General features: G+C 71.5%; 51 protein-coding genes and 3 pseudogenes (2 of these 54 only partly in view). 31 read left to right on the forward strand and 23 right to left on the reverse strand.

Annotated features, from left to right (window positions below; translation table 11 throughout):
• Together ACIBX3_RS14540 and ACIBX3_RS14545 are read left to right on the forward strand one after the other, a co-directional pair.
• Positions 1 to 2562, forward strand: the 3' portion of a protein-coding gene (locus ACIBX3_RS14540; protein WP_397116889.1) for a M36 family metallopeptidase. 345 nt of this gene lie to the left of the window's left edge; 2562 of the gene's 2907 nt are visible here — the last part of the coding sequence; its start codon lies off the left edge, out of view; its stop codon occupies positions 2560 to 2562.
• 104 nt (positions 2563 to 2666) lie between these two features.
• Positions 2667 to 3872, forward strand: a complete 1206-nt coding sequence (locus ACIBX3_RS14545) for an amidohydrolase family protein (RefSeq protein WP_397116891.1) — start codon at positions 2667 to 2669, stop codon at positions 3870 to 3872.
• 46 nt (positions 3873 to 3918) lie between these two features.
• On the opposite strand, the gene ACIBX3_RS14550 is transcribed toward ACIBX3_RS14545, so the two are convergent.
• On the reverse strand, positions 3919 to 4326 hold the full coding sequence (locus ACIBX3_RS14550) for a hypothetical protein (protein ID WP_397116893.1): 408 nt from the start codon (positions 4324 to 4326) through the stop codon (positions 3919 to 3921).
• Positions 4327 to 4465: 139 nt separating this feature from the next.
• The gene (locus ACIBX3_RS14555; RefSeq protein WP_397116895.1) at positions 4466 to 5710 is read right to left on the reverse strand and encodes a serine hydrolase domain-containing protein; all 1245 of its coding nucleotides are present in this window, start codon (positions 5708 to 5710) and stop codon (positions 4466 to 4468) included.
• Positions 5711 to 5907: 197 nt separating this feature from the next.
• Here ACIBX3_RS14555 and ACIBX3_RS14560 point away from each other — a divergent pair, with 197 nt between their 5' ends.
• The 10 genes from ACIBX3_RS14560 to ACIBX3_RS14605 all read left to right on the forward strand — a co-directional run bounded on the left by ACIBX3_RS14560 (position 5908) and on the right by ACIBX3_RS14605 (position 19075).
• Positions 5908 to 6942: a LacI family DNA-binding transcriptional regulator gene (locus tag ACIBX3_RS14560; protein ID WP_397116897.1), complete on the forward strand. Its 1035-nt coding sequence runs from the start codon at positions 5908 to 5910 to the stop codon at positions 6940 to 6942.
• 552 nt (positions 6943 to 7494) lie between these two features.
• On the forward strand, positions 7495 to 8409 hold the full coding sequence (locus tag ACIBX3_RS14565; RefSeq protein WP_397117404.1) for a carbohydrate ABC transporter permease: 915 nt from the start codon (positions 7495 to 7497) through the stop codon (positions 8407 to 8409).
• On the forward strand, positions 8402 to 9229 hold the full coding sequence (locus ACIBX3_RS14570) for a carbohydrate ABC transporter permease (RefSeq protein WP_397116899.1): 828 nt from the start codon (positions 8402 to 8404) through the stop codon (positions 9227 to 9229). Before ACIBX3_RS14565 ends, ACIBX3_RS14570 begins: the two co-directional genes overlap by 8 nt.
• A 17-nt stretch (positions 9230 to 9246) precedes the next feature.
• Positions 9247 to 10530, forward strand: coding sequence for an ABC transporter substrate-binding protein (locus ACIBX3_RS14575; RefSeq protein WP_397116901.1), 1284 nt, complete (start codon positions 9247 to 9249; stop codon positions 10528 to 10530).
• 26 nt (positions 10531 to 10556) lie between these two features.
• Positions 10557 to 11660, forward strand: a complete 1104-nt coding sequence (locus ACIBX3_RS14580) for a Gfo/Idh/MocA family protein (protein WP_397116903.1) — start codon at positions 10557 to 10559, stop codon at positions 11658 to 11660.
• On the forward strand, positions 11657 to 12562 hold the full coding sequence (locus tag ACIBX3_RS14585) for a PmoA family protein (RefSeq protein WP_397116905.1): 906 nt from the start codon (positions 11657 to 11659) through the stop codon (positions 12560 to 12562). The genes ACIBX3_RS14580 and ACIBX3_RS14585 overlap by 4 nt, the downstream gene beginning before the upstream one ends.
• The gene (locus ACIBX3_RS14590; RefSeq protein ID WP_397116907.1) at positions 12559 to 13248 is read left to right on the forward strand and encodes a cupin domain-containing protein; all 690 of its coding nucleotides are present in this window, start codon (positions 12559 to 12561) and stop codon (positions 13246 to 13248) included. The genes ACIBX3_RS14585 and ACIBX3_RS14590 overlap by 4 nt, the downstream gene beginning before the upstream one ends.
• 88 nt (positions 13249 to 13336) lie before the next feature.
• Positions 13337 to 17233, forward strand: coding sequence for a carboxypeptidase regulatory-like domain-containing protein (locus ACIBX3_RS14595; protein WP_397116909.1), 3897 nt, complete (start codon positions 13337 to 13339; stop codon positions 17231 to 17233).
• Between the two features lie 5 nt (positions 17234 to 17238).
• Positions 17239 to 18282 (forward strand): LacI family DNA-binding transcriptional regulator, encoded by a 1044-nt coding sequence (locus tag ACIBX3_RS14600; protein WP_397116911.1) that lies wholly within the window; start codon positions 17239 to 17241, stop codon positions 18280 to 18282.
• A gap of 58 nt (positions 18283 to 18340) precedes the next feature.
• A complete protein-coding gene (locus ACIBX3_RS14605; protein ID WP_397116913.1) occupies positions 18341 to 19075 on the forward strand; it encodes a class I SAM-dependent methyltransferase in 735 nt (244 codons plus the stop codon).
• Positions 19076 to 19218: 143 nt separating this feature from the next.
• Here ACIBX3_RS14605 and ACIBX3_RS14610 read toward each other — a convergent pair whose 3' ends face one another.
• Positions 19219 to 20175 carry an ArsR/SmtB family transcription factor gene (locus tag ACIBX3_RS14610; protein ID WP_397116915.1) on the reverse strand — a complete coding sequence of 319 codons (957 nt, stop codon included), beginning with the start codon at positions 20173 to 20175 and terminating at the stop codon, positions 19219 to 19221.
• A gap of 338 nt (positions 20176 to 20513) precedes the next feature.
• Between ACIBX3_RS14610 and ACIBX3_RS14615 the strand changes: the two genes are divergently transcribed.
• Positions 20514 to 20702: a hypothetical protein gene (locus ACIBX3_RS14615; RefSeq protein WP_397116917.1), complete on the forward strand. Its 189-nt coding sequence runs from the start codon at positions 20514 to 20516 to the stop codon at positions 20700 to 20702.
• Between the two features lie 69 nt (positions 20703 to 20771).
• On the opposite strand, the gene ACIBX3_RS14620 is transcribed toward ACIBX3_RS14615, so the two are convergent.
• The 5 genes from ACIBX3_RS14620 to ACIBX3_RS14640 form a co-directional block, all read right to left on the reverse strand.
• The gene (locus ACIBX3_RS14620) at positions 20772 to 22196 is read right to left on the reverse strand and encodes a vanadium-dependent haloperoxidase (RefSeq protein ID WP_397116919.1); all 1425 of its coding nucleotides are present in this window, start codon (positions 22194 to 22196) and stop codon (positions 20772 to 20774) included.
• A gap of 101 nt (positions 22197 to 22297) precedes the next feature.
• The gene (locus ACIBX3_RS14625; protein WP_397116921.1) at positions 22298 to 23299 is read right to left on the reverse strand and encodes an endonuclease/exonuclease/phosphatase family protein; all 1002 of its coding nucleotides are present in this window, start codon (positions 23297 to 23299) and stop codon (positions 22298 to 22300) included.
• A 78-nt stretch (positions 23300 to 23377) separates the two neighbouring features.
• Positions 23378 to 24169, reverse strand: a complete 792-nt coding sequence (locus tag ACIBX3_RS14630) for an SAM-dependent methyltransferase (protein ID WP_397116923.1) — start codon at positions 24167 to 24169, stop codon at positions 23378 to 23380.
• 48 nt (positions 24170 to 24217) lie between these two features.
• Complete coding sequence (locus tag ACIBX3_RS14635; RefSeq protein ID WP_397116925.1) at positions 24218 to 25039, reverse strand: RNA polymerase sigma factor; 822 nt, start codon at positions 25037 to 25039, stop codon at positions 24218 to 24220.
• 76 nt (positions 25040 to 25115) lie between these two features.
• Entirely contained in the window at positions 25116 to 25880 is a 765-nt protein-coding gene (locus ACIBX3_RS14640; protein ID WP_397116927.1) for a SpoIIE family protein phosphatase, read from the reverse strand.
• Between the two features lie 366 nt (positions 25881 to 26246).
• Here ACIBX3_RS14640 and ACIBX3_RS14645 point away from each other — a divergent pair, with 366 nt between their 5' ends.
• The 3 genes from ACIBX3_RS14645 to ACIBX3_RS14655 are packed head-to-tail and all read left to right on the forward strand — an operon-like array spanning position 26247 to position 29187.
• Positions 26247 to 27401 (forward strand): hypothetical protein, encoded by a 1155-nt coding sequence (locus ACIBX3_RS14645; protein WP_397116929.1) that lies wholly within the window; start codon positions 26247 to 26249, stop codon positions 27399 to 27401.
• Positions 27398 to 28516, forward strand: a complete 1119-nt coding sequence (locus ACIBX3_RS14650) for a hypothetical protein (RefSeq protein ID WP_397116931.1) — start codon at positions 27398 to 27400, stop codon at positions 28514 to 28516. Before ACIBX3_RS14645 ends, ACIBX3_RS14650 begins: the two co-directional genes overlap by 4 nt.
• Positions 28486 to 29187: a helix-turn-helix transcriptional regulator gene (locus tag ACIBX3_RS14655; RefSeq protein WP_397116933.1), complete on the forward strand. Its 702-nt coding sequence runs from the start codon at positions 28486 to 28488 to the stop codon at positions 29185 to 29187. The genes ACIBX3_RS14650 and ACIBX3_RS14655 overlap by 31 nt, the downstream gene beginning before the upstream one ends.
• A gap of 56 nt (positions 29188 to 29243) precedes the next feature.
• Here ACIBX3_RS14655 and ACIBX3_RS14660 read toward each other — a convergent pair.
• Positions 29244 to 29678 (reverse strand): annotated as a pseudogene (locus ACIBX3_RS14660) (Uma2 family endonuclease); the annotation flags it as partial.
• A 413-nt stretch (positions 29679 to 30091) separates the two neighbouring features.
• On the opposite strand from ACIBX3_RS14660, the gene ACIBX3_RS14665 reads away from it, so the two are divergent.
• Positions 30092 to 30757, forward strand: a complete 666-nt coding sequence (locus ACIBX3_RS14665; protein WP_397116935.1) for a lytic polysaccharide monooxygenase — start codon at positions 30092 to 30094, stop codon at positions 30755 to 30757.
• On the opposite strand, the gene ACIBX3_RS14670 is transcribed toward ACIBX3_RS14665, so the two are convergent.
• The 3 genes from ACIBX3_RS14670 to ACIBX3_RS14680 form a co-directional block, all read right to left on the reverse strand.
• Positions 30750 to 30899, reverse strand: coding sequence for a hypothetical protein (locus tag ACIBX3_RS14670; RefSeq protein WP_397116937.1), 150 nt, complete (start codon positions 30897 to 30899; stop codon positions 30750 to 30752). The two genes, ACIBX3_RS14665 and ACIBX3_RS14670, sit on opposite strands and share 8 nt — an antisense overlap.
• A gap of 754 nt (positions 30900 to 31653) precedes the next feature.
• Complete coding sequence (locus ACIBX3_RS14675; RefSeq protein ID WP_397116939.1) at positions 31654 to 32235, reverse strand: TetR/AcrR family transcriptional regulator; 582 nt, start codon at positions 32233 to 32235, stop codon at positions 31654 to 31656.
• Between the two features lie 69 nt (positions 32236 to 32304).
• Complete coding sequence (locus tag ACIBX3_RS14680) at positions 32305 to 33411, reverse strand: LacI family DNA-binding transcriptional regulator (protein WP_397116941.1); 1107 nt, start codon at positions 33409 to 33411, stop codon at positions 32305 to 32307.
• A gap of 227 nt (positions 33412 to 33638) precedes the next feature.
• Here ACIBX3_RS14680 and ACIBX3_RS14685 point away from each other — a divergent pair.
• The 11 genes and pseudogenes from ACIBX3_RS14685 to ACIBX3_RS14735 all read left to right on the forward strand — a co-directional run.
• Positions 33639 to 34346, forward strand: a pseudogene (locus ACIBX3_RS14685) (histamine oxidase); the annotation flags it as partial.
• Between the two features lie 82 nt (positions 34347 to 34428).
• Entirely contained in the window at positions 34429 to 35457 is a 1029-nt protein-coding gene (locus tag ACIBX3_RS14690) for a hypothetical protein (RefSeq protein ID WP_397117406.1), read from the forward strand.
• Between the two features lie 14 nt (positions 35458 to 35471).
• Entirely contained in the window at positions 35472 to 37079 is a 1608-nt protein-coding gene (locus ACIBX3_RS14695; protein WP_397116943.1) for an ABC transporter substrate-binding protein, read from the forward strand.
• A gap of 2 nt (positions 37080 to 37081) precedes the next feature.
• The gene (locus ACIBX3_RS14700; RefSeq protein WP_397116945.1) at positions 37082 to 38050 is read left to right on the forward strand and encodes an ABC transporter permease; all 969 of its coding nucleotides are present in this window, start codon (positions 37082 to 37084) and stop codon (positions 38048 to 38050) included.
• A complete protein-coding gene (locus tag ACIBX3_RS14705; protein WP_397116947.1) occupies positions 38047 to 38865 on the forward strand; it encodes an ABC transporter permease in 819 nt (272 codons plus the stop codon). Before ACIBX3_RS14700 ends, ACIBX3_RS14705 begins: the two co-directional genes overlap by 4 nt.
• Positions 38862 to 39305 (forward strand): annotated as a pseudogene (locus ACIBX3_RS14710) (ATP-binding cassette domain-containing protein); the annotation flags it as partial. The gene ACIBX3_RS14705 and the pseudogene ACIBX3_RS14710, both read left to right, overlap by 4 nt.
• A 340-nt stretch (positions 39306 to 39645) precedes the next feature.
• Entirely contained in the window at positions 39646 to 39843 is a 198-nt protein-coding gene (locus ACIBX3_RS14715) for a hypothetical protein (protein WP_397116949.1), read from the forward strand.
• A complete protein-coding gene (locus ACIBX3_RS14720; RefSeq protein WP_397116951.1) occupies positions 39840 to 40577 on the forward strand; it encodes an ABC transporter ATP-binding protein in 738 nt (245 codons plus the stop codon). The genes ACIBX3_RS14715 and ACIBX3_RS14720 overlap by 4 nt, the downstream gene beginning before the upstream one ends.
• Positions 40574 to 41578 carry a P1 family peptidase gene (locus ACIBX3_RS14725; protein WP_397116953.1) on the forward strand — a complete coding sequence of 335 codons (1005 nt, stop codon included), beginning with the start codon at positions 40574 to 40576 and terminating at the stop codon, positions 41576 to 41578. The genes ACIBX3_RS14720 and ACIBX3_RS14725 overlap by 4 nt, the downstream gene beginning before the upstream one ends.
• Positions 41579 to 41583: 5 nt before the next feature.
• Positions 41584 to 42012: an FMN-binding negative transcriptional regulator gene (locus tag ACIBX3_RS14730; RefSeq protein ID WP_397116955.1), complete on the forward strand. Its 429-nt coding sequence runs from the start codon at positions 41584 to 41586 to the stop codon at positions 42010 to 42012.
• The gene (locus tag ACIBX3_RS14735) at positions 42009 to 43064 is read left to right on the forward strand and encodes a C45 family autoproteolytic acyltransferase/hydolase (RefSeq protein ID WP_397116956.1); all 1056 of its coding nucleotides are present in this window, start codon (positions 42009 to 42011) and stop codon (positions 43062 to 43064) included. The genes ACIBX3_RS14730 and ACIBX3_RS14735 overlap by 4 nt, the downstream gene beginning before the upstream one ends.
• Before the next feature lie 4 nt (positions 43065 to 43068).
• Here the strand turns inward: ACIBX3_RS14735 and ACIBX3_RS14740 are convergent, their stop codons facing one another.
• Complete coding sequence (locus tag ACIBX3_RS14740; RefSeq protein ID WP_397116958.1) at positions 43069 to 44232, reverse strand: acyl-CoA dehydrogenase family protein; 1164 nt, start codon at positions 44230 to 44232, stop codon at positions 43069 to 43071.
• Positions 44233 to 44301: 69 nt separating this feature from the next.
• On the opposite strand from ACIBX3_RS14740, the gene ACIBX3_RS14745 reads away from it, so the two are divergent.
• The 3 genes from ACIBX3_RS14745 (at position 44302) to ACIBX3_RS14755 (ending at position 47595) form a co-directional block, all read left to right on the forward strand.
• Positions 44302 to 45738, forward strand: coding sequence for an aldehyde dehydrogenase family protein (locus tag ACIBX3_RS14745; protein ID WP_397116960.1), 1437 nt, complete (start codon positions 44302 to 44304; stop codon positions 45736 to 45738).
• 67 nt (positions 45739 to 45805) lie between these two features.
• Positions 45806 to 46930, forward strand: coding sequence for a CaiB/BaiF CoA transferase family protein (locus ACIBX3_RS14750; protein ID WP_397116962.1), 1125 nt, complete (start codon positions 45806 to 45808; stop codon positions 46928 to 46930).
• On the forward strand, positions 46927 to 47595 hold the full coding sequence (locus ACIBX3_RS14755) for a GntR family transcriptional regulator (RefSeq protein ID WP_397116963.1): 669 nt from the start codon (positions 46927 to 46929) through the stop codon (positions 47593 to 47595). Before ACIBX3_RS14750 ends, ACIBX3_RS14755 begins: the two co-directional genes overlap by 4 nt.
• Positions 47596 to 47608: 13 nt before the next feature.
• Here the strand turns inward: ACIBX3_RS14755 and ACIBX3_RS14760 are convergent, their stop codons facing one another.
• The 10 genes from ACIBX3_RS14760 to selD form a co-directional block, all read right to left on the reverse strand.
• Complete coding sequence (locus ACIBX3_RS14760; protein WP_397116965.1) at positions 47609 to 48646, reverse strand: erythromycin esterase family protein; 1038 nt, start codon at positions 48644 to 48646, stop codon at positions 47609 to 47611.
• 131 nt (positions 48647 to 48777) lie between these two features.
• Positions 48778 to 49341 (reverse strand): hypothetical protein, encoded by a 564-nt coding sequence (locus tag ACIBX3_RS14765; RefSeq protein WP_397116967.1) that lies wholly within the window; start codon positions 49339 to 49341, stop codon positions 48778 to 48780.
• Positions 49342 to 49361: 20 nt separating this feature from the next.
• A complete protein-coding gene (locus ACIBX3_RS14770; RefSeq protein ID WP_397116968.1) occupies positions 49362 to 50693 on the reverse strand; it encodes a hypothetical protein in 1332 nt (443 codons plus the stop codon).
• Positions 50694 to 50702: 9 nt separating this feature from the next.
• A complete protein-coding gene (locus tag ACIBX3_RS14775; RefSeq protein WP_397116970.1) occupies positions 50703 to 51377 on the reverse strand; it encodes a TetR/AcrR family transcriptional regulator in 675 nt (224 codons plus the stop codon).
• A gap of 52 nt (positions 51378 to 51429) precedes the next feature.
• Positions 51430 to 53151, reverse strand: coding sequence for an ABC transporter ATP-binding protein (locus ACIBX3_RS14780; RefSeq protein ID WP_397116972.1), 1722 nt, complete (start codon positions 53149 to 53151; stop codon positions 51430 to 51432).
• Positions 53148 to 54959 carry an ABC transporter ATP-binding protein gene (locus ACIBX3_RS14785; protein ID WP_397116974.1) on the reverse strand — a complete coding sequence of 604 codons (1812 nt, stop codon included), beginning with the start codon at positions 54957 to 54959 and terminating at the stop codon, positions 53148 to 53150. Before ACIBX3_RS14785 ends, ACIBX3_RS14780 begins: the two co-directional genes overlap by 4 nt.
• 138 nt (positions 54960 to 55097) lie before the next feature.
• Positions 55098 to 55307 carry a hypothetical protein gene (locus ACIBX3_RS14790; RefSeq protein ID WP_397116976.1) on the reverse strand — a complete coding sequence of 70 codons (210 nt, stop codon included), beginning with the start codon at positions 55305 to 55307 and terminating at the stop codon, positions 55098 to 55100.
• A 35-nt stretch (positions 55308 to 55342) separates the two neighbouring features.
• Positions 55343 to 56134 carry an alpha/beta hydrolase gene (locus tag ACIBX3_RS14795; protein ID WP_397116978.1) on the reverse strand — a complete coding sequence of 264 codons (792 nt, stop codon included), beginning with the start codon at positions 56132 to 56134 and terminating at the stop codon, positions 55343 to 55345.
• A 42-nt stretch (positions 56135 to 56176) separates the two neighbouring features.
• Positions 56177 to 56716, reverse strand: coding sequence for a hypothetical protein (locus ACIBX3_RS14800; RefSeq protein WP_397116979.1), 540 nt, complete (start codon positions 56714 to 56716; stop codon positions 56177 to 56179).
• 68 nt (positions 56717 to 56784) lie between these two features.
• Positions 56785 to 56921 carry the final stretch of a selenide, water dikinase SelD gene (gene selD, locus ACIBX3_RS14805; protein ID WP_397117408.1) on the reverse strand. Its footprint extends 880 nt past the window's final position, so only the last 137 of its 1017 coding nucleotides appear in the window; its start codon lies beyond the right edge, outside the window; the stop codon is at positions 56785 to 56787.

The raw sequence follows: 56921 nt of genomic DNA on the forward strand, positions 1-56921 counted from the left end.
TTCGGATTGCCGGCCGAGGCCGTCGACGCGCTGGAGCGGGTCGCGGTCAATCCCATCGGCGCGGGCCACGCCGTGCTGTTGCGGCAGAAGTTCGGCGACCTGCCGGCCGGCGTGGACGGGCTCGTCGCGGTCGGCGTGGTCGACGGCACGGTCCGGCACGTCACGTCCTCGCTGTCGCGCGCCACACAGGCGCCCCCGGCCGCCGCGATCAGCGCCCAGCAGGCGTTGGAGATCGCGGCCAGGGACGGCGGCATCGACCTGGCCACGGCGGCCACCAAGCAGGCGACCCCGGTGGCGGTGCCCGCGCCCGACGGCGTGCACCGCGCGTTCCAGGTCGTGCTGATCGGCGGCGGGGGCGGCGAGGCGGCGGCGTACACGACGCACGTGGACGCGGTCAGCGGCGCCGTCCTGGTGCGGGAGAACCTCGTCGACCACCACGCCGACCCGGAGAACCCGCACTGGGAGGCGTTCCCGGCGAACCCGCGCGACGACTACTCCTCCGCCGACACCCGCCAGACCTGGTGCCACACGCCGGGCCCCGGCTGTGACTACGTGAGCGGCGGCGACCCGGCGACCGGCAAGGCGTGGGACGTCGACCACGCCACCGGCGCGCCGACGAACACCAGCATCGGCAACGCGGCCAGGACGTTCGAGAACCGGGCCAGCGGCGACCCGTTCACCGTGGGCACCCGCTCCAACGTGCTCACGCCGAGCAGGAACTACGCCTACCCGTGGCGCAACACCTGGTACGAGGCCAAGTGCGACCCGGCCACGCTGGACCAGCCGGGCGAGAACGACCTCGAGGCCGCGATCGCCAACCTGAACGCCATGCACAACCGCATGCACGACTGGTCGTACCGGCTCGGCTTCACCGAGACCGCCTGGAACATGCAGGACGACAACGGTGACCGGGGCGGGCTCGGCGACGACCCCGAGCAGGGCAACGCGCAGGCGGGCGCGCGGGTGCTGTCCGTACGCGACAACGCCAACCAGATCACCGGGCCCGACGGGGTCGCGCCGATCACGAACATGTACCTGTGGCAGCCGATCGCCGGGGCCTTCTACGCGCCCTGCGTGGACGGTGACTACGACATGTCGGTCATCGGCCACGAGTACACACACGCGATCTCCGGCCGCATGATCGCCGGGCCGACCGCCGGTTGGAGCGGCGCGCAGGCCGGCGCCATGAACGAGAGCACCTCCGACCTGTTCGCGATGGAGTACCTCTTCGAGTACGGGTTCCGCCCGTCCGGAGAGACCCCGTACGTCACAGGCGGCTACGTGACCGGCGACAGGCAGCGCGGCATCAGGAACTACGACATGTCGAAGTCGCCGCTCAACTACAGCGACCTCAACTACGACCTGGTCGGCCAGCAGGTCCACGCGGACGGCGAGATCTGGTCGGCCACGCAGTTCGACGTGCGCGCGGCCTTCGTCAAGCGGTACGGCGACGGCACGGCCAAGTCGCAGCGCGCGTGCGCCGACGGGAAGACGCCGGTCGAGAAGTGCCCCGGCAACCGGCGCTGGGCGCAGCTGGCGTTCGACGCCCTGCTGCTGATGGCCTCGGGCGCGGTCACGTACGTCGACCACCGCGACGCCATGCTCGCCGCCGACGCGATCCGCTTCGGCGGCAAGAACCAGGACATCATGTGGCGCGCGTTCGCCGAGCACGGCCTGGGCAGGGACGCGGCCAGCACCGGGCCGAACGACGGCGAGGCGACGCCGAGCTTCGCCAACCCGGTCGGCAAGAACGGCTCGCTCCAGCTGAAGCCCCTGGGCGAGGCCAAGGACGCGGCGCTGCGGCTGTACGTCGGCGACTACGAGGGACGGGCGGTCCCGGTGGCCGACACCGACCCGGCCACGCCGCTCGGCGACACCGTGGAGATGACGCCGGGCGTGTACGACTTCGTGGCCGCGGGCAGCGGGTTCGGGCACAAGCGGCTGAAGTTCGCGGTGCTGCCGGGCGTGAAGCTGCCGTTGCCGCTGCTGCTGACCCGCAACCACGCCTCGGCGGCGAGCGGCGCGGCGGCCACCGGCGACGGCGTCAACCAGGCCAAGCTGATCGACGAGACCGAGGCCACGAACTGGGCCTCGCTCACCGGTGCGCCGGCGGGCAAGTCGGTGGTCGTGGACCTGGCGGGCGACGCCCCGGTCAGGATCGGGCGGGTGCAGGTGAGCTCGATGCTCCGGCCGAACGTCAACGACCCGGCCGATCCCGGCGGGCAGAACCGCTTCTCCAGCCTGCGCGCCTTCGAAGTGCTGGCGTGCGGCTCGGGCTGCGCCGACCCGGCGAACTTCAGGAAGATCTACACCAGTCCGGCGGACGCGTTCCGCTCGGCGCTGCCGCGGCCCAGGGGCGCGGACATGATCTTCAAGTCGTTCGACGTGCGGGACACCAGTGCCACGCATCTGATGCTGCGCGTGGTCAGCAGCCAGTGCACCGGCAACCCGCTGTACGCGGGGGAGCAGGACAACGATCCGAACTCCGCGACGGACTGCGCCACGGCCAGCCCGCAGCGGGAGCACGTGAGGGCGGCCGAGTTCCAGGCGTTCTCGCACTGATCCATTTGTGGACCGGGTACGGGTCCGCGGGCCCGTACCCGGTTTTCTTGCGTCTAATAATTAGACGTCGTACTATCAGGCGCAGAACTAGATGGGGGAGAGACATGCGCACCTTGATCCGTAACGTTCGTGTCTTCGACGGCGAGCGGACCGCGCCCGGCGCCGACGTCCTGATCGACGGCGACCGCATCGCCGCCGACGCCGCCGGACCCGTGGACGTGGAGGTGGACGGCGCCGGCAAGACCCTGCTGCCCGGCCTGATCGACGCGCACGCGCACGCCTTCGAGGGCGACCTGGCGGAGGCGCTGAGGTTCGGCGTCACCACCGAGCTCGACATGAACAACCTGCCGCCCATCCTGGCCGAGCAGCGCCGCCAGGCCGCCGAACGCGACGACGTGGCCGACCTCCGCAGCTCCAGCATGATCGCCACCGTGCCCGGCGGGCACCCGACCCAGATCATGACCCCGGACCTGCTCAAAGCCCTCGGCTCGGACCGCGGGCTCGACACGGTGGCGGACGCGGACCAGGCCAAGGCGTTCGTGGAGGCGCGGCTGGCGGAGGGTGCCGACTACCTCAAGATCGCCGTCGACGACGGCGCGGCGTCCGGCATGGAGCTGCCCGCGCTGAGCCCCGAGCTCGCCGCCGTGCTGGTCGAGGCCGCACACGCCGCCGGGCTGCGGGTCGTCGCGCACACGGTGACGGCGCGCGAGGCGCTCATCGCGCTCGACGCGGGCGCCGACGGGCTGGCGCACCTCTACACGGATGCCGGAGGGGAGCTCGCCGAGGAGACGGCCGCCAGGATCGCCGCGTACGACGCGTTCGTGGTCAGCACGATCACGTACATCGAAGCGGTCACGGGCGACCCAGGTGGCGCGGAGCTGCTGCGGGACCCGCGCGTGGCGGGCCGGATGTCCGAGCGGTCGAAGGCCACGTTCGCGCGGGATTACACCGGGATCCCCGCGCACTCGGCGGGGGTGGTGAACGCCTCGCAGGCGGCGGCGGCGCTGGCGCGGGCCGGGGTGCCGGTGCTGGCCGGGACGGACTGCACGCCGTTCGGGCCCGTCCACGGGGCGGGGTTGCACCACGAGCTGCTGATGCTGACCGGGGCGGGCCTGACCTCGGCACAGGCGCTCACGGCGGCCACCAGCCTGACCGCCAGGTGCTTCGGGCTCACGGACCGGGGGCGGATCGCTCCCGGGCTCCGGGCCGACCTGCTGCTGGTGGACGGTGACCCGACCACGGACATCACCGCGACCCGCGCGATCACGGACGTGTGGCGGAACGGGGTGCGTCAGGTGCCTTCCGCATGAGAAGCCCGGCGGCTGAGTGCCGCCGGGCCTCGGGTACGTGGCGTTCTTAGTAGATGCGGTACTTCTTGCCGCAGTTGTCGAACTTGCCGCCCCAGCAGGTGAAGGTGTAGACCTTCTTGATCCCGTGGCCCTTCCAGGCGCCGGCGACCTTGCCGTCCCAGGACTTGTTGAACTTGTGCCAGCCGCCGTTCTGGTAGTACTCGAACCAGACCCAGCCCTTCTTGCCGCCCTTCTTTTCGACCCCGTACCACTTCGTGTAGACCTTGCCGCCCTTGCTCCAGGTCTTGCCGTAGGTGTAGGCCTTGTGATCGCTGGAGAAGAACTTGCCCCAGCTGCTGCCGGTCGTCGTGGTGGTGGTGCCGGTCTGGGTGGCGGCCTGGGCGGCCGGGGCGACGGCGAGGCCGGTGACGGCCATCGAGCCGACGAAAGTCGCGATCGCGAGGGTCTTGCGCATCGGGTTTCCTCCCCGTATCGGTGCTGGTGCTGCCGGGTTTTCGTCCGGCAGCACGGACATTACGGAGAGCGGAAGGGAACCTCTGCGCAGAAATCCACACGCCGAGAGTGATGCAGAGCACAGGCCGCGATGAGCCCGGTCACCGCCTGTCGGCGGGGAACGGCAGGAACGGCGCCTGCGTCGTCCGCGCCGTGGCGGCGCTCTGCCCGCACAGTGCCAGCAGCATGTGGTCGACGATCGCGAAGTCGATCGGGCTGGGCTCGACGACGCCGTTCACGATGCGCTGGTACTTCATGTAGTTGATGCCGAACGAGAGCTGGCGGCCGCCGTCAGGGCTGGACAGCGACTGCGCGCCCATGCCGAAGACGCCCCCGTCGTGTCCCCAGAACCGGCCGCACGGCAGGTCGAGAGCGTAGATGCCGAGGCCGTAGTGGTCGATCTGGCCTCCGCCCACCGTCACGGCGACCGTCTTCCGCATCTCGGCGAGCTGTGCCGCGCCGATCAGCCGGCCGCGCAACAGCTCCCGGTAGAAGCGGTTGAGGTCGTCCATCGTGGACGTGAGGGCCCCCGCCGTGCTTGCCCAGGACATGTTGTAGACGCTGTAGTCGCGCGGCGGATCGATCAGCCCGAACCACGACTCGTACGCCTTGGAGTGCGGACCCGGGATGTGGGGCGTGCGCGGGAACGACGTGTGCCGTAAACCGGCGCGCTGGATCACGTGCCGGGTGATGTGGCGCTCGGCGTCCTGGCCCGTCACCTTCTCCAGCAGCAGGCCCGCGAGCACGTAGTTGGCGTTCGAGTACGAGCCGGGCACCGCGCCGGGCTCGCCGGTCGCGGCCGCGCCGAGGCCGAGCCTGACCAGCTCTTCGGGCGCGATCGTACGGAAGCGGTGCTCGTCCAGGCTGGAGGTCGAGCCTTCCAGCAGCGAGGGGAACGCCGGGCCGATGTAGTCGCCGATGTGGCTGGTGTGGTTGAGCAGCATGCGTACGGTGATCTTCTGGCCGCGCTCGCCCGGGACCAGGTCCGGCAGGTAGCGGCCGATCGGCGCGTCCAGTTCGATGGTGCCGCGCTCGACCTGCTGCAGGACGGCCACGGCGGTGAAGGTCTTGGTGATGCTTCCGACCCGGTGGACCATGTCCGGCCGCACCGGACGGCGGGTGTCCACGTCGGCCACGCCGGAGGCGCCCCGCCACGTCCGGCCCCCGTCGCGGACGTTCGAGAGGATGCCGTACATGCCGGCTTCGTGCACGGCGTCCAGGGATGCCCGCAGCGCCTGCCGGTCGTCCGTCGCGGCGGCCGCCGGGCCGGGGGCCGCCAGGGTTCCTGCGATGAGCAGCGCGCCGCCCATCGTGGTCAGGACCTGTGTGAATCGGCGAGTAATCATGGTCATCAGCATGATGCGACGAGGGGTGGCGGGTTAGTCCGCTATGTCACCGGCTCTGCATGACATGGGTCATGCCTTGCCGATGACAATGCGGGGCGTACGAGAACTGACGGGGAACGCCAGACCGTCCAGGTCACGTTGCCTCGCCCGGGGTACTCTTCAGAACCGACCTGCACGCCTCGGAAAGGACACCGCCCATGCCCCATGCGGCGCGGCCCACGGTCACGCTGCACGACGTGGCCGCGGCGGCGGGGGTCTCGGTCGCCACCGCGTCCCGGGTCCTGGGCGGCAGCGCCCGGAAAGTGGCCCCCGAGTACGAGGCCCGCGTGCTGGCCGCGGCGGCGGCCCTGCGGTACACGGTGGACGCCTCCGCCCGGGCGATGCGACGGGCGAGTGACTCGATCGCGCTCGTCGCCGACGACCTCACGACGCCGTCCATGGGCATGATCGTGGCCGCGATGGAGCGGGAGGCGCGCACCGCCGGGGCCTTCGTCACCGTGTCCGCCACCATGGGCGCGCACGAGCGGCAGCTGGAGACCGTCCGACTGCTGCGGGCGCTGCGGCCGCGCGCGCTCGTGCTGACCTCCAGCCGGTTCATGGCCCACGCGCTCGGCGGGCGGCTGCTCAAGGAGCTGGCCGCGTACGAGAGGGAGGGCGGCCGGGTCGTGATCGTCGGCGAGACGGACATGGCCTTCGACGCGATCGGGTTCGACGATTACGGCGCGGGGCGGGCGGCAGGGGCCTTTCTCGCGGGGACGGGGCACCGGCGGGTGGCGATATTCGCCGGCGTCAGGGAGCTGCGTACCGTGTCCGATCGTACGGCGGGATTCGCCGACGGATTGCGTGCCGGGGGCGTTGACGAGCGGGATGTCCGGCCCGTTTACTGCGAGGTCAGCCGGCAGGGTGGATTCGACGCGGCGCGGCGGCTGGCCGAGGAGGGAATGGACGGGCGGCAGGCGGTTCTCGCGCTCAACGACACCGTCGCCATTGGGGCCATGTCGGGTTTCCGGGCGGCCGGGATAAACGTTCCCGAGGACGTTTCCGTGACGGGGATCGACGATATTCCGCTCGCCGGTGACGTGACGCCGAGATTGACGACGGTGGCGCTTCCGCTGGCGCACGCGGGGGCGGAGGCGATTCGTTTCGCGCTCGCGGAGGCAGGCGAGCCACGCCGCCTGATCGTCGAAGGCCGCCTGATCGTCCGCGACAGCACCCGCCTCCGCGACGCCTGATCGGCCCGCCCCTCTCCGGACGGCGTCCGCCTCGCCGCCTGCCGACGGTCTGCGTCGGGGCACGGGACGGGGAGCGGCCAGGGAACAGGAGGCGGGCGGAAGTGTGCGGCGGTGGATGTGGCCGCTTTGTGCCCGACGCCATGTCACTCTCGGTGACAGGCGCCGGCTTTTGCCGGTGTCCCGTCGCAGGTGTGCACTCATGCGCGCCCGGAAGGCCGGCAGGAAGGCATGGGGATGGTTCTGGGCTGCGCTGGGGCCGGGTGACGGCACGCGCGGAACGGGCCCGCCCACCGGTGCGATGCTCATTCGGGCAGGTCACGGCGGTGTAACGGGTGGGCGTACGGTGACCGGCAGATCCCTCACGGCGTGTGACGAGCGGTGTCGCCGCGTCGGCGATGGGTCCGCGGTAGCGCTCTTGACGCTCGCGTAACAGGCATGCAAACTGCGGAATACGTTTTCCCAACCATGGCGGACCCCGTCTCGCGGTGACAGGAGGTCACGAATGATCGCGTCGAGGAGGCCCGCGTGAGTGCTCTTGGCGAGCTCCAGCGCATGCGCAAGGGCAGCGGCGGAACCCTCGGCGCCGGCAGGGAAGCCAAGAAGGACAATAAGGCGGCGTTCGCGTTCCTGCTGCCCTGGTTCGCGGGCCTGCTGTTCATCACGGCCGGCCCGATCGCGGCCTCGTTCGTGCTGGGCTTCACCGACTACAACCTGATCCAGCCCCCGGTCTTCAACGGCCTGGACAACTGGATCCGCATGCTCGGCGACGCCCGCCTGCACAAGGCGATCGGCGTGACGCTGGTCTACGTCCTCGTCTCCGTGCCGCTGCAGCTGGCCTGCGCCCTGGCGCTGGCGCTCGTGCTGGACAAGGGGCTGCGCGGCCTGGCGTTCTACCGCTCGGCGTTCTACCTGCCGTCGCTGCTCGGCTCCTCCGTGGCGATCGCGGTGCTGTGGCGGCAGATCTTCGGCGCCGACGGCCTGTTCAACCAGGTGCTGTCCATGGCCGGCATCGAGGGCAGGGGCTGGATCTCCGACCCGGACAGCGCGCTGTCGACGCTGATCGTCCTGAACGTGTGGACGTTCGGCGCCCCGATGGTGATCTTCCTGGCAGGACTGCGCCAGATCCCCGCGATGTACTACGAGGCCGCGGCCACGGACGGCGCCGGAAAGTGGACCCAGTTCCGGAGGATCACGATCCCGCTGCTGTCGCCGATCGTCTTCTTCAATCTGGTCCTGCAGGTCATCCACGCGTTCCAGTCGTTCACGCAGGCGTTCGTGGTCTCGGGCGGCAGCGGCGGGCCCTCGGACTCCACCCTCTTCTACACGCTCTACCTCTACCAGCGGGGATTCGGGAATTTCGACATGGGGTACGCCTCCGCGCTCGCCTGGCTGCTGCTCGTCATCATCGCCGCGTTCACCGCCATCAATTTCTGGGCCGCGAAATTCTGGGTCGTTTACGATGACTGAAATCCGTAGGGTGCTCAAGCACGCCGGTCTCATTCTGCTGGCACTGGTGATGCTCTATCCGGTGTTGTGGATGGTGGTCAGCAGCCTGCGGCCCAACAACGAGATCTTCCGCCGCCCCGGCCTGATCCTCGACAGTCTCCAGACGCAGAACTACGGCGAGGGCTGGACCGCCCTGGCCTCCCCGTTCGGCCACTACCTGGCCAACTCGGCGATCCTGGTGCTGGCCTGCATCATCGGCAACCTGGTGTCCTGCTCGATGGCGGCGTACGCGTTCGCCAGGCTGGACTTCACCGGCAAGCGCCTGTGGTTCGCCATCATGCTCGGCACGATCATGCTGCCGATCCATGTGATCATCGTCCCGCAATACATCATGTTCTCCCAGCTCGACTGGGTGAACACGTTCCTGCCGCTGGTGGTGCCGAAGTTCCTGGCCACCGACGCGTTCTTCGTCTTCCTCATGGTGCAGTTCATCCGCGGGCTGCCCCGCGAGCTGGACGAGGCGGCCAGGATCGACGGCTGCGGCCACGCCAGGATCTTCCTGCGGATCATCCTGCCCCTGATGATGCCGGCCCTCGCCACAACCGTGATCTTCACCTTCATCTGGACGTGGAACGACTTCTTCGGCCAGCTCATCTACCTGACGGACCCGGAGATGTACACCGTGCCGGTGGCGCTGCGCTCGTTCGTGGACGCCACGGTCTCGACCTCCTGGGGATCCATGTTCGCGATGAGCGTGGTGTCCCTGGCTCCGGTCTTCCTCGCCTTCCTCGTCGGCCAGCGCTACCTCATCCGCGGTATCGCCACCACCGGCGGCAAGTAACCCCCCAAGGACTCATCATGAGAAGAATCGCTCTGGCCGCCGCGGCGGCACTCATGCTCACCGCCTGCGGCAGCGGCGGCGGCAGCGCCGGTCAGGAGCTGTCGAAGGACCCGGTCACCCTCCGCTTCACCTGGTGGGGCGCGGACGAGCGGCACAAGCGCACCCAGCAGGTCATCGACCTCTTCCAGAAGAAGTACCCGAACATCACCGTCAAGGGCGAGTTCAAGGACTGGAACGGCTACTGGGAGAGCCTCGCCACCACCGTGGCCGCGAACGACGCGCCCGACGTCATCCAGATGGACGAGCTCTACCTCGCCTCGTACGCCGAGCGCGGCGCCCTGCTCGACCTCGGCACCGCCACCAAGCACCTCAAGACCGCCGACTTCGACAAGTCCGCCCTGGACACCGGCATCGTCAAGGGCAAGCAGTACGCCATCCCCGTAGGCCTGAGCACGTACGCGATCGTCGCCAACACCGGCCTCTTCGACCAGTTCAAGATCAAGCTCCCGGACGACGCCACCTGGTCCTGGGACGACTTCAAGAAGGTCGGCGAAGAGGTGTCGAAGGCGGGCGGCGGCAAGGTCACCGGCATCCAGTCCTTCGGCTTCGACGCCGGCAGCATGAACATCTGGGCCCGGCAGAACGGCGCGGCCCTGTTCGACGAGGCGGGCAAGGTCGCCGTTCCGGAGAACGTGCTGGCCGGCTACTGGACCTACATCCGCGACCTGGCCAAGTCCGGTGCCGCCCCGGCACCGTCGGTGACCATCGAGCGGGCCAGCGGACCGCTGGACCAGTCCGGCACGGCCACCAACACCGCGGCCCTCGCCACCTGGTGGAACACCCAGCTGACGTCGCTGAGCGCGGCCAGCGGGTCCAAGCTCAAGCTGCTCAAGCTGCCCGGCGAGTCGCAGGCGACGTCCCCGGCCGCGTACTTCAAGCCCTCGATGTTCTGGTCGATCTCCTCGCGCAGCAAGCACCCGGCCGAGGCGGCGCTGTTCGTGGACTTCCTGGCCAACGGCGAGGAGGCGGCGAACGTGCTGCTGACCGACCGCGGCGTCCCGGCCAACACGAAGATCCGCGCGGCCATCACCCCGAAGCTCGGGGAGACGGACAAGGCGGCGGCCGAGTACCTCGACACCCTCGAGGTCGGCACCGCCCCCCGAGTGACGCCGAACGGCGCCAGTAACCTCGAAGCCATCATCAAACGGCACACGGAAGAGGTGCTGTTCGACCGGCAGACGCCGGAGCAGGCCGCCAAGTCGTTCATCAAGGAGCTGCAGACCGAGATCGACGGCGCCTGATCCCCCCTTCAACCAGGAGTTATGAGTTGTCTCAACGGAGGAACTACCGGGCCGCGATCGTCGGCACCGGTGGGATCGCCACCGCTCACGCCAACGCCGTCGCCGCCTCAGACGGCCGGGCGGAGCTCGTCGCCGTGGCCGACGTGGACCTCGGCCGGGCCAAGCAGTTCGCCGGCACCTGGAACGTCCCGCGGGCTCACGCGAGCCTGACCGACCTGCTGCGGCAGGAGCAGGTGGACGTCGTCCACCTGTGCACCCCGCCGCAGCTGCACGCGCCACAGGCCGTCGAATGCCTGGAGGCGGGCGTGACGGCGCTGATCGAGAAGCCGCCGACGCTCTCGCTGGCCGAGTTCGACACGCTGATCGAGGCCGAGAGCCGCTCGACGGGGCATGTCGCGACCGTCCTGCAGCACCGCTTCGGCACGGGCGCGCTGCGCCTGCGCCGCCTGCAGGAGGCCGGCGAGCTGGGCCGTCCGCTGCTGGCGACCTGCGTCACCCAGTGGTACCGCGACGAGGCCTACTACGCGGTCCCATGGCGCGGCACCTGGGAGTCCGAGGGCGGCGGCCCGACGATGGGACACGGCATCCACCAGTTCGACCTGCTCCTGTCGATCCTCGGCCCGTGGCGGGAGGTCACCGCGGTGGCCGCCCGCCAGGCCCGCTCCGTCGACACCGAGGACGTGTCGATGGCGCTGGTGACATTCGAGAGCGGCGCGGTCGCCACCGTCGTGAACTCGGTGGTGTCGCCCCGCCAGACCTCTGAGCTGCGGTTCGACTACGAGCATGCCACGGTCGAGGTGGAGCACCTGTACGGCTACACCGACGACGACTGGACGATCACCCCCGCGCCCGGGCACGAGAACGTGTCCGACCTGTGGGCGCAGGGGCACAGCACAGTGCCGAGCAGCCACGAGGGCTGGCTCGCCGCCGTGCTGGACGCCCTCGACCAGGGCCAGGCGCCCCCGGTGACCGCTGGGGACACCAGGCGGACGATGGAGTTCATCGCCGCTCTGTACGCCTCCGCCTTCACCGGCGAACGCGTACGAAGCGGACAGATCACAGCCGACAGCCCGTTCGCCCAGACGATGGAGGGCACGGGCGCCCCATGGGAAAAGGTGAGGAACAAGTGACCCTGCAGGCCAATCACGCGCTCGGCCGGTCGGTCACCGTGTCGGCGGGCGACGTCGAGCTGTTCAGCTACGTCTACCGCCCGGACACGCCGGTGCTGGAGTCGCCGAAGCCGTATCTGCACCCGATCCGCACGCTCGGCGGCCGGCTGGTGTCGCTGTTCCGGCCGCACGACCACGTCTGGCACAAGGGCATCGCCTGGTCGCTGCCGCACGTCGGCGAGCACAACTTCTGGGGCGGACCCACGTACGTGCACGGGAAGTTCTACGTGCAGCTGGAGAACAACGGCAGCGCCACGCACCGCGAGATGACCACGCTCACCGCCGACGGCGACCGCGTCGAGATCGGCCACACGCTCGACTGGACCTCTCAGGCCGGCGCCCCGGTCATCGAGGAGCGGCGCTCCCTTGCCGCGACCGTCCTGGACGAGGGGACCTGGGCGCTGGTGTTCGAGACGCGGATGACGAACGTGTCCGGCGGCACCCTCGACTTCGGCTCGCCGACCACGAAGGGACGCGAGAACGCCGGGTACGGCGGCCTGTTCTGGCGCGGCCCCCGGTCGTTCACCGGCGGGATCATCCAGTCGCCCGCCGGGGCGGGCGGCGACGAGCTGCGCGGCACGCGGGCGGAGTGGTTCGGCTTCCGCGGCCGGCACGACGAGAGCGGCGACCACTCGACGGTCGTCATGGTCGACGACGCCGCGAACCCGCAGCACCCGCCGCAGTGGTTCGCGCGCAGCGAGGACTTCGCGTGCCTGTGCCCGGCGCCGTTCTTCAGCGAGGAGGTGCCGCTGCCGGACGGCGAGACCATCCGCTTCAGGTACGCGGTCGTGATCGCCGACGGCGACCGCGGCGAGGACGGCACGGCGCAGCTGGCCAAGCAGGGGCGGGCGGCGCTGGCATGACGTTCCCCGGCGGCACCTCGATCAGCCGGCTGACGGTCTACACCGGGGCGTGCGCCGACGGGCTGGAGGGCGGCACGCCGCACCTGCACACGGCCTCCACGGAGGCGTACGTCGTCGTCGGCGGGCGCGGCGCGCTGCAGACCCTGGACGTGAACGGGCTGCGCGAGACGGAGCTGCACGAGGGCTCCACCGTGTGGTTCACGCCGGGCACCATCCACCGGGCCGTCAACAAGGGCGGCCTGGAGGTGGTGGTCGTCATGTCGAACGCGGGCCTGCCCGAGGCCGGCGACGCGGTCATGACGTTCCCGACGGAGATCGTGGCCGACCCGGACCGCTATCGGGAGGCCGCGAGCCTCCCGGCGGTGGACGTCGACAAGGCGGTCGCCCGGCGGCGCGAGCTGGCCGTCGAAGGCTTCCTGCGCCTCGCCGACGACCCGGAGGAGCTGCGGCGCTTCTACGACAGCGCCGTCGCCCTGGTCCAGCCCAAGGTCGCGGCATGGCGGGAGATCTGGGAGCGCACGGTCGCCCAGGAGACCCACCGCACCGCGGAGATCCTCGACGCCCTCGACCGCGGCGACGGTGCCCACCTGCGGCAGTCCGCGCTGATGGAGAGCCCGCCGCAGCAGCGGTGGGGCATGTGCGGCCACCTGCGCGCCCACGACGTCGCCCACCCGATCGTGCACTGAAACACCCCGCCGGTCATCCCACCCCCCACTTAGGAGCACGGCGATGCCCCTTGCCCGCACCAGTACTCTCTTGGGCACCCTCTTGCGCATGATGACGGCCGCCGCCATGGTCGCGGCGCTCGCCCTGCCCGCCCAGCCCGCCGTCGCGGCGCAGGCGGGCACGACCTACTACGTCGACGCCGCCGGCGACGACTCGGCCTCCGGCCTGGACGAGGCGCAGGCCTGGAAGAGCCTGGCCAAGGTGAGCGCCACGACCTTCGCCCCCGGCGACCGCATCCTGTTGCGCGCCGGGCAGCGATGGACCGGGCAGCTCTGGCCCAAGGGCTCGGGAGAGAGCGGCGCCCCCATCACCGTCGACCGGTACGGCGACGGCGGCAAGCCCCGCATCGACGGCGCGGGCCAGGTCGGCGACGCCGTCCGGCTGTTCAACCAGGAGCACTGGACGATCCGCAACCTGGAGGTCACCAACGAGGTCCCGGCCGCCGGCACCCCGGGCGAGAACCTGCGCGACCTGCGCGGCGTCCACGTCTCCGGCGACAACGGCCAGACCCTCGACGGGTTCGTCATCGACGGCGTGGACGTGCACGACGTCACCGGCCAGGTGAACTGGATCGGCGGCAGCATCGAGAACAACGCGCCCGGCGTGCGGTTCCAGACCGGCTGGGACGGCTCGAAGAAGACCGGCGGCATCGTGTTCGACACCACCGTGCCGGACATCCACAACCCGCCGGACCGGGCCACCGTGCTCAACGACGTGGTGATCCAGAACTCCACGGTACGCAACACGTCGTTCGCGGGCATCGTCGTCAAGCAGTACACGGGGGACGGCAAGAACGAGGCGGGCGAGACGATCGCCGAGCCCACCGGGTGGGGCACGCGGACGAGCCCGGACGACCCGAAGTTCACGCCGCACACGAACATCGTCATCAGGGACAACTACGTCACCCAGGCCGACACGGCCTACGGCTGCAACGGGATGTACATCACCAACGTGCGCGGCGCCCTCGTCGAGCGCAACGTCGTCCACCGGGCCGGGACCTCCGGCATCGAGACGTACTACGCCGACGACGTGACGTTCCAGTTCAACGAGGTGTACGAGACCCAGCAGAAGGCCGGCGGCGCCGACTCCAACGGCATCGACCCGGACAAGGGCACCACGCGGCAGGTCGTCCAGTACAACTACCTGCACGGCAACGGTGACGGGGTGCTGCTGTGCCAGTTCGCCTTCGGCGACGCGATCGTCAGGAACAACGTCATCGCGAGCAACACCCGCTACCAGATCTACCTGCACTCCGACCGGGCCGCCACCGCGCAGGTCTACAACAACACGATTTATAACGACAAATCCGCATACCTCATCTACGGGTACGGCAGCTACCTCGAAGCCCGCTACGCCATCACCAACAACCTCCTGTACTCGACCCGCCCCGCGACCCTGACGACCAGCCCGACCATCGCCTACGGCCACAACCTGTACGGCGGCGCCGACCTCGCCGTGCCCGCCTCCGACAAGGACGCGGTCGTCGCGGACCCGCGGTTCGCCGGCGCCCCGCTCGACGGCCCCTACGGCACGCCGGAGACCGGGCCCCAGCTCGCGACCGCCCACGGCCTTCGCGTCACCTCCGGTTCGCAGGCGATCGACACGGGTGCCGAGATCACCGGGAACGGCGGCCGTGACTACGCCGGGGCCGCCCTCTACAACGGCGGCCCCGACATCGGCGCCTTCGAGTACGCCACCGCCGCGGGCGCCAGGGCCGAGTCCGTCATCGGCACCGTACGCACCCCGTCCGGCGCCCCGATCAGCGGCGCGACCGTGACCGCCGCGGGTGCGGCCGCCACCACCGGCGCCGACGGCCGCTTCGCGCTCCAGAACATCCCCTTCGCCGACGGCGTCCAGGTCACCGCCACCAGGAACGGCTACCAGGCCGCCACCGAGACCGTGAACGTGCGTTTCGGCAACGTCGCCACCGTCCGCCTCACCCTGGCCTCGACCAGCGTGGTCGGCTCGGTCACCGGCCGGGTGCTGGACCAGGCCGCCCAGCCGCTGCCCGGCGCGACCGTCACCGTCAAGGACGGCGACCAGTCGCTCGGCACCGCCACCAGCGGTGCCGGTGGCGCCTTCACAGTGGAGAACGTGCCGATGGGAGAGGGATACGCGGTCCGCGCCGAGGCCGGCGGCTACGTGGCGGCGACCAGGTCAGGGCTGAAGGTGGAAGCCGCCACGGCGACCGACGCGGGTGCGCTCCTCCTCGTCCGCCCGACGCCGGCGTACGTGGCGGTCCACGACTTCGACGACCTTCCCACCGGCCCTCTGACCGGCGGCGACGGCCTCACGGTGAGCGCCGCCGGCGGGAGCGCCGAGGTCACCGGCGACAAGAGCGTCCGGCTCACGCGTACGGCCAACAGCGGCAGCACGAGCGTGTCGCAGGCGTTCGCGCTGAAGGGCATCGTGACCGTCGAGGCGAACGTCATGAGCCCGCAGGCCTACACCTCGGGCAACCACTGGTGGTCCGTCCCCTACGTCAGGGGCCCCGGCGGGCAGAACGCCGTCAGCGTGGCCTTCACCAAGAACACGATCGCCGCCTACGCGGGCACCACGACCAAGACGGTGGGCTCCTACGAGCCCGGCCGCCGCTACCACGTCGCCGCGGTGATCGACACCGTGAACCAGCGCTTCGACCTGCTCATCGACGGCCGCCGCGTGCTCGACGACGCCGCGTTCAGGAACCCGATGGACACCGTCGCGCAGATCGACTACTACGCCAACAGCAGCAACTACGGCGCCATCGAACTCGACGACCTCCGGGTCTCCCAGGGGGTGGGCCTGGCCCGCGACGACACCGCCCTGCTCAGCGTCGACACCAGCCAGGGCGCGCCGGCGGACATGGTGCTCGACGTGCCCGCGCGGGTCGGTGAGGTCGACGTGACCGCCGTGGCCCGCAGCCCGTTCGCGAAGTCGGTGGCCATCGACGGCGAGCGCACCGAGGGCGCCCAGGCCACGCGGCGGATCACGCTCGGCGACACCGGCGCCGACGTGCGCGTCGTGGTCACCGCCGAGGACGGCAGCGAGGCAGGCCACACGCTCCAGATCAGGCGGCGGCCGATCGCCCAGGACACCACCCTGTCCGGCCTCGTCCCCGACGCGGGCACGCTCGACCCGGCCTTCGACCCCGACGTGCGCGAATACGCCCTCGCCGTCCCCGGGGACCGCGTCGCCTTCACCCCCACCGCGCTCAACCCGAAGGCCGCCATCACGGTCCAGGACCGGCCGGTCGCCGGCGGCACGAAGTCGCCCGCGATCACCATCCCCGCCGAGATCGCCGTCAAGGTGGTGTCGGAGGACGGGACGGCGGACGCGACGTACACGGTCAAGGTCACCGGCCCGGGGCTGCCGCAGGACGGCGCCACCGCGCCGCCCGCCAAGGCCACGCTCTCGACGACCAGCGGCTGGGAGAACGGCCTGCACGACGGCACGTTCGACGTGACCATGAACCTCTGGTACGGCATCAACGGCAGTGTCTTCGTCCTGTACGAGAACGGCAAGGAGATCGCCAGACGTGACCTGACCGCGAAGACCCCGTCGGCCCAGAAGGCCACCGTCTCCCTCACCGGCCGCGCGAACGGCACCTACGTCTACACCGGCGAACTGCTCAACCAGGCAGGCCGCACGCCCACCGCGTCGGTCAAGGCCGAGGTGACGGACGCCGACCCCGGCGAGCCCGCGCTCAGCTCGGACAACTGGGACGGCGACGGCGACTACACGATCCGGATGAACATGTGGTGGGGCACCAATGCCACCGCGTACCGGCTCTACGAGGACGGCGTGCTCGTCGACGCCCAGCAGCTCGCCGCCGGCACCCCCGCCGCCCAGAGCGCCGCCACTGTGCTCAAGGGCCGCCCGGCCGGCACGCACACGTACGTGGCCGAGCTGGCGAACGCGGCAGGCGCCACCAGGAGCGACCCACTGACACTAGTGACAAAATGACCGGCATGGATGACGGGTCCGAGGCCCACGCCTCCCCGGCGACCCTGCACGACGTCGCCAGGGAGGCAGGCGTCTCGGTCGCCACGGCGTCGCGCGCGCTCAACGGCAGCGCGCGCAACGTCAGATCGGAGAACGCCTCCCGCGTCCGGGCGGCGGCGGCCAAGCTCGGCTACGAGCCGCACCTGTCGGCCCAGGCCATCGCCAAGGGCTCGACCAGGACCGTCGCGCTGGTGGTGCGTGACGTGGCCGACCCCTACTTCTCGTCCATCGCCGCCGGGGTCACGCAGGCCGCCGAGGCCGCGCAGCTCATCGTCACCATGGCGGTGGCGGACGGGTCGCCGGAGCGGGAGCTGGAGATCGTCAAGACCCTGCGCGGTCAGCGGCCCCGCGTCATCATCGTCGCGGGCAGTCGCATCGACGGCACGGACACGCGGGACTCGCTCGTGGAGGAGCTGGCGGAATACCGTACGGCCGGCGGGCGGGTCGTCATGATCAGCCAGCGGGACCTGCCGTTCAGCACCGTCACCATCGACAACCACGGCGGGGCGGAACGGCTCGCGCGGGCCCTGCTCGACGCCGGCTATCGGCGCTTCGCCGTCTTCCACGCGCCCCCGGAGATCCGCACCTCCCGCGACCGGCACTCCGGCTTCCTGGCCGCCCTGCGCTCGTCGGCTGCTCAGGAGCCGGTCGCGATCGAGACCGGCTTCACCCGCGCCGGCGGCTACGACGCCGCCCGCAGGCTGGTGGAGCAGGGGTTCGAGGACGTGGAGGCGGTGTTCGCGGTCAACGACGTGATGGCCATCGGCGCCATGACGGCCTTCCGCGACGCCGGAGTGGTGCCGGGGGAGGACATCGGGGTGGCGGGGTTCGACGACATCGGCTCGGCGGTGGACGTGGTGCCCGCCCTCACGTCGGTCGCGGTGCCGCTCCGGGAAGCGGGGCTGACCGCGATGCGACTGGCCCTGTCGGATCAGGACGAGACGGCGGACGTGTGCCTCCCGGCCGACGTCGTCCTCCGCGAGAGCACCCCTCCACGCCGGCCGGTGTGACCCGCGCGCCCGGAAAAGGGGGCGCGCGCGGGCGGCGCGGCGCGGCATGATCACGGTCATGGGCTACGAAGAGCTGATCCAGGAGGCGCTGACGACGCCGTTCGAGGGCTGGGACTTCGCCGTCTTCCGCGGCCGCATGGTCAGCGACGACGGCACCCTGCCGTGGGACTATCAGGAGCTGGTCCGCGAGCGGCTGCCGAAGGCGTCCGCGTTGCTCGACCTCGGCACTGGAGGCGGCGAGCTGCTGGCCTCCCTGGCGCCGCTCCCGCCCCGCGCCGTCGCCGTCGAGGGCTACCCGCCGAACGTCCCGGTCGCCCGCCGTCGCCTGGAGCCGCTGGGCGTCGAGGTGGTCGAGACTTCCGGGACGCTGCCGTTCCCCGACGGCTCGTTCGACCTGATCACCAACCGCCACACGTCATACGACCCGGGCGAGGTCCGCCGACTCCTCGCCCTCGGCGGTACGTTCGTCACCCAGCAGGTCGCCGGCCGCGACCTGGAAGAGATCAACGAGGTGCTGGGCGGCCCGCCGCACGAGGACCGCCACTGGGACCTCGCCACGGCGACCGCCGGACTGGACGTCACCTGGAGCCGGGAAACGAGCTTCACCACCACGTTCCACGACATCGGCGCTCTTGTGCTCTTCCTGCGGGTGATCTCCTGGCAGGTGCCCGGCTTCGACGTCGGCACGTATGACGCCAGGCTGCGTGCCCTGCACGCGGACATGGAGCGGGGCCGCCCGCTTCGCGCGACGGCCCGCCGCTTCGCCCTGATGGCTCGGCATGTCCGGCAGTAGCAGCGCTCGAAGGCCTGTCGCCAGGGACGCTTCCAGGAATGTTGAAGTCGCGGCCCGGCCCGGCACCGCGCCCTTATCTTGATCCCGAGACATGCCCGGCATTGCGCATGGTTACGAGGGCACCGTGCGCCATGCGCGGGCTGTCAGCGGCGGAACAGCTCCAGCAGCTCCTCGGCGCGGTGCGTACGGGTGATCCACACCTCGCGGCCGCGCCGCTCCCTGGTGATGAGCCGCCCGGCGCGCAGCCGGTCGCAGTGGTAGGTGAGGCCGCTGGGCGCGAGCTGCATGCTCGTCGCCAGCATGGACATGGTCATCGGCTGGTCCAGCGCGCAGAGCAGGTCCGCGCGCACCGGCCCGACCAGCGCGGACAGCTCGTCCATCGCCGGCGTGGCGGGGCGGCGCCACAGCGAGTCCGCGCCCGGGACGGGGTAGGCGATCCACACCGCTCCCGGGTTGTCCAGGCTGATGATCACCGCGTCCTTTCCGGCCAGCATCGGCACGAGCACGATCTTGCGGTTGCCGAGCTCGAACGAGCCGGGCTGGAGGTCGGAGACGAGCACGCCGCGCTCGCCGTACACGATGCGGCTGGTGAGCGAGCCGAGCACCAGCTCGGGCCCGCCGCGCACGGTCGCGACGCCGACGCGCTCGACCTCTTTGTCGAGCAGCGGGCGGGCCCGCCGCCACAGCGGCTCGGCGGTGTTCCACACGTCGGTGATGGCGCCGGCGTACCCGTGCAGCCAGCGGGCGGGCCGCTCGGCGACCTGCCGCCACTGGGCTGGGAGCGGCCCCGGCCCGAACGTCCGCTCCAGGTCCGCGACCAGCGCCTCGGGCGGGGTGTCGTGCAGGGTGCTGACCTGCTCTTCGACGGAGACGTCCCCGCTGATGGGCGAGCGTGGAACGACGCTGTCGGGCACGATCGAGTGGTTGGGTGCGGCCAGAGGGCGCACGGCCTCGTGGCCGAGCGGTCCGACACGCGAGCTGAGCGCCCTCCGCCAGACCTCCGGCAGGCCGCGGCGGCGGCCGGCGAGGGCGTCGGCGATCATGGCAAGGGCGGTCAGATTGGGAGAAAGCGAGACGTACAGCTGGGGTGTGGAGCTCACGCGCAGCTCGCTCCACACGTTGGTGGTTATTACTGGGGCCCCCACAGGTAGGACTTTGTTTGCTCCGGAAATCTAGGCCCAACCGCTAACTTGTGACTTAAAAGCCCCTTACAGCCACTTGAGTCACGCTTGTCACGCGGCGGTGCTCAGCCGCGAGCGATTCTTCCACCGAGGAAAACAGATCGACGCCCGCGTGGGGGTTTTGTCACCCAACCGCGCATCGGAATCGGTGGCCGGTGCCCCCGAACGATGGCAGGCTGCCCGCAACCGCCCCGGTCCTCCTGCGAACGGATGGCCGGGGCGGAAACCTCCGCACATGTTCACCGGAAGGAATGTGCATGACTCACGACGCCGGCCGCGTCGCGGCCAAGCGGATCAACGACCACGTGGAGCTCGTACACGTCGACAACCCCGACGTCGTGTTCGAGGTCCCCCGGCTCGACTGGGAGGCGTTCACCACGGCGGTCAAGTCGGGCGCGTTCGACCTCAGGACGCTGGAGCGCGAGGCAGAGGATCACGTGGCCTGACGCCACTTTTCCCAGCCGCACGCGGCGCCCGCTCCCACGCACGGGGGGCGGGCGCCGCCACGCGTGGGCCTATCCTCGGCCCGTCCAGTAATCCTCGGCCCGCTCCCACGCCGCGCCGCCGACCGCCCGGCCCAGCGCGCGGCCCTGCAGGTCTCCGGCCCGGAAGTGGATGCCGCCGTACCTGCGCGACACCCCCGCCTGGTCGGCGGCCTCGCTGAAGGTACGCCACCGCAGCGTCACGTCCTGCGCCGGCGTCGCCCCTGGCTCCACCTGCGACGACCCGGCAGCGATCATCGCTTGGCCGCCGAACGCGTCACCGCCCGTGAAACGCTTGAGCACCTCGGCCGACGCCGCGCTGAACGTGCTGTGCCCGGAGACGTACTCGGCGAACGGCGGCGTCGGGAACGTCGCCGGCTGGTACGGCGTCCACGTGGCGCCGTCGATCACCCGGCCGCCCCACGTCGGGATCTGCTGCCCCCGGTAGAGGAACCGGATCGCGGTGATCGGCCGCGCCGTGTCGTGGTCGCGCTTGACCTCCCACGAGGCGATCCCGGCGTCCATGCCCGCGTTCGCCAGCGCGAAGAACATCTTCACGTCCTGGTCGGTCCCGTGCCGGTCGCGCGCCGAGACGCCCTGAGCGAGCAGGCACCAGTGCCCGGGCGGCGTCTCGCTGTTGGGCCCGTCCGCCCAGTACTCGGAGATCGCCTTCTGGCGGTCGGTCAGCGCGGCCGTGCCCGCCACGATCTCGGCGGCCTGCGCGCGGAACCCCGGCGAGCCGTACGGCACCGGCGCGGGCACGGCGTCGGCCAGGGCGCGCGCGGACCCGCTGAAGGAGGCCACCTGCCCCCAGTGCGGGGCCAGGAACGGCGGCGTCACGATGGCGCCGGCCCGGTTGCGGTACGTCAGCGGCGCCCACCGCCCGGGAGCGTTCAGCGTGGTCAGCGGGTCGGCCACCACCACCGGGGCGTTGACCGGCGCGTAGCCGGTGGTGTCGGCGTAGCCGCCGGGCTGGTTGGAGCCGTCCGCGTGCCGGTGGTCCAGCACCGCCTGGCAGGCGGCCAGCCCCGTGCGGGCGGGCTGGCTCGACGGGTCGGCCGGGTCGTGGCCCAGGTCGGCCATCAGCGTGTCGAACACGGCTCGCTGCGCCGGATAGAGATCGACCGCGGCCAGGTGGGCGGCGAAGCTGATCGCCTCGGCCTTGTTCGCCTCGGTGTGCTCCGGCGCGGGCCGCCGCAGCGCCCCTCCCAGCCGGGTGCCGACGGCCACCGCGTCGTAGGCGGCCCAGGCGTCGTACGCGCACGTGTGCACGATCGCCAGGGCCCTGGCCACCAGCGGCGGGCCGAGTGTGCCGCCGCGCACGGCCGTCAGCAGCGCCTGGTTCCATCGCACCACCACGGTGGGGCCGGACGCCTGGGCCGGCAGGGCGGGCGGGACGAGCGCGAGCGCGGTCACCAGAGCGAGCGCGGCCGCGCGTAAGGAATTCGGGACGGGCATGGCATGTCTCCTCGCGTTCAGCGGGCCCCCGTGTGCCCGGCGAGAGATGACCTTGCCATACTCGAACAGAGTTTCGATCTAACCTGGAGGTGACAGTGACGCTACGGCAGCCGCAGTTCGGCGAACACGCCGCGATGGTCGGTTCCGGGCACGTCCGCGACCTCGACCCGGCGCACGGCCACCCGCCGATCCGCGACGACGTGGTCGATGGCGATGATGGGCGGGATCGCCCGGAAGTTCGGCCATGTCGGGACCAGACCCTTGCCCACCTGGTCGGCCGCGTCCACGTAGCCGCGGTCCAGCAGGTCGCGGAAGGCGCGGTGGTCGAGGCTCGCGTTGAAGTCCCCGGCCAGCACCCGGATGGCCGATCCCGCCCTCCCCTCCGACGGCGAGGGCAGGGCGCGCAGGGCGGCGTTCCACTCCGCCTCCATGCGCCCCAGCGGCGGGTTGGGGTGGATGGCCACGATCTCGACCTTGCTCCCGCCCGGCAGCGTCATGCTCGCGGCAGGCATGTTGTGGCCGATCGCGGTGAACAGCCCCGTCAGCTCCGTCACCGGATGCTTGGCGTAGATGCCGCTCCCGATCGCGCCGGGTTCGGCCTTCAGTACCCGGTACGGCAGCAGCTGATTCAACCCGGCGGCGTCCAGTCGCTCGACCGCGGCCGGGGTCAGCTCCAGCGCGGTGAACACCTCGACGTCGTACTCGCGGACGAGATCGGCCACGGTCCGGGCGTCGGCCCTGCCGAACAGGTTGACCGTCAGCACCCGCAGCGGCGCGCCGTTCGCGGCCGGCTGCTCCGCCACCGTCATCCGGGGCAGCACGCAGGCGGCCAGCACCGAGCAAGCCAGCGCCGCGACGAGCGCGGCCGGGCGGTTGCGCCGGATCAGCAGGACCGCGGTCAGCGCCGCGAGCACCACCCCGTACGGCGTCACGGTCATCAGCTGGGTGACGAACGACCCCTGCTCCAGCCCTCCGGCCCTGATCACCGCCCAGAGGGCCAGCAGCGCGACGACCGTCCACGACAGCCATCGCCTGCGGCGCCGCCGCGCCGGCGCCGGTCGTCCCTCCGCCGCGGGCTGCTCGGTCCCGACCGTCGTGCTCACTCCGCCGCCCTGTCCCTGATCCGACTTACAGGTTGAAGCTTAAACGGATTCAGGAACAGGCGAGCGCGGGGGCCGGGGTCAGCGCTTGCGGCCCACGCCGGCGTACATCCAGGTCGCGGGGTCGGGGAACAGCGGGGTGTCGTGCCACTGGGAGACCGGGACGAGGCCCGGCTCGATCAGGTCGAACCCGTCGAAGTAGCGGGCGATCTGCTCGCCGGTGCGGGGCGTGCGGTGCATCGCCTGGTGCTTGGTCGCCGCCAGGTAGTCGTCGGCGATCTGCTTGGTCACGAGGTCGAGCGTCAGGTGGCTGAGCACCAGGTAGCTGCCCGAGGGCATCGCGTCGGCGTATGCCTTGACGATGCCCGCCGGGTCGTCCTCGTCGGAGATGTGCATGAGGATCGCGACCATCATGAGCGCGATCGGCCGGCTGAAGTCGAGCGCCTCCCGCACCTCGGGGTGGTCGAGGACGGCCTGCGGGTCGCGTACGTCGGCCTCGATGTACGCGGTCCTGCCCTCGGGCGTGCTGGTCAGCAGCGCCCGGGCGTGGGCCATCACGATGGGGTCGTTGTCGACGTAGACCACTCGCGCGTCCGGCGCCCCGGCCTGCGCGACCTCGTGCACGTTGCCCTGGGAGGGGATGCCCGTGCCGAGATCGAGGAACTGCCTGACACCGAGCTGTGTGAGGTGCCGCACAGCCCGGCCCAGGAAGGCCCGGTTGTTCCTGGCGCTCTCGCGCACCCCGGGCACCGCCGCCATGGTCGCCTCGGCCACCCGGCGATCGGCCTCGAAATTGTCCTTGCCGCCGAGCCAGTAGTCGTAGACACGGGCCGAATGAGGGACGTTGGGGTTGATTCCGTTCGGAGCGCTCACGATCACGATCCTAGGTCACCCGAACCCCGCTGAATATCTGCCAGGCCCTCAGCCGGGGAAGGGGACGGGGGTGCACGGCTTCACGGGTGAGCCCGCCTTGGCCAGAAAGGAGCCCATGCGCCAGAGCACTTGTGCGCTCCGCTCGTCGCTGAACTCCAGCACGAGCGTCTCGCCCGGTTTGATGTACTCCGGGTAAATCTGGAACTTGTCCCGGCTGCCCCGGATGGCCTTGAACGAACGCGCCTGGTTCACCTGCTCGCGCAACTCCTCCGCGCTGTTGACGGGCGGCCCGCCGTAGGCCGCGTCCGCGCCGACGAATCTGGGGGCCGCGCATCGCGTTCCGGGGGCCAGGAACGTCACGTCGGCCTGGACGCCGGCCGCGACCAGCAGCCGGGGCGTGGTGACGACGCGCCGCCGGGGGTGCATCCCGTCGAGCAGCAGCACGTCGCGATCCGCCCGGTTGAGCCTCAGCAGCGCCCGCGCCAGCGGCCGGTTGACGGCCAGGGTGTTGACCCCGTCCTCCACCTGCAGACCCGGTCTCTCCGCCGGGTGCACGCCGCTGCGGATGTAGGCCTGATAGAGGTTCTTCTCCGCGCGGCGCCGCTTGCCGATCACGTTGGAGGCGATGCCGTACAACCACGGGCGGGCGTCCGGGCGGTCCCTGTCGTAATCGCCCCGGCGCTGGAAGGCCGCCAGGAACGTGTCGGCCACGACGTCCTCGGCCTCGCTCGGTCCCAGGCGTCTGGTCACGTAGCGGTGCAGGAGCGGCGCGTGCCGGTCGAACAGGATGGCGAAGATCTCCGGCTCGTTCAGCGACCTCTCGATGAGGGTCGCGTCATCGATCTCCACGACTTCGCGGGGGATTGTCATGCATGTCGGCCCTTCTCGGCGTATGCGGTCACCTGTACTTACCGCGCCGGGCCGAAATCCTTCACCGCCCTTACCGTCACACGGTGACGAAGTCCGCGATGATGACCGTGGCGTCCTCCTTCGGCTCCGCGGCGGCCAGCTCGTCGTACAACCGGTCCAGGCACGCGATCGCCGACGACCCCACGGCCAGCAGCTCCGTCAGGCGCCGCACGCCGAGCGCCCCGACGACGCCGTCCGTCATGACGACCACCCGGTCGCCGGGGCGGACGGGCACCGTCCCGACCTCGAGGTCCAGTGCCGACGGCAGGCCGAGCGCGCGCAGCGGCGCGCCGTCGTCGAAGCAGTGCGTCGTGGTCAGCGGCACGGGCGCCGCGCCCTTCGGGCAGTGCCAGATCGCGCCCTTGCCGGCGTGCGCGTAGCGCACGAGCGGGCTCTCGCCCGGGTCGAGGACGATCACGTCCAGGGTGCTGACCAGGCCGGGCGTGGCGGGGTTGCGCAGGGCGGCGTCGCGTACCGCCCGGTGCGCGGCCTGCGCGCACTCCTCCAGGTCCTGCTCCCGTGTCCCCGTGTGCTGGGGCCTGGCCGCGACCAGCGCTCCGAGGGCGACGGCGGCGGCCGTGTGGTCCAGCTCCGACCCGGCGGCGCCGTCGGCGGCCGCGACGAGCCGCTCCTGGATGACGTACGCGTCCGACGCCCGTTGATGCGAGCCCTCGTACGTCCCGCCCACCGCCACCAGCCGCGACCGCGTCACCGGCATGCCCTGCGGCCATTTCCCGCGCTTGCCGCGCACGGTCATGACAGACAGGCAGCCGATCAGAATCGAGATCACGAAGATCGTCATGAGGTCCCCTCCCGCCGCGGCCCTGTCGCGGCACGCCCAGTAGACGCCCACGCGCGGCGAAGCGGCTGACGGCCGATCGGCCGTCGTAGCGCTATGACGGCTGATCGGCCTGGGCCCCGGCACGACGGCCGATCAGCCGTCATGCCGCCGGCAGAGCGGGGGACCAGGGTGTGGAAGGGCGGTGCACACCGCGTGAGAGCCAGGCCCGAGGAATAGCAGCCATGCGATCCATGACCCCACCCGCCGAGACGACCGGAAAAAATTCGTCCCTTTTTGCTGGGAAAAACCATTCTGGTTTCTTTCTGCCCACCCTGCCCTGCGTTATCGTGAGACCCGTCTTGTGCTCCCGGCGTGTGCGGATGGCTCATGGATCACCCCGGTTCGACGAGGTACGACTCGGCGACCAGGCAATTCGAAAAGGCCACCGCGCGCACCGGCGCGGGCGCGCGCAGCGCGGTGGGATCGGTGACGGTCATCGCCGCGGCCTTCGGCGCCGTGCCGCCGGTCTCCCTTTCGTGGCTGGTGCCCGCGCTGGCGATCCATCTCGCGTGGACCGCGCTGTTCATGCGCGTGTGGTGGCGCAAGGGACCCCTGACCCACTGGCTGGTGGCCGGTGATGTGGCCATCGCCGTCGCGCTGTGCCTGGCCCAGCGCCATCTCGTCGCCACGGAGGCGCTCGTCTCAGGGGCGAGCTGGGTTCATGGAATGGTCACGATGACCATCGTCATCGCCGGCGTCACGTGGAGGCCCAGAGCGGCCGTCCCGGCCGGACTGGCGCTCGCCGTGGCGTTCGCGACCGGCGTGCGGATCGCCTCGCCCTCCCAGGACGTGGTCACCACCACAGGGGTCCACCTCCTGCAGTTGCTCGCGATCGTCATGCTGATGACGCTGCTGCGCCGCTCGACCGCCAAGACCGACGCGTTCCTCAAGCAGAGCGCGCGTGCCGAGATCGCGCTCGTGGTGGAACGGCTGCGCCGCGAGGACGAGCTGAAGCAGGTCGGCAGCATCCACGAGACCGCGCTGCACACGCTGACGATGGTCGGCCTGGGCACGTACGACACGGCGTCGCCCACACTGAGCGCCCAGGTCCGCACCGACCTGGCGGCGTTGGAGAAGCTGCGGGACACGCCGAGCGCCGACTCGGCCCCCATCGCCCTGGACGCCCTGCTGGACGAGGTGGCCGGACGTGCCACGGGCCTGGAGGTCCGCAGGGACCTCACGCCCGAGACCGTGCCGGGCAACGTCGCCGAGCGGTTCGCCCGCGCCGTCACCGAGGCCCTGGCCAACGTCGCCCTGCACGCCGGCGTACGCGAGGCCGAGCTGGTCTCCCGCAGGCGCGACGGCGAGATCAGGGTGGAGGTCGCCGACGCAGGGCGCGGGTTCGACCAGGACCGGCTGCCGCCCGACCGGTTCGGGGTCCGCGGATCGATCCTCGACATGATGCGTTCCCTGCCCAACGGCGGCGCCGAGATCTCCTCCGGCACCCAGGGCACGCGCGTGAGCCTGTGGTGGCGGCCATGACCGAGGAGATCGAGCAGGTAGCGCAGCGGTACGCCCGCTTCACCGCTCTCGGCGCCGCCGTGATCGCGGCCGTGTGGCACCTCGGGTACGACCTCACCGTCACGGTCACCGGCTGGCCCGACTTCCGCTGGCCCTGGCTGGCGGTGGCGGCATGGGGCGTCCACTCGGCGATCTTCGCGGTCGCCCTGCTGTCCCTGTCGCGCACCTCGCGCGGACCGGCCAGGATCCGCGAGCTCGCCCTGGCCACGCTCGCCGTGGACGTCGCGGTCATCGTGTCGCTCCTTCCTGGCGAGCTGCTCAGCGTCAGCGACTGGGGCTGGGGCTCCGTGGGCTGGATCGCCGTCATGCTGGTGTGGGGCCGGCCGCGCTGGAAGACCGAGCTGATCGTGTTCCTCGCCGCCAACGCCGGCATCATGCTGGCGGCGATGATCCTGACCGGCACGCTCGACCGCGTGTCCATCTCGAAATATCTCGTGGTCATCGCCGGCGGCGCCACCATGCAACTCGGCTACACGTGGGGCTGCCACATGCTGCGCACGCGTGCCGAGGACGCCGTCACGCTGGCCCGCAGGCTCGCCGCCGACGACGCCTGGCGGGAGTCCGCCCAGCGCATCCACACCGACCGGCTCCGCCGGTACGCCGCCATCCGCGACGTGGCCGAGGACCTGCTCCAGCAGCTCGCCGACGGCGCCGACCCCGGCGATCCCCGCGTACGCGAGGACTGCACGGCCGGCGCCCTGCGGCTGCGCCGGCTCATCACCGAGCGCGAGGACGTACCCGACGAGCTGGTGTCCGCGCTGCGCGAGCGCATCGAAGCGGCCGAGAGGCGCAAGGTCATGGTGACGGCGCCGCCGTTCGGCGGCTATCTGCCCGGACTCCCGGACGGCGTACGGGAGGATCTTCTCCGAGCGCCCATCCGGGCGCTCGACGGCGCCAGGTCGCGGGCACGCGTGACCGTGTCCGCGATGTCCACGATGGTGAGCGTGGCCGTCGTGGCCGACAACGACGACCTGCCCGTCAGCGCCACCCCGGTACACGAGCCGAGCGGCGTCGTCGTCACCTATCAGCGGCTGGGAGGTGAGGTATGGGTCAACAGCATCTGGCAGGGCCCGTGACGGTCAAGCTGGTGGAGGACCACCAGGTCGTGGTGGACGGGGTGCGGTCCTGGTTCGGCCCGCCGCCGAGCCCGGTGGAACTGGTCGCCCAGGGACCCACCATCGAGTCCGTCGCCGGCACCGACGCCGACGTGCTGCTGCTCGACCTCAACCTCAACGGCACCATGGTCATCGACCGGGTCGCCGAGTTGTGCCAGGGCGGGCAGCGGGTCATCGTCTTCTCGGAGCACGAGGAGCCGGAGATCGTGCGTGCCGTGCTGGACGCGGGCGCGTCGGCGTTCATCGGCAAGGGCCGGGCGACGCGTGAGTCCTGCGTGGAGACGATCCTGGAGGTGGCCGCCGACCGGCCCAGCGTCACACTGCCGATGGCCCAGGCCATCGCGACGGACGAGCGGGCGCACCGGCCGCAGCTGTCGGACAAGGAGCGGGCGGCGCTGCTGTTCTGGTTCCAGTCGATGTCGAAGGCGTCGGTGGCGGCGCGGATGGGGATCAAGGAGCGGACCGTGCGGCAGTACATCGACCGGGCCCGGGTGAAGTACGCGGCGGCGGGCCGGCCCGCGCCCACCAAGGAGAAACTTCTGATCTGCGCCATCCAGGACGGGCTCATCCAGCCCGACGAGGTGACCGTCTACACGTCCCTGGCCGCCAAGACGCCGCCTGACCGGCGGTGAAGCTCCTGGGCCTCGGCCCTACCGGCCGGAGGGGGCCGGCAGGGCCGGGGTCCAGGTCATCGGCGCACGCGCAGCTCGGCAGGGTCGAAACTGACCGGGAACGGCGCCGTCAAGTTCGCGACGGTACCGGCCTTGTAGGCGGTGGGAGGGTCGTAGCTTTCGCCTTTGAGCTCGTAGACGTAGAGGGTCGGTCCTTCATCGGACTCTATCCGCCAGTAGTGGGGGATGCCCGCCTTGGCATAGGCAAACGCTTTGAGAGCCTCGTCCCGCATCCTGGTGCTTGGGCTGCCCACCTCCACGGCGAGCAGAATGTCGTGAGGCGAGAACATGAGCCCCACGCTCTCCACTGAAACCTCGGGCACGACCACCAGGTCAGGGATGTAGAAGTTCTTGTCGGTCACCAGCAGGTTGATCGTTGACAACGGCTCCAACTCGGACGGCATCGCATCATCGAGTATGCGCTGCAGCCGGTAAATGATGCGCTGGTGCGGGGGAGTGGGGGCAGGGCCACCAGTAGGCTCCCGTTGAAGAGCTCATAGCGGTTCCCGTCGTCTGGGAACTCGAGCAGGTCGTCGACCGTGTACTCCGGCTTGCCGAAAGGCATCTTGGCCGGTTCGATCGTTGCCATTGTGGTCACCCACTCAATATCGGGAGTCTCGCCCTCACTCACATGCTACTTCCCCGAATTTCATCACTTTAAGTTGCGTGACGATTACACCTTGCTGTGACCTGAAACTTTCACCCCTTTCTGCTGCCCGTCCAGGGCATTGACCAGGCAGGTGCCGGCCGCGAAGGACGTTGACAAGTGGCCATCACTTGGCCGGATCGGCGCGGTCAGATACCGTCGCGCACTGGGAGCGCTCCCATTCCCCGGAACCCCCGACCGGAACACGGAGACCGCACGATGCCCCAAGTCGCACCCAAACGCTGGGCGCTGCGCGCCCTGGCCCTGCTGATGACCACGGCGATGATCTTCACCGTTCCGCTCGCCGAGACCGCCTCGGCGCACGGGTCGGTCGTCGACCCGGCCTCCCGCAACTACGGCTGCTGGCTGCGCTGGGGAAGTGACTTCCAGAACCCGACCATGCAGCAGCGCGACCCGATGTGCTGGCAGGCGTGGCAGGACAACCCGAACGCCATGTGGAACTGGAACGGGCTCTACCGCAACGAGGTCGGCGGCAACCACCAGGCGGCCATCCCCAACGGGCAGCTGTGCAGCGGCGGCCACGCCGAAGCCGCCCGCTACCGGTCCATGGACACGGCCGGCCCGTGGACGATGACGAACCTCGGCAGCACGTTCGACATCCGCCTGCACGACCAGGCCAGGCACGGCGCCGACTACATCAGGGTCTACATCACCCGTCAGGGCTACAACGCCACGACCACGCCCCTGGGATGGAACCACCTGGAGCTGGTCCGCGAGACCCCCAGGTACGCGCCCGCCGAGAACTACATGATCACCGGCCTGAACAAGGGATCGCGTACCGGCCGCCACGTGATCTACACGATCTGGAAGGCCTCGCACATGGACCAGACGTACTACATCTGCAGCGACGTCAACTTCAGCTGAGTGCGTCGCCGATGTCTCCGCCGGGCGTGCCCTCGTGCGCCCGGCGGTGTTCTTCGCTCACGAGCCCTTTGCCCAGAATGAGCTCCACGACGTCACCCGGGCCGCTGGAGTGGGAGCGCTCAACGACAGCCGGGGTTGTCATGATCTCTCCCTCCTTTTGAGAGCACGATGAAATTCATCCTGTGTCGGTACTTCATCGGCTTCTATGTCTTTTGGCCTATTCGCCAGGATGAGCCGCATCGGATGACGGCTCCGGCTTTTCAGTCCCCGATCCGCCGAAACTTTCATGCACTCGACGTCTGCCTGTGGATCGCCATTTCCGCTGCTCACCCGGCACGTCGGGGAGCTCTGTGAGGGTACGGAAACGCGTTGACATGGATCATCATTTGTACGGATTAAATCCGTCAGATACCGTCACGCGCGGGAGCGTTCCTAGCCGTAGGACCCCGGCTGGAACATGAAGATGATGCCCGGCCGCCGCATATCCGGCGGCCGGGCGTTATGGGAAGCGAGGCCGCGTCGAGGCGCGGACGGCGAGCTCGATCGCACGCATAAAACCGCCGCCGGGTCTGGCGTACCGGCATCAAGCCCGTCATTGCCCGGGGCCGTTGTGTTTCCCGTCTGCCCTTCGAGCTGCGCGCGAGGACCGCCCCGGCGTTCATCCACGACTTCTCGGCGAGGAGCGGCCCGGCCGGGGCCGTCAGAGAGGCCGGACCCGCTCATCGCCGAGTTCGCCGACGAACTCGCCCTCACTGCCGGAGTGCTGTTCACGGATCGCACGAAGGTCCGCTCCACGCTGCCCCGCCGCACCGGTGTCGAGCGATGGGGCCACCCCGGCGCACTGCGCGTGGTCGCGAGCTGATGGCCGGCGCGCATCGAAGCCTTTTGCCACCTGGTTAGCCCGCTGGGGAGCCGGCGATCTGAGTGACGAGGAAATCGAGCCGTTCCTCCTGGCCGTCCGGGGGGATGCGGCCGCTGTCGGACAGGACAGCCATGCCGTGCAATGTGCTCCAGGTGACTTCGGCGAACAGTTCGCGTCGCTCGTTGTCCAGGCGGAAGCAGCTGACGAACTCGCCGAAAGCGGCCCGTAGCGGGGGTGGTGTCTCGGCGCTCGCGAACTTCAGGTCGGTGGGCAGGACGAACATGGCTTGGTACAGGGCAGGCCGCTCGGTCGCGAAATCCAGGTAGGCGCGGCAGACGGCGCGCAGGGCCTGCCCCGGCTCGGCGGCGGCCTGCCGCGCGCGGCGCAGGTGGGCGGCGAGTTCGCTGAAGCCGTCGATGGCGACGGCGCTCACGATGGCTTCCTTGCCGTCGAAGTGGCTGTACAGCACCGGCTGGCTGTACTCGACGCGTTCGGCCAGCCGTCGCGTCGTCACCGCCTCCCAGCCTTCGGCCTCCGCGAGTTCGCGCGCGGCTGTGATGATCAGCTGATGACGGTGGGCGCGTTCACGTTCACGGCGCTCTTTGATGGCGGACATGACGGCATCATAGCAACGCTAGACATTCTGTCGAGGATATGGCTATCGTCGATATCACTCCTAGCGCCGCTATGAACCGCTGCGGGCGCTGCCCGGCTCGCCGGCCGGCGAGGGTGCCGTCGCGACCGCACTCCCCGGGCGGTGTTTCCAAGAGCGCGGGCGGGTCGAGGCGCGGACGGCGAGCTCGATCGGGTGCACCCGCTCCGTCCCCACCGGCGCCGTGCCCGAGAGCAGCTCGAACAGCAGCTCCGCGCAGCCGGCCCCGGCCTCCTTCGGGCGCAGGTCGATCGCCGTGATCGGCGGGTCGGCCTGGCGGGTGGCCGCGCTGTCGACGCATGAGGCGAGCAACACGTCCACCCCGGCCTCCCGCAACAACGGCGCCACCTCGGTCGCCGCCCCGGCGGGTGCGCACACCAGCGCGTCCAGCCCCCCGCCGTCCCCCGCGTCTCCAGGCGGGGCCGTCTCCAGGAGGGCGCGGGCGGCGGCGCGGACCTCGTCGCCCGTCGCGTCGAACGACACCCGCCGCACCAGCGGCGTCACCCCGTTCGCAGCGCACCAGTCCAGGTAGCCCCGGTGCACGCTGGCCGCCCAGTCGCTCTCGTCGCCCGCCACGATCAGCGCCGGCCGCGACGCCCCCGCCGCGCGCAGGTGGTCGAGGAGCCGGGCCAGCATCGGCGCGTGCTGCGACCACACCACCCCGTCCGCCTGCCGGTCGCCGGGGAAGCGTTCGCACGAGACCGTCGGCAGGCCCGTCGCCATCAGGCTCTCCACCACCGGATCGCCCCCGAGCGGGTCGCCGAGCACGAGCCCGTCCACGCGCGGCGGCCGTGGGCGGCGCTGGCCCGAGGTGATCAGCGTGACGTCGTAGTCGTGCCGCGCCGCCTGCTCGACCACGCCGAACACGAACGACATGTAGTAGGACGACCGGGTCAGCACCTCGGGAACGTGCAGCCCGATGGTGCCGGTGCTGGCCTTGCGCAGGTGCCGGGCCGAGCCGTTGGGCACGTAGCCGAGCCGCTCGGCGACCTGGGCCACCGCGGCGCGCGTCGTCTCGGACACCCGTCCGGAGCCGCGCAACGCGTCGGAGGCCGTGGTCTTGGACACCCCCGCCTCCCTGGCGACGGTGAGGATCGTGACCGGCTCGTCTGCTTGCACGAGCCGATGGTAGCGGCCCATCCGCCTGCTCCTTTCCGGCCTCGGCGGCGGCCCTCCCGGTAACCGATGTGTTTCGCCTGGCGTCCAGGTCTTGTCTTGTCCCGTCCCCGCAATTATGTTAGCCCGAAATTGCCGGAACGTTCCGGCACCAGAAAGGGGCGGAGACGTTGCACCTGACCACCGGCGAGGACCCCCACCCCCTCGACCCGCTCGCCGCGCGCGAGATCGACGAGGTCAGGCGGATCCTGATGGCCGACGGGCTGCTGACCGAGACGGTGCGGGTGGCCTACCTCGGCCTGGAGGAGCCGCCGAAGGACGAGGTGCTGGCGTACGAACCGGGAGCCCCCGTCGCCCGCCGCGCCCGCGCGTACCTGCTGGATCTGGCCACTGAGGCGGCCGAGGACGTGATCGTGTCGATCGGCGGCGGCCGGGTGGAGTCGCGCACCCCGATCGACCCGCTCACCGACGGCCAGGTGCCCATGCTGGACGAGGAGCACGCCCTGGTCAGGAAGGTGCTGCGCGCAGATGCCGGCTGGTCGGCGGCGCTGAGGAAGCGGGGGATAGAAGACCCCGCGAGGGTCTACCTGGCCGCGCTCAGCGCCGGGCACTTCGGCCTGCCGAAGGAGGAGGGCCGCAGGATTGCCAGGGTGCTGGCGCACCTGATGCCCACCCCCGGCAGCCTGCCGTGGGCGCATCCGGTGGACGGCCTGGTCGCGTACGTCGACCTGGTCAAGGGCGAGGTCCTGGAGATCGTCGACACCGGCCCCCAGCCGATCCCCGCCGAGCCCGGCGACTACCACCACGGCCCGCACCGCACCACGCAGAAGCCCATCCACATCACGCAGCCGGAGGGCCCCAGCTTCACGGTGGACGGCCCGCTCGTCACCTGGGAGAAGTGGAGTCTGCGCCTCGGCTACGACATGCGCGAGGGCCTCACCCTGCACCAGATCGGCTTCGAGGACGACGGCCGGACCAGACCGATCGTCTACCGGGCGTCGGTGGCCGAGATGGTGGTGCCTGTACGGCGACCCGAGCCCGATCCGGTTCTGGCAGAACTACTTCGACACCGGCGAGTACCAGCTCGGCAAGCTCGCCAACTCCCTCGAGCTCGGCTGCGACTGCCTCGGCGAGATCACCTACTTCGACGCCGTCGTCACGGACGGCTCCGGCGCGCCCAAGGTGATCACCAACGCCATCTGCATGCACGAAGAGGACTACGGCGTGTTGTGGAAGCACACCGACCCGGCCAACGGATCGCGGGAGACGCGCAGGCAGCGCCGCCTGGTGATCTCGTTCTTCGTCACCGTCGGCAACTACGACTACGGCTTCTACTGGTACCTGTACCTCGACGGCACCATCGAGCTCGAGGTGAAGGCCACCGGCATCGTCTTCACCGGCGCCTATGACGAGCGGGCCGCGCCCTACAGCTCGGAGGTGGCGCCGGGGCTGGCCGCGCCGTACCACCAGCACCTGTTCAGCGCCCGGCTGGACATGACGGTGGACGGCGTGGCGAACGCCGTGGACGAGGTGGAGGTGGCGCCCCTCGCCTCCGAATGGGGCAACGCGTTCGGCCGCGCCGCGACCCGGCTGCGCACCGAACGCGAGGCCCGCCGCGACGCCGACCTCAAGGCCGAGCGCACCTGGCACGTCGTCAACCCCGGCGTACGCAACCGCCTCGGCCGTCCGGTCGGGTACGCCCTGCACCCCGAGGGCAAGCCCACCCTGCTGGCCGCCGAGGGATCCTCCATCCACAGGAGGGCGGAGTTCGCCACCAAGCACCTGTGGGTCACCCGCTACCACCCAGCGGAGCGCTTTCCCGCCGGGGACCTGGTCAACCAGCATCCCGGCGGCGCGGGACTGCCCACCTACACCAGGGCGGACCGTGACATCGACGGGCAGGACATCGTGCTGTGGCACACGTTCGGCCTGACGCATTTCCCCCGCACGGAGGACTGGCCGATCATGCCGGTCGACACCTGCGGGTTCGTACTCAAGCCGGTCGGGTTCTTCGACCGCAACCCCACGCTCGACGTCCCGCCGAGCGCCGCCGAACGTTCCTGCCACTAGAGGAGAAGAGGCCCATGCGTCCCATACGCCTGGCCTGCGGTGTCACGGCCGCCGTGCTCGCCACGGCCTGTGCCGCCACCACCGGAACGACCCCAGCTCCCCAGGAGACCGCAGCCCCGGGCTACCTCGCCGTCGCCGACGACAAGCTCCCCGCCGGCGGCACGCTGAACCTGGCGGTGCACATCGACAGCGGGGCGGCCACCGGGTACGACCCGCAGCTCGCCGACGTCGCCACCACCTGGCAGCTGCTCTCGCTGGCGTACGAGACGCTGGTCACGGTCGGCCCCGACTTCAGCGTCCAGCCGCTGCTGGCCGAGAAGTGGGAGACCCCGACCCCCACCGAGTACGTCTTCCACCTGCGCGACGGGGTCACCTTCTCCAACGGCAGGGCGATGACGGCCGACGACGTGGCGGGCAGCCTGAAGCGGCTGCTGGCGTCCAAGTCGGTGTGGCGCGGCCAGCTCGGCCCGGTCAAATCGGTCACCAAGGACGGCGACAACATCGTCAAGGTCACCCTGTCGGAGCCGTACACGCCCTTCCTCGCCGCGCTCGCCAACGTGCCGGCGGCGATCCTGCCCATGAAGGAGATCGACGACAAGTCGGTCGACCCGGCCACCACGCTGCTCGGTACCGGCCCGTACGTGGTGGACAACCACCGCCAGGACGTGTCGTGGGCGTTCAAGCGCAACGACAAGTACTGGGCGAAGGGCAAGCCGGCGGCCGACACGATCAACATCACGATCGCCCCCGACGAGGCCGCCCGCATCGCGGCCCTGCAGAACGGCGGCGCCGCCCTGGCCACGCTCGGCAACGTCGACTCCGCCACCATGCTGGCCGGCGCCAAGGACGTCAAGGTCGTCACCCAGGCCACGACCGACTTCTACTACCTGATGCTCAACACCCAGGCGCCGAACTCGAAGTTCGCCGACCCGAAGGTGCGCCAGGCGATCAACATCGCGCTCGACGCCCAGCAGATCGCCGACGTGGCGCTGGGCGGCAAGGGCAAGCCGACCGCGATCACTCCGGCCGGGCTGCCCGGCGCCTGCGACCCCGCCGCGCTGCCGTCGGCGTCCAAGAGCGTCGACGAGGCGAAGAAGCTGCTGGCGGAGGCCGGGGCGCAGAACCTGTCGTTCACGCTCAGCATCTTCGCCACCGAGCCGGCCCCGGCCGTCGCCCAGGTGATCCAGCAGAACCTCCAGCAGGCCGGCATCACCGTCAAGATCGAGCAGATGGACGAGGCGAGCTGGTCGGGCAAGGTGTACGGCAAGGCGCCGGCCGAGTTCGACGCGGCCCTGTCCTGGTTCGCCGGGTATGCCGACCCCGGCATGGTCACCAAGTGGTGGAACCCTGAGACGGCCGGCTTCAACGCCGGCTTCATGAAGCCGGACAAGGAGCTGAACGCCCTCATCGACACCGCCAACAAGGAGCCCCAGCAGCGGGACAAGGCGCTGGCGGCGGTCTGCGCCAAGGCCGACGCGGACGCGCAGATGATCCCGCTGGTCACCCGCCCCGCCACGGTCGCGTACCGGGCCGACGCGCTGAGCCCGGGCCTGTACGCCACCGAGGGCTACGGCAACGTCCTGCGCCTGGTCGCCGACGCCCGCGTGAAGAAGTCCCAGTAGCCATGCGTCTGGTGATGTGGTGGTCCGGCCGGGCGCTCAGCTCGGCCGCCACGCTCCTGGGCGTCTCGGTGCTCATCTTCGCCGCGGTCAGGATGATGCCGGGCGGCTTCGCGGAGACGGTGCTGGGCCCGTTCGCGACGGCCGAGCAGAAGTCGGAGCTGGCCGCCCGCTACGGGCTGGACCAGCCGGTGTTCATGCAGTACGGGCACTGGCTGGCCGCCGTCGCGGGCGGCGACCTCGGCGTCTCCATGATCAGCCGCGAGCCGGTCGCGGGGGAGCTCCTGGCCCGCCTGCCGGTCACGGCCGAGCTCACCGTGCTCGCCGTGGTCGCGAGCGCGCTGCTCGGCGTGCCGCTGGGCGTCCTCACCGCGGTCCGGGCCCGTCCCGGTGGCGGCGGCGCGGCCGGGCGGCTGCTCAGCGGGCTCGGCGTCAGCGTGCCGGAGTTCGTGCTGGGCAGCCTGGTGGTGTTCGTCTTCTCCCGGTACGCGCTCGGCCTGCAGGTCGGCGCGTGGGTGCCGTTCACCCGGGACCCGGCCGGGAACCTGGCGACCATGATCCTTCCCGCGGCGGTGCTGTCGGTGTTCGCGATCTCGGTGACCGCCAGGACCACGCGCGACGCCGTCATGGGTGTGCTGGTGGAGCCGTACGTCACGGCGGCCGTCGGGCGCGGCGAGTCGCCGTGGTTCATCGTCAGGCACCACATCCTGCGCAACGCCGCCACGCCCGTGGTCACGCTGCTCGGCACGATCACCGCGTACCTGCTGGGCGGGGCGCTGATCGTGGAGCACGTGTTCAATCTGCCCGGCGTCGGGTCGTACATCGTGCAGGCCGTCGGCCGCCGCGACTACGCGGTCGTGCAGGCCGGGGTACTGCTGGCGGCCGCGGTGTTCATCGTGATGAACGTGCTGATCGACCTGCTCGTCGGCGTCCTCGACCCGAGGCTCGGCGTGCTCGCGGGGAGGCGCTCGTGAGGAAGCTGGATCGGCTGTCCATCGGCGGGCTGGCCTGCCTGCTGGTCCTGGTGGTGTTCGCGCTCGGCTCGCTGATCGGCGCAGGGGGAGACCCTGACGCGATCGTCGGCCCCCGCCTGCAGCCGCCCGGACCCGGCTGGTGGCTGGGCACCGACAACCTGGGCCGCTCGGTGCTGCCGCGCGTCATGGAGGGCGTCGGCACCACGCTGCTGCTGTCGTCGATCGCCGTGCTGGTCACGGCGGTGCTGAGCGCGGCGTTCGGCATCGTCGCCGGATATCGTGGCGGCTACCTGAACGAGCTGGTGATGCGCCTGGTGGAAGTGCTCTACTCCTTCCCCGCCATCGTGCTCGCGATCCTGGTCGCCGCCGTGCTCGGCCCGGGGCAGCTCGCGGCGCTGGCCAGCATCGTGCTGGTGACGATCCCGCTGATGACCCGGCTGGTGCGGGCCGCCGCCGTGGCCGTGTCCCAGCGCGACTACGTCACCTCCGCCGTCATCAGCGGCGCCCGGCTGCCGCGCGTGCTCGGCCGCCACGTGCTGCCGAACGTGGCCGGCACGATCGCGGTGCAGGGCACGTACGCGTTGAGTGTCGGCATCGCGGTCGAGGGCGGGCTGAGCTTCCTCGGCTTCGGCGTTCAGCCGCCGCAGGCGTCGCTCGGCGTGCTCATCCAGCAGGGCGGCACGTACATGATCGCCGCGCCCTGGCTGATCCTCGGCCCCGGGGTCGTGCTCGTGGCGGCGATCCTGGCGATCAACGTGGTGGGCGACGGGCTGCGCGACCGGCTCGAACCCCAGGAGACGAGGTCACTCACATGAGCCTGCTCGCCGTACGCAACCTGGTGATCGACTATGCCGAGACGCGGGCGCTCGACGGCGCCGACCTCGACCTGGCGCGGGGGGAGACGCTCGGCCTGGTCGGCGAGAGCGGGTCCGGCAAGTCCACGCTCGGCGCTGCCGCCGGCCGGCTGCTGCCCCGGACCGCACAGCGCACCGAAGGGGAGGTGCTGGTGGCCGGGGAGCCGGTGTTCGACCTGCCGCCCGGCGCGCTGCGCCGGCTCAGGAAGAAGCACCTCGGGTTCGTCTTCCAGGACCCGATCGCCTCCCTCGACCCGACCATGCGCGCCGGCGACCAGCTCCGGCTGGTGCTCGGGCGCGGCGGCGACGTGGGCTTCCACCTGGGACGGGTCAAGCTGGACGAGGCCCGGGTGGCGCGTGCGTACCCGCACCAGCTGTCCGGCGGCATGGCGCAGCGGGTGGCCATCGCGATGGCCATGGCCACCTCGCCCGAGCTGCTCGTCGCCGACGAGCCGACCGCCGCCCTGGACAGCCAGGTGCGCGAGGAGGTGCTGAACGTGGTCTTCTCCCTCGCCGCCGAGGCGGGGACGAGCATCCTGTGGCTCAGCCACGATCTGCCCGCCGTCGCCCGCCGCTGCGACCAGGTGGCGGTCATGTACGGCGGCCGCGTCGTCGAGCGCGGCCCCGCCCGCGACGTGCTCGGCCGTCCCGCCCACCCCTACACGGCGGCCCTGGGCCGGCTCGGCGCCCGCGGCGGCGCCCCTCGGCGTGCGCTTGGAGCCGGTGCCCGGCCGCCCGCCCGTGCTCAAGGGCCCGTCGCCGGGCTGCGCCTTCGCGCCGCGCTGCGCGTTCGCGGAGGAGCGTTGCGAGCACGAGCGACCGGAGCCGGTCCGGGTCCGTGAGCAGGACGTCCTCTGCCACCGGGCCACAGAGCTGGGGGACCGCCTGATCTCGCGCCGCGAGCGGGAGGACCACGCGGTCACGGAGGTGAGCGCGTGATCCTCGAACTCGACGACGTCACCGTCACCTTCGCCGCCGGACCGCCGCTGCGGCGCATCCACCTGGACGCCATGAAGCACGTCTCGCTGTCCGTCGCCGAGGGCGAGACCCTCGGGCTGGTCGGCGAGTCCGGCTCCGGCAAGACGACCACCAGCCGGGTCGCGCTCGGCCTGCAACGGCCCACGTCCGGGACGGTCAGGTTCGGCGGCCGCCCGTTCCCGAAGCGGCGGCGCGAGCTGGCCGGTCGCATGCAGGCCGTGCTCCAGCATCCGCACTGGTCGCTCAACCCCAGGATGCGGGTCGGCCAGAGCGTCGCCGAGCCGCTGACGGTGCTCGGCCGCCCGGCCGGCGACGCGGTCACCGAGATGCTGGAGCACGTCGGACTGGAGGCGTCGTTCGCCGCCCGCTACCCGCACGAGCTGTCCGGCGGTCAGCGGCAGCGCGTGTCCATCGCCCGCGCGCTGGTCACCCGGCCCGGCTTCATCGTCTTCGACGAGGCCGTCAGCGCGCTGGACGTGTCCGTCCAGGTGCAGATCCTCAACCTGATCAAGGACCTGCAGGCCGGGTACGGCTTCAGCGCCCTGTTCATCTCCCACGACCTCGGCGCGGTCCGCTACGTCGCCGACAGGATCGCGGTCATGCGCTCCGGCGAGATCGTCGAGACCGCCGACACCGCCACCTTCTCCACCGCACCCGCCCACGAGTACTCGAAGCAGCTTCTGGAGGCCCTATGAACGACGCTGTGGCCAACGAGCCCCGGCTCGCCACGCCGTCCGCTTTCGCGCCCGGGGTCCCGCGCAACGCGGACCTGCCGCTGACCCCGCAGCCCAGCCCCGGGCGCGGGTCGGTGGCGTTCGACCTGCCCGGCGTCCGCGTGGGCACCGCCGAGTACGCCGAGGGCCCCACCGGCTGCACGGTGATCCACCTCCCGGCGGGCGCCAGGACGGCGGTGGACGCGCGGGGCGGCGCGGTCGGCATGAGCGGCGGCTACGAATTCAACCACGCGATCTGCCTGGCCGGCGGCTCGGTGTACGGGCTGGCGGCCGCCGCGGGCGTGAGCGACGAGCTGCTGGCCCGCCGGAACAATCAGACAAAATGGGATGAATTGCAACTGGTGTCCGGCGCGGTGATCTACGACTTCTCATGCCGGGACACCGCCGTCTATCCCGACGGCGAGCTGGGCCGGGCCGCGCTGCGGGGCGCCGTCGAAGGCGAGTTCCCGGTGGGCCGGTGCGGCGCGGGGCGGACGGCGACCGCGGGCAAGGTCGAGTTCGGCCGGGCCGAGTTCGCCGGGCAGGGCGCGGCGTTCGGCACGTTCGGCGAGGCGAAGGTGCTGGTGGCGACCGTGGTCAACGCCGTGGGCGCGGTGGTGGACCGGGACGGGCGGATCGTCCGCGGCAACTACCACGCCGAGGAGGGGGCGCGCCGCCACCCGAGCGCCGACTATGCCGCGGCCATCGGCGACCCGGCCCCGGCCCCGGCCGTGATGGGCAACACCACGCTGACCGTGATGGTCACGAACGTGAAACTGAGCGACGTCGAGCTGCTCCAGGTCGGCCGCCAGGTGCACAGCTCCATGCACCGCGGCATCCAGCCGTTCCACACCCTCACCGACGGCGACGTGCTGTTCGCGATGACCACGGACGAGGTGGACCTCGTCGGCGTCAAGCCGACGGGCCTCGGGACGCTGGCGTCCGAGGTCGCGTGGGACGCGATCCTGAGCGCGGTGGAGTGACCTTCATGCACGTCTTCCCCCGCTACGCCGCCAAGGACCCGAAGCAGGTCGCCGAGCTGATCAGGCAGAACCCGTTCGCGCTGGTCGTCAGCGCGGTCGACGGGGTGCCGGTGGCGACCCACGTCCCGGTCATCCAGGACGGCGGCACGCTGCTCGGGCACATGGCACGCGCCAACCCGCAGTGGCGCTCCTGGGAGTCCGGGCCGGACGTGCTCGTGGTGTCGCTCCGGGCGCCGTCCTGGGAGCCGACGCCGGCCTCCAGGGACAGGTTCGCCGCGCTGCTGCCCCGGGTAATGGCCTTTCGTGTGCACGTGCGTACCGAACAGAGCATGTTCAAGCTGAGCCAGGACATCGACGTCGAGCGCCACGCGCGCGTCCGTGACGCGTTCGCCGCCGAGAACCCCCGGCTCGCCGACCTGATGGATGGTTCATGACCTTCCCCACGTTCACGTCCACGGAACTCGACCCCCGCGCCCGAGGGAAGGAGCTCGGCACCCATCGGCGCGCGGCGATCATCGCCAATTTCGCCGGCTACACCGACCTGTTCGCCGTCGCCGGGGCCACCGCGGCGCAGGTGCGCGCGTGGGGCGAACGCGCGCTCGACCGCACCGCGGCCTGGGCGCCGCACCTGGCGGAGGAGATCGCCGGGATCGCCGCCGGCGCCGGGCTGGAGCCGTGGCAGGTGGCCGTGGTCAACGCCCGCACCGAGATCCTGGCCGCCATCAACGCGACCGGCGAGGGGGAGTGCTCCACCTCCGTCGTGCTGCCCGGGCCGCGTACGGTGCAGACCTGGGACTGGCACGACCACCTGCGCGACGCCCCCATGCTGTGGGAGCTGGAGCCCCGCCCGGGGCACGTGGTGCGGACCTTCACCGAGGCCGGGGCGCTGGCCAAGATCGGGGTCAACACGGCCGGGCTCGGCATCCACTTCAACATCCTGCGCCACGAGTCCGACTCCGGCGACATCGGCGTGCCCGTGCACCTGATCGCCCGCAGGATCCTGGACGAGGCCGCCACCGTCGAGGAGGCCGCCGCCGTCGCGCGCTCCGCCGAGGTCTCCGCCTCCACCGTCATCACGGCGGTGACCTCGGACGACGCGGGCTCGATCGAGATCTCCCCGGCCGGGGTCGCGATCATCCCCCCGGAGCCGGGCGGCGTGCTGCAGCACTGCAACCACTTCCTCGACCCCGCGCTGGCGGAGGGGGAGCGGCACGCCACCGACCGGCCCAGCACGTACGACCGCCTCCGGCACCTGCGCGACCATGTCGAGGAGCTGAGCCTCGGCGACCACACCGCGCGGGCGCGGGCCATGCTCGGCCACGGCCCCGACGCGGCGCCCGTCTGCGCCCACCCGGATCTGACGCAGCCGATCAACCAGCGGTGGGAGACGGTCGCGACGATCGCGCTGGACCCGCCCGCCGGGCGGCTGCTGGCGCACCAGGGCGGGCCCTGCCAGGTCACCGAGGCGACCTGGCAGATCTTCTGATACGTCAGTGGAACGCGGCGATCCCGGTCAGCGCCTTGCCCAGGACCAGCGTGTGGATCTCCGAGGTGCCCTCGTAGGTCAGCACGGACTCCAGGTTCACGGCGTGCCTGATCACCGGGTATTCGAGGGTGACGCCGCTCGCGCCGAGCAGCGTGCGGCACTTCCTGGCGATCTCCAGGGCCTCGCGCACGTTGTTCAGCTTGCCGGCGCTCACCTGCTCGGAGGTGAGCGTGCCGGCCTCCTTCAGCCGGCCCAGGTGCACCGCGAGCAGCAGGCCCTTGCCCAGCTCCAGCGCCATGTCGGCGAGCTTCTCCTGGGTGAGCTGGAACGACGACAGCGGCCTGGCGAACACCTCGCGGTCGCCCGCGTACGCGATGGCCGTCTCCAGGCAGTCCAGCGCCGCGCCCATCGCCCCGAACACGATCCCGAACCTGGCCTCGTTCAGGCAGCCCAGCGGCCCCGACAGCCCCCGGGCGCCCGGCAGCACGGCCGCGTCGGGCAGTCGCACCCCGTCCAGCACGAGCTCGCTCGTCACGCTCGCGCGGAGCGAGATCTTGTGCTTGATGTCGTTGACGGTGAAGCCGGGCGTGCCGGCCGGGACGAGGAAGCCTCTGATCCCCTCGTCCGTACGCGCCCAGACCACGGCCACGTCCGCCACCGAGCCGTTGGTGATCCACATCTTGGTGCCGCTGAGCACCCAGTCGCCGCCCTCGCGCTTGGCCGTGGTCCGCATGCCCGCCGGGTCGGAGCCGAAGTCCGGCTCGGTCAGGCCGAAGCAGCCGATGCGCTCGCCGGCCGCCATCGCGGGCAGCCACTCCCGCTTCTGCTCCTCGCTGCCGTACTTCCAGATCGCGTACATGGCGAGGGAGCCCTGCACCGACACCAGGCTGCGCAGGCCGGAGTCGGCGGCCTCCAGCTCCAGGCAGGCCAGCCCGTACGCGACCGCGCCGAGGCCGGCGCAGCCGTACCCGTCGAGGTGCATGCCGAGCACGCCGATCCCGCCGAGGGCGCGGGCCAGCTCGCGGGCCGGCAGCTCGCCGCTCTCGAACCAGCCGGCGACGTGCGGCCGGATCTCGCGGTCGCACACCTTCCTGACCGTGGTCCTGATCTCGCGTTCCTCGCCGGTCAGCAGCGTGTCCAGGGCGAACAGAGCGGTCGGGGCGATCATCGCGTCGATCCTCCGTATTTTGGATCCAATATTGAAAATCCAATATGACACAGTTAAGGTGCGTTGACCATGGACGTTCTGAATCTCATCGGGGGCCGCTGGAGCGAGGGTGAGGGCGAGGAGTTCGCCGACACCAACCCCGCCCGCCCGGCCGAAGTGGTGGCACGCGGCCGGTTCGCCTCGGCACGCGAGGTCGAGCGGGCCGTCGCCGCGGCCCGCGAGGCCGCGCCCGGCTGGGCCGCCACCCCGCACCACGCCCGCGCGGCCGTGCTGCTCGGCGCGGCGGACCTCGTGGACGGCAACGCCGGCGAGTGGGGCGCCGAGCTGGCCCGCGAGGAGGGGAAGACACTGCCCGAGGCGGTCGCCGAGGTCCGCGGCGCGGCCCGCATCCTGCGGTACTACGCGGGCGAGGCCGACCGGGAGAGCGGCGAGATCTACGCCTCGCCCCGGCCCGGCGAGAACGTCCTCGTCGTCCGCAAGCCCATCGGCGTCATCGGCATGATCACGCCGTTCAACTTCCCGATCGCCATCCCCGCCTGGAAGATCGGGCCCGCGCTGAGCTACGGCAACACCGTCGTGTGGAAGCCGTCGTCGCTGGTGCCGCTGCTGGCCTGCCGGCTGGCGCGGGCGCTGACCGAGGCCGGCCTGCCGGACGGGGTGCTCAACCTCGTGTACGGCGAGGCCGACGCCGGCACGGCCATCGTCGGCCACCCCGGCGTCAACGCGATCTCCTTCACCGGCTCCACCGCCGTCGGCCGGGCGGTCATCGCCCGCTGCGGCGAGCTCGGCAAGCCCGTGCAGACCGAGATGGGCGGCAAGAACGCCTCCATCGTGCTCGCCGACGCCGACCTCGACCACGCGGCCGAACAGGTCGTGCTCGGAGCGTTCCGGTCCACCGGGCAGAAGTGCACGGCCACCTCCCGCCTCATCGTGGCCTCCCAGGTAGCCGACGACCTGCTCGAACGGGTCGCCGCCCGCGCGTCGGGCCTTGTCGTCGGCGACCCGCTGGAGGACGGGGTCGAGATGGGGCCGCTGGTCAGCTCGGCCGCCCGCGACCGGGTCTCGGCCGGGGTGCGCAGGGCCGTCGAGGAAGGGGCCAAGCCCCTGTCGGACGGCGGTCGTCTTGGCGATCGCGACGGGTGGTTCGTGCCGCCGACCGTGCTCGACCTGCCCGGGACCGGGGTGGACTTCTGGCACACCGAGCTGTTCGGTCCGGTCGTCGGAGCCGTGCGCGCCGACGGCGCCGAGGAGGCGCTCGGGCTGGCGAACCTCAGCGACCACGGCCTGTCCGCCGCCATCTTCACCAGGGACCTCGGGGTCGCGTTGCAGGCCGTCGAGCGGCTGGAGGTGGGGGTGCTGCACGTCAACTCCGAGTCGGCGGGGACGTTCCCGTACGTGCCGTTCGGCGGGACCAAGCAGAGCGGGTTCGGGCCCAAGGAGCAGGGGCGGGCCGCCCGCGAGTTCTTCACCCAGACGGTGACCGTCTACCTGGGCGCTCCGGCGTGAGCGAGAGTAGCGAGCGAACAATCAGACACAGCACCGTCACGGTCATGGGACCGACGAAGGAGGGCACATGACCGGCGCGCTGTCGGGGCTGCTCGTGGCCGACTTCAGCCGGGTGCTCGCCGGCCCCTACGCCACGATGTTGCTGGCGGACCTGGGGGCCGAGGTGGTCAAGGTGGAGCGGCCCGGGGCCGGGGACGACACCCGCGCGTGGGGGCCGCCGTACGGGCCCGGGGGCGAGGCCACGTACTTTCTCGGCGTCAACCGGAACAAGCGCTCGATCGCGCTCGACCTGCGGGCCGGCGCCGAGGCCGCGAGAGGCCTGGCGGCACGCGCGGACGTGCTCGTGGAGAACTTCCGGCCGGGCACGATGGACAGGCTAGGGCTCGGGTACGACGCGCTGCGGGAGCTGAACCCGGGGCTGGTCTACTGCTCGATCACCGGCTTCGGGTCGGGTCCCGGGGCCGCCCTGCCCGGGTACGACCTGATCGCGCAAGCCGTCGGCGGGCTGATGAGCGTCACCGGCGAGCCGGACGGGCCGGGGACGAAGGCGGGCGTGGCGCTGGTGGACGTGATCACCGGCCTGCACGCCGGCCTCGGCATCCTGGCCGCCCTGCGCCACCGCGACCGGACCGGCGAAGGACAGCACGTCGAGGTCTCCCTGCTGTCCTCGCTGCTGTCGGCGCTGACCAACCATGCCTCCGCCTACGCCGCCGCAGGCGTGGTGCCGCGCGCCATGGGCAACCGGCATCCCAGCATCGTCCCGTACGAGGTGTTCGAGACCGCCGACCGGCCGCTGGTGATCGCGGCCGGCAACGACCGCCTGTTCCAGGCCCTGTGCGGGGTGCTGGACCGCCAGGACCTCGCGAAGGACGCCCGCTACGCCACCAACGCCGGGCGCGTCGCCGCGCGAGCCGAGCTCGTCGCCGAGCTGAACGCCGCCCTGCGGGAACGCCCGGCGGACGAGTGGTTCGAGCTGCTCACCGCGGCCGGGGTGCCGTGCGGCCCGATCAACGACCTGGCCGCCGCGTTCGCGCTCGCCGAGGATCTCGGCCTGGAGCCGGCGGTGGAGCTCGGCGGCGTGGGCCAGGTCGCCAACCCGATCCGCCTCAGCGCCACCCCGCCCGCCTACCGCCTGCCGCCGCCCGGCCTCGGGCAGGACGAGGACTGGGTTCGTGAGATATTGGGGCCGTGAGTCCGGACGAGGCGGGACGCAGGCCACCGACAGCCCAGCAGTTCGTGCTGGGTGAGCTGCGCCGCGCCATCACGACCGGCCGCCTGCGCCCCGGCGCCCCGATCCGGCAGGACGCGCTGGCCGAGGAGCTCCAGGTCAGCCGGGTCCCCCTGCGGGAGGCGCTCAAGACGCTGGAGGGCGAGGGCCTGGTCACGTACAAGGCGCACAAGGGCTACTGCGTGGCGATGCTCTCGCTCGACGACCTGCGCGAGGTCTACCGCATCCGTGAACTGCTCGAGGAGGAGGCCGTGCGCCGCGCCGTCGCCCGGCTCACCGACGCCGGCCTCGACCGGCTGGAGGCGGCCCAGGACGAGGTGGAGCGGGCCGCCGCCGCGGGGGACGTGCTCGCCATGGCCACCGCCAACCGGTTGTTCCACATGACGCTGTTCGACGGTGCGGGCATGCCGCGCCTGGCCCGGCTGATCAGGACGCTCTGGGACACGACCGACGCCTATCGGTCGATGTACTACGGGGACGCCGGCAACCGGGAGCGGGTCGTCAAGGAGCACCGCGCCACGCTGGACGCGTTGCGCCGCCGCGCCGCCGACGAGGCCGTGGCCACCCTGAACGTCCACCGCACGCACGCGGTCGCCGAGCTGGAGGCACTGCTCGGCCCGGCCTCCTGAGCCGCGCACGGCCTCACCGCACCACGTGGTCGGTGCCGGTCGTCCGGGACACGTGCGCGATCGCGTCGAACACCGGCATGTCCAGGAAATAGTCGGCCATGCGCGTGTGCTGGAAGGACGCCGCGTCGCACCAGGCGCCCTGCGGCCGCTCCGGCGTCGGTTCTCCCAGCGTGGCGGTCCGGCCCAGGCTCGACGTCACGCCGATGGCCCGGTAGCCGTTCCCCAGAGCGGCGGCGAGGTGGGCTCCGGCGGGCAGGAGCAGATTCTCCTCGCTGTCCATCGCGGGTGTCCGCTGGATGTGCCAGTTGTGCGCCGCCAGCACCACACGTTGGCCGCCCTCCAGCAGCCGCAGCACCGACTCGGCCATGTAGACGTCGCGGAACGTCGACGCGGACTCGAACCCTTCGGCGGCGTTGGCGCGGTGGAGCTGATCGAGATACCAGGCGCCGCGCAGGTGCCACGTCGCCGTGTCGTGATCGGCTCCGTGGCCGTGGGCACGCTGGACGGAGGCCATGCGCCGCAGATGCGCCATCAGCCGGCTCAGCGCGCTGGTGAGCACGTCCCGCTCGATCGGGCCAAGGGCCTGGTAGCGGCCGAGCGCGGCGAAGGTCACCGGGTCATGGAAACGCCGGACCACGTCGACCGCCTCCTCCAGCTCCCGCATCCACGTCAGGGCCTCGTGCATCTCCCGGCACTGCCCGAGCGACAGGGCGATGCCGTCCGCCGCGACCTGCTCCACGGTGCCGGGACCGCCGCGGACCCAGCCGTCCAGGACCTGCCCCTGGGTGAACGGCGCCTCCAGGGCGTACACCTCGAAACCGCACCGTTCCACCAGGAAGCGCAGGATGCGGTGGCGTACCTGGTAGAACTCCCGGAGGTGGTGGGAGCTCTCGCCCAGCGCCACGACCCGCGCGGGACCGACGATGTCACGCAGCGGTTCGAGGTCGTCCACAGGGGAGCGGAAGTCCAGGGTGCCCAGGGTGCCCAGGGCCGAGGCGTGATCGCCGATCCAGCTCGCGAAGCTCGTCCGGCCGCTTGTGCTCTCCTTCATGCCGGACAGCTTCTCGCGGCGGGTCCGCCCGGGTCGTCGTGCGTGGGGAGGGGCTTGGGAGTACGGCCGCCGGAGCGGTCGAGGTGCGGACTACGACGCTGGAAGTATCCCGTTCCCGGACGCCGCTGAGGTCAGCTCAGGGGGATGACGGAGATCGGCTCGTCCCTCTTGTCGAGCAGTTCGACGCTCGTCACCTTCTGGTTCGGCCACCAGGCGAGTGCCTGCAGCCCGTGCTCGGGAACCGTGATCCGCCTGCTCTCGAACCTGACGGCGCCCACCTCGGCCGACAGTCGCACGATGCCGTACGCCACCCACTTCGCCGGCCACGGAAGCCAGCGACCCGCGTTGACGTTGGTCCGCGCCGCCTCGTCCGCCCGCGCGTGGCCGTTGAACACGTCGGCCGCCGGGCTGGGGGCCAGCAGGTCGTCGCCGGGACTCGCCGCGGTGCTGCTGCCGGCGCGGATCCGCCAGTGGCCGCGCTGCTGCGACAGCACCCAGACGTCGAGCCAGAACAGCCCGACGTCGTCGAGCCGCGCGAAGGCCGCCGCCGCGAGCCGGTCGCCGACGTAGAGGGAGAGCGGTGAGAAACGGTGCCGTCCACCCAGGGTCTCCGGCAGCACCTTCGGCAGTCCGTGGGCGATGAGCCGGCGGCTCTCGGTCGCGGGAGTGTACCCAGGGTAGTGAGTACGGTCCACGCGCTCATCGTACGCTCGGGTCACTTCGCACAGCTGTCGCGACAGCCGCCGAAGCGCCTCGTGTCGGGCCTGGTGAAGGTCGTCTCGGGGAGGCCGTTCAGTGCCGTCGTCATGGAGTCCTTCCAGATGGGTCCGGGGATCGACGTGCCTTCCACGTACGCGTGGCGGCGGCCGCCGATGGTGATGTCGGCCAGTCTGCGCCGGGCGGCCTCCGGTTCCGGGGCGCCGATGGCGACGGCGGAGGCCAGGTCCGGGGTGTAGCCGGCGTACCAGGCGGACATGTAGCCGTCGGCGGTGCCCTGCATGCCTGCCGCGTCCCGGCCGAGGCCTTTGAGCGGGCTGCGTGCGAGTGCGTCGGCGAGCACACCCGTCACCGCGTCGGCGACCGCCGGGTCCAGCGCCTCGCGGCAGCGCGGCGGGAAGGAGCGCAGGACGCCGGAGCCGTCACGCACCTCGGTGACCGCCATCGGCTCGCAATGCCTGCCACGGGCGGCGAGCGTGGCGTAGGTGGTGGCGACCGTCACCGGGTCCACCTCGTTGACGCCCAGCGTGAAGGTCTCGTATTCCGCCAACGGCGCCCCGTCGGCGCGGGCCAGGCCGAGCCGCTTGGCCATCGTCACGCTCTCGCACAGGCCGACCTTTTCCGTCAGCTTCAGGAAGAACGCGTTCTCGGCGGCCCAGGTGCCCGATCGCAGGGTCGTGAATTCGCCGTGGTGGCGCTTCTGGTTGACGACCGAGTGCGCCGGGTCTGCGACCGCTTCGCCCTTGCAGTTCTTGAACGCGCCGTAGGAGGGTGCCCGGTATTCGCCGGCGTAGGGAAAACCGTCCTCGTAACGCATGCCGCTCTCCAGAGCGGCGGCCAGCGTGTAGACCATCGCCGTGGAGCCCTGCTGGAAGCCGAGCCTGCCTTCCCTGCCGATGAGCCGGCGGCTGGTGGCCATGGCCCTGATCTCGCCGGTGCCGGGGACGACCACGGCCTGGGCGGCGAGCGGCGGGTCGTCGTGGCGGACGCGTTCGTCGATGGCGTGCTGGGCGGCCTGCTGCAGTCGCTGGTCGACGGTCGTCCTGATGGTCAGTCCGCCGCGGGCGAGCAGCTCCCTGTCGGCGGCCAGCAGGTCGTCGAGCACCCGGAAGCACAAGTACGAGAACCGGCTGGTCGCGCAGTCGCCGGAGAACTCCTCCAGGACCGCGCCGTTGACGTCGACCAGAACGCTGGGGCGCACCACCGTGGGGGCGACCACCAGGCGCTCCCTGGCGGGCGCCTCGCCCTCGGCGCTCTGGATGAGCAGGAAGGTCGTGGCGGCCAGCGCTCCCGCCACCGCCACACCCGTGACGACGCGTAAGAGTCTCACCGCTGGATCTTACGGCGGCACGAGGCCGACGGCGATGCCGTCCAGGACCAGTTTCAGTTTGCGTTCGAACCACACCTTGGCCGGCTCCGACAGCGCCAGCCGCATCACCGGCGCCACCTCCGCGCCCACCGCCTCGGCCCAGGCGTCGGCCGTGCTGCCGCGGACGTTGGTGCCGCCGGTCGGCGTGTCCATCTGCTGGCCCCGGCTGAAGACGTCGATGGCCAGGTCGAAGACCGTGTCCACGGCGAGGAAGGCGTCGTCGACCGCGAAGCCGTAGCCCGTCAGGCGGCGCACCGCCACGCCGAAGCGGCGCATCACCTCCTCGGGGAAGCGCTTCAGCTTGAGGAACTCCTTGACCAGGCCCGGGTACGCCTCCAGCAGGTCCCACAGGGCGGCGGCCTGCGACTCCAGGTCCGAGCGCCACTCGCCGGTCGGCTCCGGCCAGGTCGCGGTGCTGAGGGCGCGGTTGATGGCCACGATGACCAGATCCTCGCGGTCGGCGACGTGGCGGTAGAGCGCCGAGTGCGCCACCTGCAGGCGGTCGGCCACGGTGGCCAGGGTGAGGTTGTCGAAGCCGACGGCGAGCGCGGCGTCGGCGATGGCCGGCCGGGTGATGCGCGGGGGACGGCCGCGCGGGCGGCCGAGCACGCGCCACTGGCGCGCCGGTTGGTCCTCACCCGTCAAACCCATCTCCAGCCGTCAGCGCCGTGCCGAAACCGTCCGCGTGCCGGAGGCGTCAGGCCGGGGCCGTCAGGCGCCAGCCGCGGGCACGCTCCCGTTCCTTCCAGAAGGCAGCGTACCGACCGCCCGCCGCGAGCAGCTCCTGGTGGGTGCCCCGTTCGGCGACCACGCCGCCCTCCAGCATGATGATCTGGTCGGCTGAGGCGATCGTGGTCAGGCGGTGCGCGATGACCAGCAGCGTGCGGTCGCGGGCGAGTGTGGTGAGGGCGTCCATCAGCGCCGACTCGTTCTCCGGGTCGAGGGCGGCCGTGGCCTCGTCCAGCAGCACGATCGGCGCGTCCTTGAGTATCGCCCGCGCGATGGACACCCGCTGCCGCTCGCCGCCCGAGAGCGTCGCGCCCGCCTCGCCGACGCGGGCCTGCCAGCCGCCGGGCAGCCGTTCGGCGATCTCGTCCACCCGGGCGAGGTGCGCGGCCTCGCGTACCTCCTCGTCGGTGGCGTCGGGGCGGCCCACCCTGATGTTGTCCTCCAGAGTGCCCTCGAACAGGTAGACGTCCTGGAACACGATCGACAGCTGTGCCATCAGCTCCTCGGGCGGGTAGTTGCGCACGTCGCTGCCGGCGACCCGCACCACGCCGGCGCCGGTGTCCCAGAAGCGGGCGATGAGCCTGGTCAGCGTGGTCTTGCCGGAGCCGGACGGGCCGACCAGCGCGGTCACCGTACGGGGCGGGACGGTGAAGGTCACGTCCCGCAGCAGCGGCCGCTCGTCGTAGGCGAAGCTCACGCCCTCCAGCTCGATCGACGGCTCGCCGGGCCGCGCGATCCCGCCGGCCGGCAGCGGAGGCGTGTGCAGCACCTCGCGGATGCGGCGCAGGCTGCCGCGCGCCATGCGCAGCTCGCCGCCCACGTCGGCGGCGGCCAGCAGCGGCTCCGTGAACCGCACGGCCAGCACCAGCACGCCGACGAGCTCCGGCACGTCGACCGAGCCGCCGAGCGCGAGCGCGCAGCCGGCGATCAGGATCACGGTGAACGCGAGCTGCACGGTGAGCGCGACCGTGCCCAGTCCGGGCAGAGCGGTACGCAGCAGCCGCCGCAGCGCCGACCGCTGCCGCGCCAGCGCGCTGTCGAGCAGGTCGTAGCCGTCCGCGGTACGCCCGAACGCCCGCAGCGACGCCTGCTGCCTGGCGAACTCCACGACCCGGTCGGCCGCCTCGGCCCCGGCGTCGTCCATCGCCGTGTCGTTCCGCTGCACCAGGCGCTGCGTCCACTGGTACGCCAGCCACAGGAACGGCGCCGTGAGCAGCGCCGCCAGCCCGAGCCGCCAGTCGAAGACGAACATGAACACCAGCACGGTCGCCGGCGCCGTCACCGCGCTCACCACGACCTGCAGCAGGTGGGCGGGCACGCTCATCACGTCGTTGACGCCCTTGCCCGCGAGCTGGCCGAGCCGCCCCACGCGGTCGGCGCTGAACCAGCCCACCGGCAGCCCGGCCACGTGGTCGCCGATCCGGTGGTAGAGGGTCCGCAGAGCGGCCAGGCCTACCGCGTAGCCGTACTGGGACTGCAGGTAGGAGACGACGGCGGTGGCGACGACCACGGCCGCGAACGCGGCGAGCCACGGCCCGGCGTTCTCGCCGGACAGCAGCGCCCGCAGCACCGGCACGAGCATCGCGTACGACGCCCCCTGCAGCACGCCGTAGGCGACCATCGCGACCACATGGCGCCGCAGCCGCGCGCCGTGCTCCGGGCCGAGCACGGCCCCCAACTCTCCGATCATGCCCGGGTCCAATCCCGCTCGTCGTCGCGTACGTGCGCCGCCCACAGCCGGGCGTAGAGCCCGCCCGCCGCGAGCAGCTCGTCATGGGTGCCGCGCTCGGCCACCCGGCCGCCGTCGAGCACCGCGATCTGGTCGACCCCGGCGATCGTGCTCAGCCGGTGCGCGATGACCAGCAGCGTCCGCCCGGCCACCAGCGTGGACAGCGCGTCCTGGATGGCCGACTCCGACTCGGGGTCGGCGAACGCTGTCGCCTCGTCCAGCACGAGGATCGGCGCGTCGGCCAGCAGGGCGCGGGCGATCGACACACGCTGCGCCTCGCCGCCCGACAGGTGGGCGTCCTCGCCGATCACCGAGTCGTAGCCGCGCGGCAGCTCCGTGATCCGGTCGTGGATCTGGGCGGCGCGGGCCATCCGCTCGACCTCCTCCCTGGTGGCCTCGGGGCGGCCGAGCGCGATGTTGTCCGCGACGGACGTACGGAGCAGCTGCACGTCCTGCAGCACGAAGCCCACGTGCCGGTACAGCTCGGCGGAGCCGATGTCGCGCACGTCCACACCGCCCACCGCGACCTGGCCCGAGCCGGGGTCGTAGAAGCGGGGGAGCAGCTTGGCCAGCGTGGACTTGCCCGATCCCGACGGCCCCACCAGCGCGGTCACGGTGCCGGGCTCCAGCGTGAGATCCACGTCCCGCAGCACCGGCGTCGTCCCGTCGTACGAGAACGACACGCCGCGGAACTCGACCAGGTGCCCGGCCGGCGGCACGGGGGTCTCCGGCTCGGGCAGCGGCGGCGTGTCCAGCAGCGCGGCCACCCGCCCCGCCGCCTCGGCGGCCCGCCGCAGGCGCATCGACCCCATGTCCAGGGTCAGGAACGGCGCCGTCACCGCCACGCCGACCAGCACGAACGGCAGCACGTCCACCGGCGCCAGCCACCCGTTCGCCACGAACAGCACCCCGCCCGCCGCCGAGACCAGCAGCATGGACGGCGGCGAGATCAGCGCGGTCGACACGCCGCTGAGCTTCAGCATGGGCCGCACCCAGGCGCCGAAGAAGTCGGCGAAGTCGTCGGCGGCCTCGGCGAAACGCCGGTAGGAGCGCCGGGTCTGCCCGAACGTCTTGATCACCGCGATGCCCTGCACGAACTCCACCACGGCCGCGCTGATCCGCGCGTTCGCCTCGCTCCAGCGCCGCATCTGCTCCTCGTAGCCGCGCATCATGAACGCGAACGCGACCGCGAACAGCGGCACGGGGATGAGCACGACGAGCGTGAGCCGCCAGTCGACGTACAGCAGGTACGCCAGCGCGGCCACCGGCGTCACCACGGCCGCCAGCAGGTCGAGCAGCGCGTGCGCGACCAGGTGGTGCATCTCCCGGACGTCGTCCTGAAGCGCCTGCTTGACCTGGCCGGAGTTGCGCTCGCCGAACCAGCCCAGCGGCACCCGGGACAGGTGCGCGGCCATCCGGCGGCGCAGGTGCAACTGCAGGTCGGCGTCCGCGAAGTGGGTGATCGCGCCGGCCACCCCGAACGAGACGAACCTGACCAGCAGCCCGGTCACGGCCAGGGCGGCGATCGGCCAGATCCGCCCGCCGCCGGCGCCGCCGGGGCTCAGCAGCGCCCTGGCCAGCTCCGCCACGCACACGAACGGCACGAGCGCCGAGACCGCGTACACGACCTGGAGCAGGGCGGCGGCGATCAGGCGCGGCCGGATGGGAGCGAGCAGCGCGAGGAGGGCGGCGCGGTCGGGGGCGGGGGCTCGGGCGTCGCCGTCCGGCGCGGGCGCCACGGGGACCGCCGGTTCGGCGGTGATGGTCATCGGTGTCCTCCAGGGGAGAGGCGAGGTCTCGCCATTTTGTTACAGCATGTCTTGAAAAGGCAAGGTTGACCTAACTAGGGTGGAGCGTCCGCCGGCGCGCGCCCGTGGCCGAGGGCGGGCGCGCGCCGGACGGGCGGATCACGCCGGCAGGCCGGGCAGGATTCTGGCCATTTCGGCGCGGACGCGGGCGTGGAAGGCGGCCTCGTGGGCCCGGTCCGTGACGACCTCGACGAGGCGCGGCCCGCATCCGGGCACCGCCTGGGCCACGTCGGGACGGTCCGCCTCCGCCCCACCACCGACCAGCTCACCTCGCCCGCCGACCGGCCGTCCCCGGCGAAGGACGTCCATTGACGCGCTCCCCGGACTGAAGCCCGGGACTCCGCCTACGACCGCCCGGCCAGCGCCACCACCGCGCGGATCAGTTCGTCGCCGTTGAGCATGGACAGGTCGTTGTGCCCCGCCCCGGCCAGCTCCACGGTCGTCACGTCGCCTCCGGCCGCCTCGGCGACCTCCCTGCTCAGCCGCGCCGGCACGATCGTGTCGCGGGTCCCGTACGCGACCACGGTCGGCACCCGCACCGCCGCGATCCGCTCGGCGACCGGGAAGCGGTCGCGCAGCAGCAGCCGCACCGGCAGGAACGGGTAGTTGACCTGCCCCGCCGCCGCCAGGTCGGTGAACGGCGAGCGCAGCACCAGCCCCTCCGGCCGATGCTCGAGCGCCAGCCGGGTCGCCACCGCCGCCCCCAGGCTCTCGCCGAAGTAGATCACCCGCACGTTGCCCAGGTACGCCCGGGCGGCCAGGGCGTCGAGGTAGAGCCCCTCCTCGGTCGGGCTGCCCGGATTGCCGCCGTAGCCTCGGTAGTCCATCAGCAGCACCGGTAGCCCGTGCGCCGCCAGCGCCCTGGCCAGCGGCGCGCGGTGCAGTCTGTTACCCGCGTTCCCGCCCATGACCAGCACGGTCACGTCGCGGCGCCCCGGCACGTACCACGCGTCGAGGCGCAGGCCGTCGCCCGTGGTGAACGAGACGTCCCGCGCGCCCGGGACGACCTCGCCGGCCGGCGGCACAGACCCGCGGTCGGGCAGGTAGATGAGCTGCCGCTGGAACAGCCACAGCAGCCCGAGCAGCAGGACCGCCACCGCGACGATCACGAGTGCGGTACGCGTCAGCGACGTCACCTCTCAAACGGTACGCACTGCGCCACGACAACGCCCGCCCGGTCAGAGCCAGCTGGCGCGGACGCTCGTGGCGGACCCGGCGTCGGCCGGGGTGCCGAGATCGCCCGAGCGTACGCGATCCAGCAGCCGCCCGACCGTCTCCACGATCTCCGGCGCCCGGTCGCGCAGCCCGGCCACGTCGGCGCTGGAGACCTCGGACCCGTCGACGCCGATCTCCTTCAGCACACTCTCCAGATCGGCCAGCCGCTCGCCCAGCCACGTCAGCGGCTCGGCGGACAGCCGCTCGTCGAAGACCCGCCTCCCCGGCTCCCATCCCTCGATCGAGGGATGGTGATGGGTGCGGTCGAAGCTCCCCGGCGCCCCGGAGACCGACTCCAGCAGGTCGATCCGCCACAGCGGCCGGTCCACGGTGATGGGCCGCGCCGAGTAGATCGACCCCTTCAGCTCGCCGGGTTCGAGCCTGCGGATCTCCAGCCGCACGCCTCGCTCGGCGCCCTCCTGGCCCGGGATCGGGTCGGGGTCGACGAAGTAGATGTCGCTCACGGCCACGCCGATCCGCTCGAAGCCGAACAGGTAGAGCACGGGAAACCACTTCCTTCGCAGGTGCCGGTGGGGTTCCCTGCCAACGTAACCCGGCGGGCCCGGCCGGGCTACCTGACGACCAGCGCCCGGTCCCCGCCGGGCACGAGCTCGCCGATCACCGGCGCCCCCGGCACCTCCCCGGCCACCAGCAGGCCGCCCGACGTCTGCGCGTCGGCCAGCAGGAGCAGGTCCTCTTCGGCGGTCC

Source organism: Nonomuraea sp. NPDC049480 (genome assembly GCF_044465905.1).
Classification (GTDB): domain Bacteria; phylum Actinomycetota; class Actinomycetes; order Streptosporangiales; family Streptosporangiaceae; genus Nonomuraea.

Excerpts from the sequence above, each read along its gene's own strand:
- ACIBX3_RS14730 (WP_397116955.1), top strand. The coding sequence starts at position 41,584 with ATGCACGTCTTCCCCCGCTACGCCGCCAAGGACCCGAAGCAGGTCGCC.
- ACIBX3_RS14645 (WP_397116929.1), top strand. The coding sequence starts at position 26,247 with ATGGATCACCCCGGTTCGACGAGGTACGACTCGGCGACCAGGCAATTC.
- ACIBX3_RS14790 (WP_397116976.1), bottom strand. The coding sequence starts at position 55,307 with ATGGACGTCCTTCGCCGGGGACGGCCGGTCGGCGGGCGAGGTGAGCTG.
- ACIBX3_RS14620 (WP_397116919.1), bottom strand. The coding sequence starts at position 22,196 with ATGCCCGTCCCGAATTCCTTACGCGCGGCCGCGCTCGCTCTGGTGACC.
- ACIBX3_RS14750 (WP_397116962.1), top strand. The coding sequence starts at position 45,806 with ATGACCGGCGCGCTGTCGGGGCTGCTCGTGGCCGACTTCAGCCGGGTG.
- ACIBX3_RS14780 (WP_397116972.1), bottom strand. The coding sequence starts at position 53,151 with ATGATCGGAGAGTTGGGGGCCGTGCTCGGCCCGGAGCACGGCGCGCGG.
- ACIBX3_RS14600 (WP_397116911.1), top strand. The coding sequence starts at position 17,239 with ATGGATGACGGGTCCGAGGCCCACGCCTCCCCGGCGACCCTGCACGAC.
- ACIBX3_RS14545 (WP_397116891.1), top strand. The coding sequence starts at position 2,667 with ATGCGCACCTTGATCCGTAACGTTCGTGTCTTCGACGGCGAGCGGACC.
- ACIBX3_RS14570 (WP_397116899.1), top strand. The coding sequence starts at position 8,402 with ATGACTGAAATCCGTAGGGTGCTCAAGCACGCCGGTCTCATTCTGCTG.
- ACIBX3_RS14615 (WP_397116917.1), top strand. The coding sequence starts at position 20,514 with ATGACTCACGACGCCGGCCGCGTCGCGGCCAAGCGGATCAACGACCAC.
- ACIBX3_RS14575 (WP_397116901.1), top strand. The coding sequence starts at position 9,247 with ATGAGAAGAATCGCTCTGGCCGCCGCGGCGGCACTCATGCTCACCGCC.
- ACIBX3_RS14560 (WP_397116897.1), top strand. The coding sequence starts at position 5,908 with ATGCCCCATGCGGCGCGGCCCACGGTCACGCTGCACGACGTGGCCGCG.
- ACIBX3_RS14695 (WP_397116943.1), top strand. The coding sequence starts at position 35,472 with ATGCGTCCCATACGCCTGGCCTGCGGTGTCACGGCCGCCGTGCTCGCC.
- ACIBX3_RS14725 (WP_397116953.1), top strand. The coding sequence starts at position 40,574 with ATGAACGACGCTGTGGCCAACGAGCCCCGGCTCGCCACGCCGTCCGCT.
- ACIBX3_RS14590 (WP_397116907.1), top strand. The coding sequence starts at position 12,559 with ATGACGTTCCCCGGCGGCACCTCGATCAGCCGGCTGACGGTCTACACC.
- ACIBX3_RS14675 (WP_397116939.1), bottom strand. The coding sequence starts at position 32,235 with ATGTCCGCCATCAAAGAGCGCCGTGAACGTGAACGCGCCCACCGTCAT.
- ACIBX3_RS14655 (WP_397116933.1), top strand. The coding sequence starts at position 28,486 with ATGGGTCAACAGCATCTGGCAGGGCCCGTGACGGTCAAGCTGGTGGAG.
- ACIBX3_RS14635 (WP_397116925.1), bottom strand. The coding sequence starts at position 25,039 with ATGACAATCCCCCGCGAAGTCGTGGAGATCGATGACGCGACCCTCATC.
- ACIBX3_RS14605 (WP_397116913.1), top strand. The coding sequence starts at position 18,341 with ATGGGCTACGAAGAGCTGATCCAGGAGGCGCTGACGACGCCGTTCGAG.
- ACIBX3_RS14665 (WP_397116935.1), top strand. The coding sequence starts at position 30,092 with ATGCCCCAAGTCGCACCCAAACGCTGGGCGCTGCGCGCCCTGGCCCTG.
- ACIBX3_RS14595 (WP_397116909.1), top strand. The coding sequence starts at position 13,337 with ATGATGACGGCCGCCGCCATGGTCGCGGCGCTCGCCCTGCCCGCCCAG.
- ACIBX3_RS14640 (WP_397116927.1), bottom strand. The coding sequence starts at position 25,880 with ATGACGATCTTCGTGATCTCGATTCTGATCGGCTGCCTGTCTGTCATG.
- ACIBX3_RS14650 (WP_397116931.1), top strand. The coding sequence starts at position 27,398 with ATGACCGAGGAGATCGAGCAGGTAGCGCAGCGGTACGCCCGCTTCACC.
- ACIBX3_RS14680 (WP_397116941.1), bottom strand. The coding sequence starts at position 33,411 with ATGGGCCGCTACCATCGGCTCGTGCAAGCAGACGAGCCGGTCACGATC.
- ACIBX3_RS14670 (WP_397116937.1), bottom strand. The coding sequence starts at position 30,899 with ATGACAACCCCGGCTGTCGTTGAGCGCTCCCACTCCAGCGGCCCGGGT.
- ACIBX3_RS14550 (WP_397116893.1), bottom strand. The coding sequence starts at position 4,326 with ATGCGCAAGACCCTCGCGATCGCGACTTTCGTCGGCTCGATGGCCGTC.
- ACIBX3_RS14735 (WP_397116956.1), top strand. The coding sequence starts at position 42,009 with ATGACCTTCCCCACGTTCACGTCCACGGAACTCGACCCCCGCGCCCGA.
- ACIBX3_RS14745 (WP_397116960.1), top strand. The coding sequence starts at position 44,302 with ATGGACGTTCTGAATCTCATCGGGGGCCGCTGGAGCGAGGGTGAGGGC.
- ACIBX3_RS14555 (WP_397116895.1), bottom strand. The coding sequence starts at position 5,710 with ATGATTACTCGCCGATTCACACAGGTCCTGACCACGATGGGCGGCGCG.
- ACIBX3_RS14785 (WP_397116974.1), bottom strand. The coding sequence starts at position 54,959 with ATGACCATCACCGCCGAACCGGCGGTCCCCGTGGCGCCCGCGCCGGAC.
- ACIBX3_RS14565 (WP_397117404.1), top strand. The coding sequence starts at position 7,495 with ATGCGCAAGGGCAGCGGCGGAACCCTCGGCGCCGGCAGGGAAGCCAAG.
- ACIBX3_RS14700 (WP_397116945.1), top strand. The coding sequence starts at position 37,082 with ATGCGTCTGGTGATGTGGTGGTCCGGCCGGGCGCTCAGCTCGGCCGCC.
- ACIBX3_RS14740 (WP_397116958.1), bottom strand. The coding sequence starts at position 44,232 with ATGATCGCCCCGACCGCTCTGTTCGCCCTGGACACGCTGCTGACCGGC.
- ACIBX3_RS14760 (WP_397116965.1), bottom strand. The coding sequence starts at position 48,646 with ATGAAGGAGAGCACAAGCGGCCGGACGAGCTTCGCGAGCTGGATCGGC.